This is a genomic window from Lederbergia sp. B243.17 (genome assembly GCF_057657925.1).
Window position 1 is genome coordinate 1 of record NZ_JBWBKF010000040.1, and the last position, 57,671, is coordinate 57,671.

Genomic DNA, 57,671 nt, shown 5'->3' on the forward strand with positions numbered 1-57,671 from the left:
CTCAGCGGTGTCTTTCAGTTTTGCCTGGCAGCGTCCTGCTCTCGCAGGGGGAAACCCCCAACTACCATCGGCGCTGAAGAGCTTAACTTCCGTGTTCGAGATGGGAACGGGTGTGGCCTCTTCGCTATCGCCGCCAGACAAGGATTATTTAGCACATTGAATAGTATACTGCCTTTTTATGTGTTTTTCAAGAGGGATTTTTCATTTCAAGAGCAGCTCCAGCATTTGTCGCACAGGCCTGACCCATCACTTTGCACTATTGATAATTGTTAGCTGTTCTTTCAAAGTTCGTTAATAGTTTGTTCATATCTTCCCTTTAAGATAAAAGTACCCAATCAAACAGGGAGGAAAAAGAAATGAACAATGAAAATGGTTTTGAAACAAATGAAGAAAAAGAAACTGGTTTTGAAAGCAGCGAAAACCGTTATGAATCTATAGAGAATCAAGAGTTACAAAGCGAAAAGGAACACATGGAGCCTATCGATCGGCAACCGGTCCGCCAAAGCAAAAAAAGCGGCGGTTTTCGGAAAGGGGCGAAAGGGGTCGCTGCATCTGTCGGAGCCGGAATGGTAGGATCGGCGTTGACATTGGCTCTCGTCGCCAATACTCATCTTTTCGGTTTGAATGGTGCGCAAGCAGAGCCAGCGTCAGCCGTTCAAACAGCCTCAAGCAAAGCCGACAGCAGCTATAATGTCGAAATGACGGGGAATTCACAGCTTTCTGTTGCCGATATGGTTGAAAAAACATCGAATGCGATCGTAGGGATTGTTAATATGCAGGATCAGAACAATCCTTTCGGACAATCAAGGCAAAATGTTGAAGCAGGCAGCGGCTCGGGGGTCATTTTTCAAAAAGACAGCAAGTATGCGTATATCGTGACGAACAATCATGTTATCGAGGGTGCGAAATCGCTGGAAGTGACGCTCGCGAGCGGTGAAAAGACAGAAGCGGAAGTGATGGGAAGTGACGCGCTCAGTGATCTGGCCGTTCTTAAAATTGATGCCAAGTATGCGGAAGCCGTCCTAAGCTTCGGCGACTCGGATACGCTGCGGGCAGGTGATCAGGTCGTTGCGATCGGCAATCCGCTTGGGCTCGATTTTTCAAGAACCGTGACAAAAGGGATTGTCAGCGCAACAAACCGGACAATCAATGTCAATACGTCGGCTGGCAACTGGGACTTCAATGTTATCCAGACAGATGCCGCCATCAACCCGGGAAATAGCGGCGGCGCCCTGCTCAATGGTGCCGGTGAGCTGATCGGAATAAACAGTCTGAAAATCTCAGAAAATGGCGTAGAAGGGCTTGGTTTTGCAATTCCGAGCAATGATGCGAAACCCATCATTGAACAGCTGATGAAAACAGGTAAAATCGAACGTCCTTACATGGGCGTCAGCTTGGCTGACCTTGAGCAGATACCTTTCCAGTACGTGAAAGGATTGCCTGCAGAGGTTGACGGCGGTGTCATGGTGACTGCTCTTGATGAAGGGTCTGCAGCCGATCAGGCGGGGCTTGAAGTGCAGGATGTCATTACAAAAATCGACAAAACGGACATCAAAAATGCTGCAGATTTGAGAAAGTATATTTATACGAATACAAAAGCCGGCGACCGCGTGAAAATGACGGTGTACCGGAACGGGGAAATGAAAGAAATTACAATGACGCTGACGAAAAAAGCGTAAGGCAGGATGGAAAAGACGGGAAGCGGCAAAGTGCCTTCCCGTCTTTTTCTTATCCGAGGCATTTTTGGTTGCGATTTATTCGGGTTGGAATTAAGTTAAAAGGAGTGAATGCTAGTGGGGGGTGGAATGGTGAAAGTTTTGGTGATTGAAGACAATGAAAGTGTCTCAGCGATGATAGAGATGTTTTTTTCAAAAGAGGGAATCGACGGGACCTTTGTGACCAATGGGAAAACGGGATACGATCAGGCCGTCAGCGAGCAATGGGACTGCATGATTATCGACTGGATGCTTCCGGAAATGGATGGGATGACGATTTGCCGGAAGGTGAGGGAAAAGAACATTGACACGCCGATTATCATGCTAACGGCCAAAGACAGCGAGTCGGATCAGGTGCTCGGTCTCGAGATGGGAGCGGATGATTATGTGACGAAGCCGTTCAGCCCGCTTGCCCTGATGGCGAGAATCCGTGCGGTTACCAGGAGGGTGCGTCCTCGGAAGCCGGCTGGCAGTGATGGAGACCAACTGGAGACGGAGCATCTGAAAATCAATAAAACGACGAGAGAAGTACTGTTTCACGGAACATCGGTACAAAATCTCACACCGAAGGAATTTGATCTGCTTTATCATTTTGCGAAACATCCGAAACAGGTTTTTACCCGCGAGCAGCTGCTCGAGAGTGTGTGGGGCTATGAATTTTACGGAGATGATCGGACGGTAGATGTCCATATCAAACGGCTGCGGAGCAAGCTTGGTACCCCCGGTCAACCGTTGTTCCACACGGTCTGGGGTGTCGGCTACAAGTTTGATGAAGAGGCCGGCGGCGGGGCGCAGAAATGAAGTGGCGATACCTTTACCAGCAGCTTGCGAGCCATGTGAGTGTCATTGTGATTGCCTTTATCATTTTGACCCTCGTCTTTTCCCAATTTGCGGCACAATTTGTTTACGGAAACAAGGCGGATGAATTGCTCACATACGGGCAGAGCATTTTGCAGGATATGGAGGGCTCCCAATCCGGATCTGAGAGGGTGCTGCGGGAATATGGAACGGTTCTTTCCGCGAGAGATATCCAGTTCAGCTTGTTTGACCAGGATTCCGCCATCATTTATTCACAGGGGCGGGGACCCCTCGTTGAGCTGAAAAGTGAGGAGTGGAAAAAGATCCGCAGCGGCGAAGCGGTAATTGTAAACCAGGATTTCAAAAGATTTCAGGGAGGCGTCACTTTTGTCTTGCTTCCATATTTTCATCAAGGGCAATTTGTCGGCGGCATCCTGCTTGCTTCTCCGATAAAGGGATCGAGCGAGCTTGTCTCACAAATTAATCAGTATTTGCTTTATACGATGCTGATCGCTCTTGCCGCGGCCATTCTTCTTAGCTGGATTTTGGCAAAATTCCATGTAAAAAGAATTAAGGATCTGCAAAATGCGACATCTCTTGTTGCAGCAGGTGATTATTCTGTCAGAATTCCCTCTTCGCAACTTGATGAAATCGGCGAACTTGCCGGAGATTTTAATCAGATGGTCGGCAAGCTGGAGGAGTCAAGGGAGGAAATCGAGAGCTTGGAAAACCGGCGCCGCCAATTTATGGCCGATGTTTCTCATGAGCTGCGTACACCGCTCACGACGATCAGCGGGGTGCTCGAAGGGATGCAAAGCGGGATGATTCCAGAGGAAGAGAAGAATCGGGCGATCGGACTTGCCGGCAAAGAGACGAAGCGGCTGATTCGGCTGGTCAATGAGAATTTGGACTATGAAAAGATCCGCTCAAATCAGGTGAAGCTGAACAAGGAAGAAATCGAGCTGATTGAGGTATTCGAAGTAGTCAAGGAACAGCTGGAAGGAGCGGCGGAAGCGAAAGATGACAGGATTGTCATTGAGGCGGAGCCGGGCCTTCTCGTCTGGGCAGATTACGACCGGCTCATGCAAATCCTGATCAATATCGTCAAAAACAGCATCCAATTCACCGAATCTGGTGTTATCCGCCTAACCGGCAGAAGCAGCGAAGGAAACACTGTCATAGAAATCTCCGACACAGGTATCGGCATTAATCCGGAAGAAATCGAGAAAATTTGGGGCAGGTTCTATAAAGCCTTGCTTTCCCGGACAAACAACCCATATGGAGAATCCGGCCTTGGTCTCTCCATCGTAAAACAGCTTGTCACCTTGCATAATGGCACCATCCATGTCACAAGCAAACCGCAACAAGGCACCACCTTCACCCTCCAATTCCCGGAGAAAGTGGAGGACGGAGTCTGAACGGGTGATTTATTGTGGCTGAACGATCGCCTTTCTCGGCCGGAGGAGTTTCCGCTCCTCCGGCTTTTTTGAGTTTTTACTTATTCAGCAAACTCGGCCAGTGCTTGAAATACTCAGCAGCCTCCAGCATTTTCGGTCCGTACCAGAACATCTCCCCGTCGGCAATCAGCACCTTTGTATAGGGAAGAAGCTGTTTAAACGCTTCAGCATGCTCCTCTTTGAATGGATACGGTTCCGTCGCCAAAAGGAGTACATCTAAATTGGCTTTTTGTAAATCTTCTAATGAGACCTCAGGATAACGCCCTTCAAAATGCGAAAAAGGGTTCGAGAAACCAAGCGCAGACAATACATCGTGTATATATGTATCTCTCCCTACAGCCATATATGGCTTCTTCCAAATTAGGTAGGCGGCCTCCTTGCCTTGAAAATTGGGAAGCGTGGAAAAGGAAGATCGAATGCCTTCGTCCAGTTGTTCGGCCTCGTTCGCCCTGCCGGTAAGACACCCTATATCAACAATCATCCGGCGCGCCTGCTCGATCGATTGGATTTCTGCAACGTACACAGGCACGTACTTCTCCAGCATTTCGACGATTTCTTTTGTGTTTTCTTCTTTCTCTGCGATGACGAGATCAGGTTGGAGCGGCGCCACCTTTTCCCATTTGACCTGCTTCGTTCCCCCAACAGGTACGGCCTGCTGCACCTTTTCCGCTGGATGGATGCAGTACCGGGTTCTCCCTACAATCTGCTTTTCGAGCCCAAGAGCATACAGTGTCTCGGTAATTGCCGGACAAAGTGAAACAATCCTCTGTGGAGGAAAAGAATATTCAACCTTTCTGCCAAGATGATCAACAACTTGCCTCTTCACAACGACACCCCCTGCAGAAACCATAACAAAAATATGCTATTCAGCCAAATGTATCCTGCTTGAGACTGTAGTGTGCAGTCCCCATAATTTGCGTTTTTTTGGGCAAGCTACCGGAAGAATAATTTGGATTTGAAGGAGGATGTTCAGATGATGAAGCAACTATCGATTTTGGTTTTGTTGGTGTGTTTAGTGTTTGGAGGGTATTCAGCAGCGGAGGCGAATCATGGCGGCCCTCATACCGGGAATCCGCAGCTTAATCTGGAGCAGTTGCAGGAACAGGCCAAGAATATGGGAATCGACACGGAAGGAAAAGATGCGGCGACTCTTCAACGGGAGCTGAAAGAGCAGCATATTAAGATGCACGCTGAATCCCTCGGCATCAAGACGGAGGGGAAAAGCAGCGAGCAGCTTATTAAAGAAATTAAGCATTTTTGGGCAATGAAAATGGCCAAGGAATACGGAATTGATACAAACGGAAAAGACGACAAGATGATTTTGCGCGAAGTTAAAATGGCGAGACTCAGTGAAGAGGCAAGGAAGCTGGGCATCAATCCTTCAGGAAAAGACTATAAACAGCTTAAAAAAGAAGTAAGGGAAGCCCAAGTTAACAAGCATGCCAAAGAGCTCCAGATTGACACGAAGGGCAAAAGCTTCGAACAACTTGCAGCAGAAGTGCGTGAAAAGCTTATATACAACGCTGCTGAAAAGCTGAACGTAAGCACAGAAGGAAAAACAAGCGAAGAAATCTTCAAAGAGATCATGGTAAACCACGGCGAAAGGGCGAGGGAACTCAATTTGTTTCCATTTAAAGAAGAAAACATCTTTATCGGGGGCAGTGGAAGCAACCTCAGGGACTTCCATCATATTAATGAAATCCACAAGCCATGAGTATTGCAGAGTAATGCGTCAAAGGATCCCCGAAAATAACAAGGGGCCAGCCAATTTTCCCGGAGGCGCTTTCTGCTTTCGCTGAAATGTCATGAGCCTTCCTAAAATGAAGCAGGAGGAGAAAAACGGCATGTTTTTCTCCTCCTGCTTTTTCTTTATTTTATTCACCAAGCGTCAGCAGTGCGACACATTCCACATGTACAGTATGCGGGAACAGGTCTACCGGCTGAACAGTTTGGAGCGTATAGCCGAACGGCATCAATTCCGCGACGTCTGTCGCAAATGTGTCCGGGTTGCATGATACATATACAATCCGCTTTGGCTGAGCGCGGCCAATACGGCGCATCACTTTTCCGCCCGCTCCGCTTCTTGGCGGGTCGATGAGCAATAGATCCGCAAGGCCCCAGCTTTCATGGATTTCGTCAATACCCCTGCGTGCATCGCGGGCAAGGAATGTTGTGTTATGCAAATCGTTATCAACGGCATTCCGCTTTGCCGATTCGATCGATGTCTCGACAATCTCAATGCCAGCGAGCTCTTTCACGCGCGCTGCGAACGGAAGGGAGAATGTCCCGACACCGCAGAACAAGTCAATCATCTTCTCGTCTTTCTGCGGCTTGCCCATCTCCAGCGCCAGGTCCACAAGCTTTTGCGCCTGAACGGGATTCGTCTGGAAGAACGTGTCGAACCAGAGACGGTACCGGTAGCCGCCGAGTTCATCGTAAATGAAATCGCGGCCTGCGAGTATGAATTTTTCCTCGGACTGTGTCCGATCCGCCAAATCGGTGTTCACGAGCCAAAGCAGGCTTTTTACATTTGGATAATTCATGGTGATCCGGCCAATCAAGTCTTCGGCCGCTGCCGCAAGTTCGCCTGCCGGTGCTTCTGTCGCAAAGAGGGCGAGCATGACCTCGCCTGTCGCGAATGACTCCCGGACCATCAAATGACGCAGAAGCCCTTGATGCGTATCTTTGTTATAGCCCGAAAGCTGGTGCTCCCTTGCCCACTTGCTTACTTCCATTGCTGCGCTGACCATATTTCGGCCAGCAATCAAACAAGTCTCAAGCGGAATGATTTTTCGGAAGTTCCCTTGTTCGTGAAGGCCGAGTTCGCCTTCTGCCGAAAAGGTGAATTCCATTTTATTTCGGTACTGCCACGGCTCATCCATGCCGATCGTGTCCTGAACAAGAGCCGGGTCCATCTTGACGCTTTCGAGGGCTTCTCTCACATGGTTCGTCTTATGCTTCAGCTGACCTTCATACGACCAATGCTGGAGTACGCAGCCGCCACACCGTTCGAAATGCGGGCATAGTGCCTCCACCCGCTCGGGGCTTGCTGTGAGAATCGCTTCCGGCAGGGCCTTCCTTCTTCTTTTCTCGGGTTTATCTACAACGACTTTCACCGTTTCCCCCGGCAATGTCTGGGGAATCGTCAGCCTTAATTTTCTCGGATTGCTGCCCTTTTCGCTCTCCATCCATACTGCTGCCTGCCCATTCCCTTTGCCGTCCAAACGGTGGACGTTCGCGACTAATGTTTCTCCTGTTTTTATCGTCAACGCTATTGCCTCCTTCTTCATTTGCTTTCGTCTATTAAAAGGCTGTTGCCTGTTTCTTCAAATGACGTACTGACCTATTATAGCGGAGTTTGGCCAGGTGCACCAGACAGGAAATAGGACAAGAGTCCGATCCCTGGCCCTGTGCGAGACCCTGCCCAATGATATAATGATGGCAGCCCTCAAGAATCTGTCAGGTTTTTTGACAATATGCTCATCGTTTTCCTTCATAAGGAAGCGGAGCTTTGCGATTACAGGCAGGCCAGTCCGAAAACGTTGATTTTTGAGCAGAATAGCGATGCCTATGCTTGCGATTTTTTATAAACGAAGAGTACAAGCTTAGCAATGTCGGACAGGATTCTTTGAAGGAAATATTGAACAGTCCAAAATATGAGGACTTCCTTGGCTTGAAGCCGGATCTTCCAGAGAAATGAAGGGCTTCCCGTATGTAAATCTATGTCCTGGCGGCTGTCCGCGCAACCGCGCTTATAACAAGCCGGGAGGGGCCGGAAGTGTGGATTATTTTTACGAGGGTTATCTGCAGATTTATGAGAATGCGCATGGAAGAATGGAGCAGCAGTGGCTCCACAACCATTTGAAAGCTGGTCGCCCGATGCCCGGACGGAACGACTACTGTTTTTGCGGAAGCGGGAAAAAATCAAGAAATGCTGTGAAACGTACGCAGCGCAGTTGGGGGAATAAAGGATGGATTTTGCAACAGGTGGTTTATTGTTATTGATCGGCATATTGGCAGGAGGCTACGGCACGATTGTCGGCGCAGGCGGGGGATTTATTTTTGTTCCCGCCTTGTTGCTCATTTTCAAAATGGATCCAGTCACAGCTGCAGCTTCAGGTCTCGTCATCGTGCTCATCAATTCTTTGTCCGGAGTTGCTGGTTATGCACGGCAGGGTAAGATCCAATACCGGACGGGCCTGTTGCTGGCAATCGGGGCTTTGCCGGGCTCCATGCTTGGCATCCAGATTCTCCGCCTTTATTCCTCCAGTTATTTCTATGTCATCTTCGCGACCATCCTGGTGGCCTTGGGGATTTTCCTCCTGTCGAAAAACATGCCGGCCGCAAAGAAAGAGAAGGTGCGAGAAGGCGGCAGGGAGGCGGCAGATTCGGGAAAAGAAAATGTGCAGGATCTGAGCGGCAAATGGTTCATTCCATTGGGCCTGCTGATGGGGATCTTGTCGAGCTACCTTGGAATCGGAGGGGGTTGGCTGCTCGTCCCTATCCTCATCTATCTGTTTAAAGTCCCGACTCACCATGCCACCGCCACTTCGATCTTCTCGCTCAGCCTTTATTCAATGATCGGAGTGGTCTCACAGATGTATTATGGAAACATCGACTGGTCTGCTGTTCTCTTCGGTGGAGTGGGGGTGATCATGGGCTCGCAGATCGGCGTCATTCTGGCGCAAAAAATCCCCGGGAAGGTCATCATGCAAATGTTGTCCGGCCTGTTGATTTTTATCGGGCTGCGGATGTATTTTGTCTAATATCGTCAGTCTGGACTAACAGAGAAGCGGATATAAGTCCGGTCATCAAAAGAGGAAAAGCCTTTCTGGAGGCCCTTTGTCGATTTGTATTCACGGAAGCAGAGAGGGTCGCTTGCCAGAACCCTTTTTAGTTCCTGTTCTGTTTCCTCGAGTGTTTCCTTTATGATTGGATAACCGTCTGACGCAAGGATGATCGACTTTGCTGTCTCCGGCACCTTGATCGTTTTCACTTTGGAAAAATCTACGTCAAATCCGTTAATGACTTCGAAACCGAACTGATTGTCCGGCTCATTCTGCAAATAGTACTGCTGCTGAATGAGCGTCCGAATATAATCCTTGCCCGTGTCATTTTCCAGCAGGTCATCCACTGTTTTTCCCTTTTTTAACTCTGCCTCGAGATAGAGGGCGCGGGCATTGGCTGTAATATAATCGATCAGCTTCTCATTAGAGTAGAGTGTTCCATCGATCATGCATTGGCAGTCGCCGATCTGCCAGATTTCCCTGTGATAGCGGCTGTAGACAATCATCACGGCCGTCGGCGCAAGCCAGGCCTTCTCCTTCATCTCTTCAGTAATACCGAACTTGCGGCACGTCTCCTGCAGTTTGGTGTTGATATGGCCGATGAGAGAAGGCAAATCAGTATCAGCCGGTGCTTCCAATAGGCATTGTCGGATTGTTTCGGCAGCTATCCTACCTGGTGCTTTTCCGCCCATCAGCCGTCCGGTAATATTCGTAGCCCCATCAATTACTGCAACAAATTGCTCTGTTGCCACATATAAATCTTCACAACCGTCCGGATTCCCGGTTTTTCCTTCATTGAAACACTCCAATATCGAAATGGCCATATGCAGGTTCCTCCTTTTTCGTTTCCAAAAAGTTGTAAACTGAATCATAATACGAGGGATAAGTTTTTGCAACAATAACAATCGGCAGAATTATCTCAGGATATTATTGACATTTTTAATTATGGGCTCTATGATTACGGTAGGGATGAAATCGATTCCACAATTACTACACAATAAAATGGAATCGGTTTCATCTGTGAATACTTACTCAGGGGGGAAAAAAATGAAAAAGTTGGTCAGTGGTTTTATCGTCATCATGCTGGTGTTCGCACTTGCTGCCTGTGGCGGGAAGGAATCATCTGGTGGAAAGGGAAAGAAGCAGACACTGGAAATCGCTCTTTGGAGTGACAGTGTAAACGACGCCCTTGATGCGTCCATCAAAAAGTTTAATGAGAAACATCCGGATGTAGAAGTAAAAGTCACGGTGTCTCCGTTCGGCGAGTATTGGACAAAGTTAAAGACGAGCCTTGGCGGTGGAAGCGGTCCTGATGTTTTCTGGATGAATGGTCCGAACTTCTATCAATACTCAACTACAGGGCTGATCAAGGATCTTCAGCCATTTGTTGACAAAGACGGGGACCATGACATGAGCAAGTATTATGAAACGTTGCAGGACTTGTATACCTATGACGGCGATCTTTATGCAGCTCCTTATTTCTTTGACTCTGTCGGACTATTTTACAACAAGGAACTTTTCGACAAGGCTGGTGTAGAGTATCCAAACGAGAACTGGACTTGGGACGACCTTGAAGAGGCTGCGAAAAAGCTAACGAACAAAGATGAAGGCGTTTACGGTTATGCGGCTTACACGGCAATCAGCCAAGAAGGATATTACAATATCATCCATCAGGCTGGAGGTCACATTATTAACGAGGATAAAACGAAATCCGGCTTTGATATGCCGGAAACAAAAGCAGCTTTCCATTGGTTGAAGAAATTGATTGATGAGGGAGTTTCTCCAGACACGAAAACACAGATTGAGACAGTCCCGAGAGATCTTTTCCTCTCCAATAAAATTGCTATGCTTCCTGCCGTTTCTACGAATGCAGGCCTGCTGTATGAAGGATTAGGAGATAAATTGGCTGTTGCACCACTGCCAAAGGGCAAGGAGAAAGCTTCGATTATTCATGGAATTGCCTGGGCGATGAACAACAAGACAAAGGATGAAGACCTTGCGTGGGATTTGATCAAGGCATTGACGAATGAGGAAGGAGCCAAAGCGATTGCAGAGTCAGGTTATACAATGCCTGCCGTTAAAGAGCTGGCACCACTCTGGACAGAGAGCATCCCGTCACTTGATCTGCAAGTTCTTGTAGATGCCCAGGAATATGGCGCTGTATACCCGATTTCCAAGAATACAGCTGAATGGCAAGCAATCGAGAACAAGGAAATCCAAGGCGCTTTCCTAGAAAACCGCTCGATTGACGATGCCCTTGATAAAATAGCCGAGGAAATGAACAAGATTTTGGATGAGGAAAATAAAGAGTAAACATTGAATCGGAGAGAGGCCATTAAATGGCCCTCTCTTTCAAATCGCCTCTAGAGAGGAGCATAAAAGATGAAAGCAGTAACGAAAAGGACGAGAAGCAAAGCCGCCAGAAGAGAAGCTCTCTGGGCGTATCTGTTCATTCTTCCGACGGTGTTGGGGCTCTTTCTGTTTTACATGATGCCGGCAATCGCATCATTCGCCTTATCGCTGACAAAGTGGGATGGAATCAATACACCGGAATTCATTGGTCTTGAAAATATTAAACTATTAATCAAGGATGAGACTTTTCTCCGTTCAGCTTGGAATACGGTTTTATTCACGGTCATCTCAGTGCCTGTAGCAACAGCGATCGCAACATTGATCGCCATTATGCTGAACCAGAAGATTAGGGGAATGGTCGTGTACCGGACGTTGTATTTCCTTCCGGTCGTCACGATGCCTGTCGCTGTCGGAATGATCTGGAAATGGCTGTACAATACTGATTATGGAATCATCAATTATTTATTGGGACTACTGCATCTACCTCAGCCTTCATGGTTGTTCGACCCGCGAATTTCCTTATTTTCTGTTATTCTCGTTTACATTTGGATGGTTGTTGGACATTCGGTTGTTCTGCTGCTTGCAGGCTTGCAAGGGATTTCGCAAAGCTATTATGAAGCTGCGATGATCGACGGGGCGAGTCGGGTCAAGCAATTTTTCAACATTACTCTGCCGCTTTTGACGCCGACTTTATTCTTCGTGCTAATCACTGGCATGATCAGTTCACTGCAAGTGTTCGATCTGATTTTCATGATGATCGGCGAAAGCAAGGCACTGCTCGATCCGTTGAGAACAGTCGTTTATGGAGTTTACGAGTCCGGGTTCATTTATTCGAAGATGGGAATTGCTTCTGCACAGGCTTTCCTCCTGTTCCTGGCGATCCTGCTCGTGACAATTGTCCAGTTTATTTTCCAAAAGAAGTGGGTGCATTACGATGCATAATAAATACAAAGCGCTTAATCATATCCTGCTGATTATCGGGGCTGTCTTCATGATTGTCCCTTTCATTTGGATGCTGACCACATCGATGAAGTCTTTTGTCGAGGCGATGCAAGTGCCGCCGACCATTCTCCCGAAAGAGTGGCATATAGAAAATTACCAGAAAATCTTCGAAAAGGTTGACTTCCTAAAGTATTACGGCAATACGATTATTGTGGCGGTCGGCCGTACAATTGCCCAGGTGTTCTTATGTTCACTTGCGGCATACGCATTTGCGCGTCTCCGTTTTCCCGGAAAAAACATTTTGTTTATCGCCATTTTGTCGGTGCTGATGGTGCCGCTGCAAGTCATTTTGATCCCGAATTATGCCATCATGACAAAGTTTGGCTGGATTGATACGTTTTACGCTTTGATTGTGCCGGGAATGTTCAGCGCGTTCGGAGTCTTCCTGCTCAGACAATTTTTCATGGGTATCCCGAAAGAATTGGATGAGGCGGCAATTATGGACGGATGCTCATTCTTCGGTATTTACTGGAGGGTCATCCTTCCGAATTCAATTCCGGCTTTGATGGCGCTGGCGATTTTCACAATCCTTAATTCGTGGAATGACTTTCTCTGGCCGCTCGTCATGACAAATTCGGAAAGTATGCGGGTTCTGTCGGTCGGTATAGCTTCGTTCCAGGGCCAGTATGCGACGGATTATCCGCTCTTGATGGCGGGGGCCGTCATGTCGACCCTTCCGATGCTAATTATGTTCGTCTTCCTGCAAAAGCATCTGATTGCAGGAATATCATTGGGTGGAGTCAGAAAATAAGCCAAATTTTCTTGGAAAGGCGTGGACTGCAAGTTGAAGAATGAAGGTACAATGTTTGAGCAGGCGGAAGGACAAATAGAAAAATACCGGGATCTTGTCCATTCAGACCCTTATCGAAATAAGTTTCATCTGATGCCGCCTTCCGGGCTCCTGAACGACCCAAATGGTTTAATTGAGTTTAATAGCCGCTATCATGTTTTTTACCAGTGGAATCCGTTCGCTGTAGCCCATGGGATCAAATATTGGGGACATTACAGTACTGTTGATTTTGTCAATTGGACAGTGGAGCCGATCGCACTGTGCCCGGATAAGTGGTATGACAAGAACGGCTGCTTTTCCGGGAGTGCGGTTGAACATGACGGCAGGCTGTATCTGTTTTATACGGGGAATGTGCGAGATGAAGAGGGAGGACGTCAGACCTATCAATGCCTGGCTGTCTCGGAAGACGGACTTCATTTTGAAAAGAAAGGCCCGGTCATTCTCCTTCCAGATGGTTATACCCCTCATTTTCGAGACCCGAAAGTATGGAAGGAGGGAGAAACCTGGTTCATGGTGCTCGGTGCTCAGACGGAATTGATTGATGGGCAGGTCGTCTTTTACAAGTCCAGCAATCTATTTGATTGGGAATTTTTAGGTCCAATAGCCGGCAATGGTGTTCAAGGCTTTGAAAAACTAGGCTATATGTGGGAATGTCCAGATTGTTTTCGCTTGGATGGTGTAGATGTTCTCGCTATAAGTCCTCAAGGACTGGAGGCGAAAGGACATTGCTTTCAAAATGCCTATCAATCCGGCTACTTTTCGGGCAGGCTTGATGTCAATGAGCCCGTCTTTCATTATGACCGGCCGTTTGAGGAATTGGATCGCGGGTTTGATTTTTACGCCCCCCAGACAATGCGGGACAAGAACAACAGGAGGATTTTGTATGCATGGATGGGCATGAGCGACGAGTCGCAGTCCTCACAGCCGACAGTTGATTATTTCTGGGTACATGCCCTTACCTCTCCGCGGGAACTTATCTGGAAAAGTGACAAGCTGTATCAGAAGCCGCTTAGAGAACTGGAGAATTTGCGTTTGCGTGAAATTGCGAGGAGAGAGCTCGCGTTTGGACAGAATGAAGAGTGGGAATTTGCCCTTCCTGAAAGTCGGATTGCCGAGCTGAAAATATCGTTGATAGAAACAGAACGAGAGAAGTTCGGGATGACCCTGCGAAATGATGTTACGCTGGAATATGATCCGCACATACAGCAATTTTCGCTGGGGCGGAAGAACTTCAAGGATGGAAAAATAGAATACCGTCATTGCCGGCTGGAGAGGTTAGACAGCCTGCATATTCTTCTCGATGTTTCCTCGATCGAAGTATTCATCAATGGTGGAGAAGAGGTTTTTACAGCACGATTTTTTGCGGAAAGCGAAGAAGACAAGGGTGTCCTCCGGAGCGGGGGAAAGGTGAAGTTTCTGCTTGAATACTGGGAACTCAGGCCGTTTGGAATGACCGAGCGGAAAGCAGAGGAGGGGAAGGCCAATGAAAATGCGCATCATGTCTTATAATATTCACCACGGTGTCGGAATGGATGGGAAGCTGGATGTGGAACGGATTGCAGATGTGATAGACGGGTCTGGGGCCGAGGTGATCGGTCTGCAGGAAGTGGACCGGCATTTTGGTGAGCGGAGCGATTTTCAGGATCAGGCGAAAGAACTGGCCGCTCTGCTGAACATGGAGTATTCCTATGGTCCGAACCTTGTGCTTCCTGCTCTCAATGCAGGGGGGGACGAGCGGCAGTATGGCAATGCACTGCTCAGTAAATTTCCAATCCTCCATACTGGCAACCTGGCTCTGACAGTCGGGGATGGAGATGACGAAGAGCCGAGGGGCGTCCTATGGTCCAAGTTGGACACAGGCAGTTTTCCGCTCACTGTCTATGTCACCCATTTGGATTTGGATGAACAAGTCCGGAAAATGCAGTTTGACGATCTGCAGGCTATGTTGAAAAGGCAGGAAGGAGCGAAGATTTTAATGGGAGATTTCAATCATACTCCCGAGGGGCAGGAGTTCCACCAATTTCAAACAGAAGCTGGTTTGCTGGGGCTCGAATCATCCCGGGAGAATTTGACCTTTCCGGCCAATGCTCCAGATCGAAAAATCGATTACATCTTCGTCAGCAAAGAATTCCATATAGCCTGTGAACAGGCTATCCCTGCTCTCGCATCTGACCACTTGCCTCTCGTAGTCGAAGTGAGTAATGCGAGTAAAGAGGTTTGATCATCGGCATGGCAAAGCACGTAAGCGAAGTCCGGAAATCTGGATATTTTGCTTACGTGCTTTACTTTTTTAGAAAGTGGGGGGCGCCCCAATAAAATTATTTCTTTCCGCACTCTTTGTTTGTTTTGATGTAAAGGCCGCCGGTGGGAGACCATTCGGCCATATAGATGTCGGATATTTGATTGTGTCCGGCTTTTTCCACTTCCTGCTTAAGCCAGGCAGATGTTTTTCCTGCGAATTGGAGGATTTCGTTTTTGATCTTTCCTTCATCGATCAGCAGGACGGTTGGGGCTTCATCTTTTACTTTGAGTCCGAGCATCTCTGCAGTTGGGGGTTCGGCTTCTCGGTATTTGTGAACGCTTATGTTTCCGTCCGGCTCCAAGTACAGATCTCTCACTTCCTTTAATGAGAAAATCCCTTGCTGCCTGAGCAATGTTCGCAGTTGTTCCATCTCTAAATGGTTTTTTTTCATCGCGTCCGCATTGAGTTCCCCGTCTTTTATCAATAATGCCGGAGACCCTTTCAATAGTTTATTAAGTTTGCTGTTTTTCACCGCAAGCACTTCCACTACGTATATAAAGCATCCCCAGACAAAAACACCAAAGAGCATTTGCACTACGGAAATTTTGTCATCGTATAAACTTTCCTCCAGCACAGATCCCAAAATAAGAGCGTAGACAAAGTCAAAGGGCGTGAATTGACCCATTTCCTTTTTTCCGAGCAGCCTTGTTACGGTTAACAGTGCAATCAGTCCAAGCCCCAGTTTAACAATCGTATCAAGAAATAACATACTCCACCTCTCGCTCTCTCATTGATTCTTACTTATCTTATACCCCATATAAGGTAGCCGAGTAACATGTAAAAAAAGGCCAACACAAGGCTGGCTTTGTCATTCCTCCGCCCATAAAAAGCGATCGATCCATTTTCCTATCCGTTGTATAGAAAGAGCGTTTCATGGAAAAAACGATGATAAAAGGACGCAGAAAGGTAAAGGGACAAATGCCTCTATTTTATCGGCGCAAAAAGATCAGGCAGAAGGAAAAGCAGATTAAGAAAAGGAATATAACTTCCAATCTGGAGCGGTCATTAACCGCTAATCTGAATACGCTTCAACAAATGACAGGGAACAGTCCTGACATCCAGATTAAGAAGCTCACGGTAGGCCAGGGCCAGGGAAAAGGAAAGAAAGTTGCCATCATCAATGTGGATGGCATTGTGGATGCCGATATGCTGAATCATTACGTAATCGAGCCGATCCAGATGCAAAAACTGTTGTTAGGCGGATCATCACAACAAATTTCAGAGATGCTGGAGGAAAGTCTTTGGCTCGGGGGAATTGAGACCGTCGAAGCATGGGATTCCGCCTTTGAAAAATTGATGGACGGGTTCACCCTTATTTTTGTGGATGGCGAGAAATCAGCCATCGCTATTTCTACAAGCGGCGGTGAAAAACGCCAGATCGATGAACCGCAGAGCCAAGTATCTGTCCGCGGTCCGAGGGATGGCTTCACCGAATCGATCCAAACAAATCTGGCCCTTGTCAGAAGGCGGATTCGGAACCCGGATCTTTGGACAGAAACAATGAAAATTGGCCGGCAAACGAAGACATCGGTCACCATCATGTATTTAAATGGGATTGCGAAAGAAGAAATTGTCGAGGAAGTGCGCGCAAGGCTCAAAAAAATTGATATTGATAGCATACTGGAATCAGGGTATATAGAGCAGTTGATTGAGGACAAGACAATGACCACTTTCCCAACTATGTACCATACGGAAAGGCCGGATGCTGTTGCCGGAAACATTCTGGAAGGGCGGATTGCCATTTTTATCGATGGGACGCCATTTGTCCTGCTGGCCCCAGCCGTATTCATCCAATTTTTTCAGGCTGTCGAGGATTATTATGCAAGATTCGATATTGCAACGGCCCTGCGATTTTTGCGGATTATAACGTTTTTCATCTCGATTATCGCACCATCTGTTTATATTGCTGGAACGACCTTTCATCAAGAGATGATTCCAACAGCACTTCTTATTGTTATCGCCTCTCAGCGGGAAAGTGTGCCGTTCCCGGCATTTGTGGAAGCGATTATTATGGAAGTCACATTCGAAATTTTGCGTGAAGCAGGAGTGAGACTGCCAAGGCCAGTCGGATCCGCTATTTCAATTGTCGGGGCGCTCGTTATCGGACAGGCTGCCGTACAGGCGGGAATTGTCTCTCCTGCGATGGTCATTATCGTGTCCATTACAGCCATTGCGAATTTCACGACCCCTTCCTTTGCAATGGCAATCTCCACCAGGTTGATCCGTTTCGTGTTTATGATTCTGGCGGCTACCTTCGGGTTCTATGGAGTGGTGCTCGGGATTATTTTTCTTGTGATTCACCTCTGCAGTTTACGATCATTTGGTGTTCCTTATCTAACCCCATCCGCGCCATTCTTTGCCGGTAATATTGGCGATACTCTTATCCGTGCCCCGCTTTGGAAAACGAGGGAGAAAGCAAATTTAATAATGGAGGATAAGGAAACGGCCCACGGTATGAACACACAGAGACCGAAGCCGCCAGCAAGCAGAGCCATCAAAAATAAAAATGTACCGGAGGAGGATGGAAATGGGTCGTAAAGCCGTACTTTTCCTCTGGATCATCTCGATCTTTTTGCTGGGTGGATGCTGGAGCAAAAAGGAACTGACCGATATTGCGATTGTTTCTGCTTTGGGAATTGATAAGAACGAAAAGGGTGAATTCGTGGTGACCTTCCAAATCATTAACCCGAACAATGTGGCCGGCGGCCTGCAAGGCGGAATGGGAGGGAGCCAGGCGCCCACGATTGCCGTTTATTCGGGAACGGGGTCGAACATCGTCGATATAAGCCGCAGGGCAGCAGCTGAAATATCCAGGTATCCTTATTACGCCCATGCAAGTCTCGTCGTCATTGAAGAGAAGGTAGCGAGAGAAGGCATAGAAGAAGTTCTAGATGTGCTGGAAAGAGATACCGAGTTTCGCCAGACTACCCGTCTCATTATTGCCAAAGGAAGCAGTGCCCGCGAAATTGTAGAAGTCCTGACACCGATTGATCGAGTGCCTGCCAGCAAGGTAAATAAATCAATTAAGTTCTCAGGGGAAAACTGGGGAGGCCATTTGGCTGTTGATATACGGGAAACGATCTACAATTTGACGACTCCGGGAAAAGAAGTATTGCTTCCCGGTTTTACAATCAAAGGAAGTGCAAAGAAAGGGAAGGATATAAAGACATTATCCCAATCTGCTCCTGAGGCAATATTATCAGCTAATGGGATTGCACTTTTCAAAGGGGACAAGCTTGTCGGCTGGATGGATGACAGGGAAGCAAGAGGAGTTGTATGGATTTTAGGGAAGATGAAGGAAACAAACATCGCGGTTGATTGGAAAGGCAAAGAGGATGTCATTTCTTATCAGCTCCTCCGGTCCAGCGTCAAGTCAACCATTAACATGCAAGGCGGGGAACCAATGATTTCGGTTGAAATTAAGTCAGGAGGGGATATAGGTCAAGCATCTGTAGATTCCAAATTGACAGACCGGGACGTTCGGAAAAAAGTGGAGGACAAGGTCTCTCGGGACATTGAAAAAATTGTAAAACAATCCTTTAAAGAGGCGCAAAAACAGGGAACTGATATTTTCGGATTTGGGGAAAAGCTGTACCGCTCCCATCCAGAAGAATGGGAGAAGGTGAAAGAGGGCTGGAATAAGCAGTACTTTACGAAAGCAAAAATAACTGTAAAGGCAGAAGCCAGAATTCTTCGAACGGGTCATAAGCGTAATCCATTTTTGACTGAATCAAAATAAAGGAACACCGGAGCGGCAGCCATCGATGAGGTCAGCCGTCAGCCGGTGTCTTTTTTTTCCTGTATTTAAAAAATGCAAGGATCAGCAGGAAAAGCGGAAAGAAAATCTGCAGAGGCGCTTCAAGATAGCGTGTGACGATATGGGTCCCTTCATAAATATGTTCCTCCAAACTGGCAGACATGGCCACGGAAGTAATCAACGCAAGGAATCCAAGTGGGAAAACAAGGCGTGACGTGTTTCTGATCTTGAATAAGTCGGCTATGCCGATGGTGGTCGCGTACATATAGAGAGTTGCTTTAAAAAAGCCAAGAGTGATCATTCCGACCATGAAAAAGATATCAAGGCGTTGCAGAAAAGTGGCTATATCAATCGCTTGGATCGTATCGAGTAAAGGGAATTGCGATCTTTTCGCACCATCCACACCAAGGACGGCAATGTTAATCCCCATGCTGATCGCCAGGTTGAGACCGCTAAGAAAAACTGCGACCAGTCCAAAGTTCCGCACCTGTTTCTTGTCACTCAAATAAGGAAAGACCATAGAAAAAATAAAAATCTCGCCAAATGGAAAAAGTGCAATTTCCGTTACCGCCACCTTTAGTACAGGGAGAATCCCATTCTCCAGCACCGGAAGAAGCCGGTCCAGCTGAATTAAATTTGAGAACAAAACCAGTACAAAACTAATAATGGCCATTAAGTAGATGAAGAAAAAGAACAGTTCAGCCGACCTTGCAACGACTTCGATTCCTCTATTTACCGCATATAGGACTACGATAAGGAAGAGTGTTTGATTGACAGAAAGGGGTGTCGTCCGGTATCCGATCAGTGTCAGCATTTCACCAAAGTCACGGAGTACTCTTGCCGTAACATAAAGGAAATGGGTCATGTAGATAAAAGCTGCAATTTTCCCCAGTGTGGGGCCCAGCAGTTTTTGCACATAGGAAGTGGGCAATTCATCAGGAAAAAATACATAGAGCCGGTAATACATTAAAAAAATGAATAGGCCCCCAATGGTAGCAATCAATATAGCCATCCAAGCATCCTGTCTCGCCCCGAGTCCGACTGGAAGAAGCAAAGCACTGCTCATATTAAACATAAGAATCAGGGCAAACAACTGCTGATTTCCAATTTTGGCATTCTCCATCGCAAGGCTCCTCCCGTATTTCTCGGCTGAAAAAAGCCGTCTCTTCCGTTTTTGCCATCAATCGGCTTTTTTATAACAAAATCGGCTATTATAGCAGTCGTCCTGGCGGGAATACTATAGGCGGAGGAGGATAAAAAATGAAAATAATCGGAATCACCTTGATGTTGATGACGGCAATAGCCATAGAAGCAACTGTTGTTAATCTACTGACAGGCCTAAGCTTAAAAGCCTCCCTGTTAAAAACGCCGGAAACGATAACCCTGATGTCCACTGCCGAAAAACTTATTTTTACTCTCTATCCCTTGAGCATCCTTTTCATGCCGCTGTATACGTATATCCAAAAGAAGCGGAAAACAAAAGAAACGACAAAGTCATGATTGTCGTTTCTTTACATTTTCAGCCTTGTAAAAAGTTTTTTCAGAAGGAATCCGGTAACAAGGCCAGGGATTACGCTGAGAATTCCCAGCCAGACAGGGCCGAATAGTTTCCCAAAAATGGTGAACGTGGGAGAAAATATTGTACTGACTGTTACGAAATAAGCGCAGAAGGCGAAGGGAAGATAGGAATAGGGCTCCTTTCCTCCGCCTGCATCTTTATAAGCATCCCACATGGAAAAGAAGTATAAGCATGGGTAAAACATCAGCCAGCCGTAATTTGTCTGATCAATCGCTTTTTGAATGTCACCATAAAAGCTGCTGATGATCACTTCATTAAAGTGCCCTTTTACATTGAAGAGAATCTCCAGCAAGATGAATAAAATTCCCTTCACATATCTTTTGTTGAGGAGCTGGCCGAATCCGGGTAGAGCCACACTCCAAAATAGGCTTTCCTTTGCTTTCAAACCGGGATTAATCCTTTATTAACTTATTTCTGTCAGGAGCGGATGGCGGCATCTCCATCCAGCCGTGTTCAATCATGATCTTAGCGCCGCTGTCAGCGTACTTCCCGGCTTCCAATATCATACGACTGTAAGCTGCGGCTAAATCTCTTCTGAGGCTCACGCCCATCGACATGCCGTAATAGCCCATGCCGGAACCAATCAACGCGATAGTATGATACATGAGCAATTTATCAGAAAAGACCGATTCGGTTGAAGCTGTCGGCATAATGACGCCTGTAGAAGGGACTGGCAGATGATCGTCTATTAAGAGATTTGAGAAGATTTCTAGGGCGTGGTTTGAAATGGTAATGCCCTCATACAAGAATTCGCTTACGGTTTTGTCTTTTGTTGTTTGTGCGAATCCGGTCAGCAGGCATTTGCCCAGTGCATTCCGATATCTATTCATAAAAAGGTTGGAGATTTCAATGCTAGTTAATGGCCGCTGCTCGCCGAACCAGCCTGCAAGGAAGTGCTTGCTATCAACCCACTTGGTATCGGACGGATAGGGGATATGAGGAGCACGCACATAGATTCCTTTTTCCTGCATGACGGTTGTCGTTCTGTTGTATAACTCAGCCGAGGAATAAAGACAAGATGTAAAATGCTCGCGGATATCCGGCCGGGAGGAGGCGGCAAGCGCAGATGAGTAGGCGTTCATCCCGATCAGCCCTATATTCACAATGTAGTGCAGCATAACCTCATCGGGGAATAGCCGCTCAGCCTTTACGTTCACATCTTCTGCAGTAAACCCTGCAGGTTGTGCGATCCCTTCATTGCTGAATAATTTCCGGTCCAGCTCTAAATGAAACTGAGACAATTCAAGTGAATATTTGACACAAGCCTCCACGTCTGGATCTTCAACATGTTCCAAGAAATAAGACATCATGCACACTGTCACTGAGTCGTTTAAGTATGAGCCAAAGTATGCTGCCAATTCACTTGAGGTAAGCTTGATATGATTATGATCCGCCATAGGATAAACCTCCATATCTAATTGGAATATGCAAGTAGCATTCCCAGTTGGCGATTAAGTTATGAATTCAATCGATTTGCAGCCAAATTGCAGGTTTATTCCGGCCAGCCAGCGGGGATGGAGTACTTTGAGGTTTTCGTTATTTTTTAAAATACGAGATGAGTAAAGGAGGATATTATGCATATCACATACATGGAAACCGTTGGAAAACTGTCAAAGGAAAATGTTGAGCGGCTTTTTTTGGCGCTTGACTGGGAATCAGGAAAGCATCCGGAAAGTTTGTACGAAGCAATGCTCCAATCCCATACTGTCATTTCCGCCTGGGATGGGGAGAGGCTCGTCGGTCTCGCCAATGCTTTATCTGACGGGGCGATGACGGTCTACTTTCCTTATGTTTTGACGGACCCTGACTATCAGGGCCACGGAATAGGCAAAACGATGATGGAAAAAATGCTCGAGAAATACGAAGACATGCATACAAAAGTACTCGTATCTTATCCAAAGGCAGTTACATTTTACAAAAGACTCGGTTTTGCCCCAGAAACGGAAAGCATGCCAATGTATATTTATTCTTAAATGGATTAGTCCCGCACATGTGAGAGCGGGGCTTTTTCTATTCCTGGTATTAAAAACCGACTTATATTTGAAATAGTGGGCAAATTAGAAAAATGGGTTTTATATATTTTCTGAAACATGGTAACATAATGTGGCAGTATATCAAGAGAAGAAAACAAAAAATATGTCAACGCTTACAATAGATTACTCGTTAAGGAAGTGAACGCTTTGAGAAAAGGCAGGGTGTTCTACAGATTATTTATCCCTTTTTTTCTCTTAGGGATTGCACTCGTCACAGGTTTCAGCCTATTTATCTACCACTCTACCTATGACTCTGTAGAGCAAAATTTCTTGCAGGAAAAGAAAAATTATACGAAGCAAATTCTCTATAATGTGGAACAAAAAGTAAGAACAATTGAGTACGGATTTACTACATACAGTTCAACTGCCAATTTCGAAAGTATTTTTACGAATCCCCTGTCTGAAAAGGATTTTGACAGGTACCGGAATATAAAAGAAGAATTGAGTTATATCGAAATGATGGGGATCGAGGGAAGCAAATACAGTTTGACGAGCTTAACGCAAAAATGGAGCATCGTGAACGGCTCCTTGAAAAAGCTGACAGATCAAGAAGTGGCAGAGTATAAAAATTCTTATGTGACCCATAATAAAAATCGGCTTTTCTGGAAACCGATTGATGATGGCATAAGGATGGTCATGACCTTGCCGATGTACAAAAGTGAAAAGTTTGCCTTAGGCATGGCGGACATTCCAAAAAGAAGCATCGACCAGATCGTAGGTGATCAAAACAAGGTAGTGGAGATCTACAATCGCCAAGATGAGCTGATTTATTCCAGCAAGCAGTCTGGCCCATCCTTAACCAGCCGTCAGTATCAGCAAGTAAAGAAAGCTTCGGAAAATAATGGGCAGGCGGCTGATGTATTTACGGATGATCATGCGAAAAAGTATGTATTTGTCCAATCAAATTACAACAACTGGCTATATATATCGGAAATTGATGATAATGAAATTAGCGGAATGATCCATAATACAAGGGTTGGACTTTTCGTTGCTTCCATCCTGTTGATCTTATTGGTAGGCTTCGTTTCGTATATATTGGCTCAGTCTTTCTCACGGCCGATCAAGAGAATACAAGAAAAGATGGACATCAAAGGTGTCAATCTAAAACGGAATGAACTTTCCGTGCTGGCGGAATCTGTCGATCAGATTGTCGGTCAGAATGAACTCCTGACAGCCAACTTGTCAAAGCAAAAGCCGCAACTGGAAACATTGTTTGTCCTTAGTTTATTTAGAAGGCGGATCAATGAAGATGAAGTCATCCACCGATTGGAGCAGTTTGGCCATCATTTTGAAAAGGAAAAAGTGTTTTATACAGGGTTGATTCAAATTGACCATTATGAGGAACAACAATCGGTCGAAAAGGATCTTTTCCTATTGTCGATTAACAATATCGTCGAAAACATGGTTCCGCAACATGAGAGGTTGATTCCGATCGTTTTGAATGATGAAATGCAGGCGACTATCTTTATTTTCGATAAAGACGATCAGGAAGCTGAACATCAGATCATGAAGTACTGCGAAGAGATCCAGAAAGCTGTAAAAAACTCTCTCAATCTCGAAGTCAGTGTCGGCGTTAGCCCAGTTTATCACTCCTTGATTGATAGCAAAAAGGCAGTGGACTTGGCGAAAGAATCGTTGCATTACCGTGTAAATGTCGGAGCCGAGTCAGTCATTTTCTATAAGGACATCGCCCCCATGCTGAACGATGCATCAATTTCCAAATTTCCGGTTGAGCTGCAAAATCAATTGACGAGCGCCGTCCGGTCCGGAGATGAGGGAGAAGCCGCTAAAATAGCTGATCACCTCGTGGAAGAGATCTTCCGTTCGAACAAAAACCCGACCAGCTTGGGCGTTGCTTTGATGCGTGTAGTCAATGAGCTCATCCAATTAGGGCAGCTGCTTGGAGCAGATCCCAACATCTTCAGAAATGTCAAAGGGATATACCAGGAAGCGATGAATGCATATTATCCGGAAAAAATTAAAGGCTTGTTGATCAGTGATTTACTGAAGCCAGTGATCACGAGTACACAAGATAAAACAGAGGCAGGCTTCAAGTCGTTGTCCGATAAAATTACAAGCATTGTCCAAGCGGAATTTGATAAGGAAATCTCTCTTGAAATGATTGCCGACCGGCTTCATTACAGCCGCAGCTATTTGAGTAACGTATTTAAAAAAGAATACGGCGAAAGCTTTGTCGACTATTTAATGGAATATCGGCTGGAAATGGCAAAGGAATGGCTGGAAGAGAGCGATATGACAATAAAAGAAATTGCGGAACGGTTGCAATACCGGAATTCACAAAATTTCATCCGCTTTTTTAAGAAAAAAGAAGGCATAACCCCGGGGGACTACCGCAAGGAACATAGGCATTAGGACTAGGATGTAATGGCAGCTTTGGTTTTTCATCAGAAAAGAGAAAATAGAAAAGTTGATTTTCGCTCCAGATGGCACGCTTTCTGAGGGGCGTGCCTCGGAACGGAAAGCAACAGAACTCGCACACATTTATTTACTTACATAAAAGAGGGGCTATCACAGAAAATCGTTTTTCAATGACTTTCTGGGCAGCCCCTTTTGTTTATACTTTAAAGCTTCTACATGGGCCAAGGCGTTTCTCTGATCACCCTTTTACCGAGCCGACGAGTGCGCCCTTCACGAAGTGTTTTTGAACGAAAGGATACGCAATGAGCATAGGGACGGTCGCGATTACAATGACAGCCATTTTGATGGTCTGGGCAGGAGGGACAACATCCACGGAGGAGCCCTCAGCTTGCATTCCGCTGGCCACGATGACAATTTGCCGGAGCAAAATTTGAATCGGCCATTTTGCAGAATCATTGATATAGAGAATCGCTGTCATATAGGTGTTCCAGTATGTGACGGCATAGAATAAGGAAATCGTTGCAATTGATGGCAAGGCAAGCGGAAGCATGATTTTCAGGAAGACGCCGAAATCTGTGCATCCATCCATCTTTGCCGATTCTTCCAGACTATCAGGCAGCGCTTGGAAGAAGTTCCTCATAATAATTAAGTTGAAAGCGTTGATTGCCACTGGCAAAATCAAAGACCAATACGAGTCGATCAATCCGACAGCTTTAACAACCAAAAAGGTGGGAATCATCCCGCCGCTGAATAACATGGAGAAGACGACAAGGAAATTGATGAATCCCCTTCCAACCAGATATTTCCGTGATAAGCCGTATGCCATAAATGCGGTAAGGATCATACTTACCAATGTACCTATCCCGGTGACACCGATTGAAACGGCCAAGGACTTAAATATAGTCGGTGTCGACAAAATATACCGGTAAGCATCTAAAGAAAAGGTATGGGGAAAAAGGATAAACTTTCTTGCTACGACTTCCTGTGTAGAGGCGAATGAACTTGAGATGATATTAACAAACGGCAAAAAACAAACGAGGGCAATCAAGACCAGGATGGTTCCGTTTACAATAGAGAATACTCGTCCGCCTTTCGAATACTTTTTCTTCTTCGTGTTATTCATATAGATCCTCCTCGTATGAAAAGCATAGGTTGATAAATTTACTTTCACCATATCATCCGCAACTAATTCCGTATATAATCAGTACCCCACAATAAAGAAAGCGCTTTCTATATCTCAAAAAAATACAATAGAAAATTCAGTTATCTTTTTGCGTGGTGATACTCATTAGGCATTGCTCTAATTTGGCTGGGAAGCCTATTGCAAAGGCTTTTGAAAGCGCAAACACGAAATGATTATATACGTAATTTGCGATATTACATATGCTTGGGAAAGAAGAAAAAGTAATGAGCAACGCAAGAGGAGGGGAAAAATGGAAAGCACTGTTAAAGTAGCAGATGAGACTTTGCCCATTTTAACGGCGAAACAGCAGAAAATCATCAACAGAAAAAGAACAATGGCCAGCATCAGAAAAAACAAGTTCCTCTATCTAATGATCTTTCCCGGCGTATTGTACTTCCTTATCTTCAAGTACTTGCCGATGGCTGGTCTCATTATTGCCTTTCAAGATTATCAGCCTTTCTTAGGAATCATGGGCAGCCCATGGGCGGGAATGAAACACTTCGTCCGACTATTTACGGAACCGACGTTCTTTATGCTATTGAAAAATACATTAATATTATTCGGGTTGAATCTATTCATATTCTTTCCGATGCCTATTATTCTGTCGCTCATGCTGAATGAGGTGAGGAATCGGTACTTTAAGGCAGGCATTCAGACGATCATTTATATTCCGCACTTTATGTCATGGGTTATCATCGTGTCGATCACATATGTCTTCTTAAATGTGGATGGCGGGATCATCAACGAATTCCTGGCAATCATGGGCATGGAGAAAATCAACTTTCTGACCTCGCCGGATTGGACAAGAACGGTATACATCCTTCAGGTGATCTGGAAGGAACTGGGCTGGTCCACTATCATTTATTTGGCGGCTATAACAGCGGTCGACACTCAATTATATGAAGCAGCTGAAATAGATGGCGCAGGGCGTTTGCGGAAAACTTGGCATGTTACGCTGCCGGCAATCCGTCCTGTCATCATCACCCTGTTAATCTTGAAGATTGGAAGCACGCTGGACTTGGGCTTTGAGCATGTGTATTTGTTGCTCAACTCGCTAAACCGCAACGTGGCAGAAATCTTTGATACGTACATCTATACGGCAGGGTTGAAAAATGGCCAGTTGAGCTTCAGTACAGCGGTCGGATTGTTCAAAGGCGTTGTCGGCTTGATCTTGGTCATGCTTTCAAACAGGTTGGCGAAGAAATTTGGCGAAGATGGCGTGTATTAAAAGAAAGGAGGGGCGAAGATGCTGAATTCAGTAGAAAAGCTCAATCATTTTTTCACGGGCATTTTGAACTTGGTCTATATCCATTTTCTGTGGATTCTCTTCACTTTAATGGGATTAGGTATATTCGGCATCGGCCCCTCCACTTACGCATTGACAAGTATATGCAGGCAGTGGATTCAAGGCAAGCATCCTCCAGTTTTTAAAACCTATTGGATGTTCTACAAGGAGAACTTTAAGGAATCGGTCCTGGTCAGCTGGATTTACCTGATCATGGGGTATGTGATCATTGTCGATTTGATGTACGTATCCAACTGGTATATAAGGGCTGCGTTGTTTGTAATAAGTTTCATCTACCTGGTATCACTGGTTTATATCTTTCCGATCATGGCCCACTACAATTGGAAGGGGTCATTCCTGAAAATAAAGATGTCGTTCTTATTCGGCGTTTCCTACTTGCAGTACACGCTCGTCTTGCTTTTGTCACTCGTCTTGCTTTATTGGGCGGCGATCAGCTTTTTCCCTGGAATTCTAACCTTCTTCGGTGTTAGCTTTCTATTCTATTGTAGTACGTGGACAGCTCTGCAAGTATTCGCCAGAATGGAAGCGCTTAATACAGATGAGGTTGAAGATAAAAAAATATATTATTTTACAAAGGAGAATCGGGATGAAACTAACAAAGGGGTCGAAGTTAGCTAGTGCAGGTCTTGCGGCAATGTTGTTTTTGGCAGGTTGCAGCGGTGACGCAACATCCGGTAAAAAAGAAGAGAAGGCTGCAGCCGATGAAAATGTGACAAAGGAGATTACGTGGCTAAACATCCTCCATACGGCATCGCCGCCAACGGATACCGTTTTAGATGAAATTGAAAAGAAGACCAACTCCGACATCAAATTTTCCTGGATTCCGGACGCATCAAAAGAAGAACGGATTAATACTGCATTAGCGTCAGATTCTCTGGCTGATATTGTCACGCTGACGATGCTGGAGAACTCGTCTGTCCGTAATGCGCTTAAATCAGGCATGTTCTGGAATGTGGAAGATTACTTGGATGAGTTTCCGAATTTGAAAGAGATTTCGGAGGATATCCGGACATCAGCATCGATCGAAGGAAAGCTGTACGGTGTTCCTTTTCAAAAAGATTTGGCTCGAAATGGTGTAGTCATCCGCAAAGATTGGCTGGATAATCTAGGCCTGTCTGAACCGAAAACTACAGAAGAGCTGATGGAAGTAGCCAGGGCATTTACAGAAGATGACCCGGACGGCAATGGAAAGAAGGATACGACCGGATTCATGGACCGCAGCGACCTCATCTATGGCGCTTTTAAAACATTGAGCTCCTACTTCGGCACACCGAATGAGTGGGAAGTTGACAAAAAAGGAAACTTTACGGCCGAATTCGAGACAGATGGTTATATCGAAACGATGGATTATATGAAAGAGTTGTATGATAACGGCTGGATCAACAAAGATTTTGCTGTAACAGCGAAAACGGATCAGCAGCAGAACTTTGCTCAAGGGAAAGCGGGAATTTACGTCGGGGCCTTATTTGACGGGAAAAACCTGAAAACAATGTCTGCGGGTATCCAGGATAATATGGAATTGGCTCTCGTGAGCGACATGACATCCAAGTCCAACCCAGAACGTGCCATCTGGTCTGCGGGCAATGGAATTGGAGGCTTGCTTGCATTCCCTCGCTCGGAAGTAAAAGACGAAAAAGAATTGAAAAACCTGTTGCAATTTGTCAATGACCTGATGGATCCTGAAGTTTACACATTAATGACGTACGGAATCGAAGGCACCCATTACACAATCAATGGAGACGGAGCTTATGAAATTACAAACCAAGATCTTTGGCAGCAGGAAGTACAGCCATTTGCTTCTTCCCGTCCTAAAGAAACAGGCTACAATTTGAAAGATCCAAACCCGCTAAAAGCTGAAGCGGATGAGAAAATTCTTGAAAACGCTCAATATGCCGTATTCAACCCTGCTGTGCCTTTAGAGTCGGCAACTTTTACAACACAAGGTTCAGAATTGGATAAAATCGTCACTGACGCCACATACCGCTACATTCTAGGCGAAATCGGTCTGGAAGATTTCAAGAAAGCAGTCGAGAACTGGAACAAGTCCGGCGGCACAACAATCAAAGAAGAGTACAAGGCAGCCTATGAGGCCGCCAATAAATAATAGCTAAACCGAAGGAACTGGATAAAAGGGAGGAACACATATCCCCTCCCTTTTGTTCTTTCAATCGAAATTAGATAGAAAAGGAGAGTGTCAGAATGGCAGAAGTGAATTGGTCTATACGGACAGCCGACTCCATTATGGAAAGGCTGCCACGTCTTTATGAGGGCAAAGGCTGTAATGGAAAGTGGTCCTATGACTATGGAGTGATTTTAAAAGGCTTTGAACGGGTTTGGAAGCAAACGGGAGAACGGAAATACTTCGAGTATATAAAGGAAAACATGGATTACTTTGTCCAGGAAGATGGATCAATCAGGGCGTATCGCCTGGAGGAATACAATATTGACCACGTGAACAATGGAAAAATGCTCTTTGTCCTTTACAAAGAAACAGGTGAGGAAAAATACAAGAAAGCTGCAGATTTAATACGATCACAGTTGGAGCAACACCCCAGAACGTCTGAGGGTGCATTTTGGCATAAACAAATTTATCCTCATCAAATCTGGCTGGACGGACTGTATATGGGTACCCCATTTTATGCGGAATATGTGATGGCTTTTGAGGATGGAAAAGGGGTGGCTGATTGCATTCGCCAGTTCCAGGTCAGCTACCGTCATTTGATTGATAAGGAAACAGGTCTCCTCTACCATGCATGGGATGAAAAGAGGGTGCAGCCTTGGGCCGATAAAGAAACAGGGTTGTCCGAGAATTTCTGGGGGCGATCGATCGGTTGGTATGTCATGGCATTGGCTGACACATTGGAAATCTTGCCGGAAGACACACCTGACCGTGCTTTCCTCATTGAAATATTGGAAAGCACATTGAGGGAATTGGTGAAATACCAAGACGAAAAAAGCGGTGTTTGGTACCAAGTAACCGACAAAATCGGCGAAAAAGGCAATTACTTGGAAGCCTCGTGCAGCAGCATGTATGTATGCGCCATCGCGAAAGGGATCCGGCTCGGAGTGCTTGAGCGAGGAGAATGGGAATTACCTTTGCGGAAAGCTTATCAAGGCTTGCTTGATGAATTTGTCCTGATCACGAAAGAAGGATGGGTGAACTTAAACAAAACATGCCAAGTGGCGGGGCTCGGTGGAGACGACCAGCGTGACGGCACGTATGCGTATTACATCAGTGAACCGATCATCTGCAACGACCAGAAAGGGTTAGGGGCATTTTTACAGGCGTTGGCTGAATTTGAGGAAATTATGAGTGGAGGAAAGGAAATTGACGTCTTATCTTATAACTGATTTCGGAGCGGCGAGTGATGGGCGGGTATGCACGCTGTCGATCCAGAAGGCGATTGATAAGGCACACCAACATGGCGGCGGAAAAGTTGTTATCCCGGCGGGTGAATTTTTAACGGGCGCCTTGTTTTTAAAGGATCATATTGAACTGCACTTGTCTCCGGGAGCCGTATTGAAGTTTTCAGATCGACAGGAGGATTATCCTGTTGTCCGTTCACGCTGGGAGGGGGTGTTGCGGGAAGTGTATGCTTCCTGTATATATGCTGAGGATGCGATGCATGTGTCTGTCACCGGCTTTGGCACCATAGAAGGAAATGGAATGAGATGGTGGGACATATTCCGGAACCAGCGCGATCAATTGGCTTTTCCAAGACCGAAGCTGATCAGCTTTGATGGCTGTGAGCATGTTTCCATTAAAGATGTAACGTTGAAGAACTCGCCTAGCTGGACGGTGAACCCGATTCGCTGCCACAATGTCACGATCGACAACGTATCCATTTTCAACCCGGCAGATTCGCCCAATACGGATGGAATTGATCCTGAGTCTTGCAAAAATGTCAGGATCAGCAACTGCCATATTGATGTAGGGGATGATTGCATCGCCATCAAAGCAGGGACGGAAGATACGGCAGAACGGGTATCATGCGAAAACATCACAATTACGAATTGTACGATGGTGCATGGACACGGAGGGGTTGTGATCGGCAGTGAAATGAGCGGCGATGTGCGCAATGTGGCCATCAGCAACTGTGTGTTCCAAGATACGGACAGGGGCATCCGGCTGAAATCACGGCGCGGGCGCGGTGGCATCGTTGAAGATATACGTGTCAGCAACATTGTCATGGACAGGGTGATGTGCCCGTTCATTCTGAATCTCTATTATTTCTGCGGGCCGAAGGGAAAGGACAAATACGTCTGGGACAAAAATCCTTATCCTGTTACAGATGATACGCCAATGTTCAGGCGAATACACTTTTCGGATATTACCGCCCGGAATGTCCATGCTTCTGCCGGCTTCATTTATGGCTTGGCTGAACAATATGTGTCGGAAATTTCTTTCCACCGCGTCGATATTTCTATGGCGGAGAACGCCGTACCCGGAAAACCGGCGATGATGGCGGGGATCGAAGACATGAACAATCGCGGTTTTTACGTAGGGTTTGCAAAAAACGTCCTGTTCGAGCGAGTGACGGTTGAAAATCATATAGGGCCGGCTTTCTATGTGGAATACAGTGAAAATGTCGAAGTGGAACGCTGCGAATCAAGGAACACGAAAGCGGAAGAAGAGTTGCTGGAGGAAGTCATGATGTAATGCTGGAACAGCAGAACGATCATCAAGTCTGATACGAAAGGAACAACGGCATGAAGCGAAAATGGGAAGGAATTATCGGATTGGCAGGCGCGGTATTTTGTTTGATTTTTCTGGGAGGGTTTTCATTAACCCTTACAACAATGGAGGAAAAGGTGTTCAAGAACACGGTATTCCCGATTCTTCAGGAGGGAATTTCCGAAGAATACGTTTCCGATAGCTTTGAAGCGATAAAAGCACTGGCTGCCTGGTTTGGCACGACACTCATCATCGCGATCATCCTCGTTGCTGTTGCCACCTTTATCCTGTGGAAGAATCGGAAACCGAAATGGGCAGCACTATTTTATACAGCGGCCGGTGCTGCGACGTTGATCGGCACACAGATGATTGCCTTTCCGCTGGCCTTTCTATTTTTCGTTGCAGCCGCGTTATGTGTATTCAGAAAAATAACAGAACAAAGAGGAGATAATCATGTTCCGAACCAAAATCGTCAATCCGATTTTACCGGGATTTAATCCCGACCCAAATATATTGCGAGTAGAGGATACATATTATATTGCTGTTTCGTCATTTGAGTGGCTGCCCGGCGTCCGAATTTACCAATCAAAGGACTTGGTCAATTGGGAACATGAGACAGACATCTTGACGGACCAAGTCGATTTACAGGGAAACCCGCAAAACGGCAGTATTTGGGCTCCGCAAATCAGTTATGCGGATGGGCTATTTTATCTGATCTATACGGACGTGAAAAGTACGAAACGCCCATTTAAAGACAGCCATAACTATCTGATCTCAGCCCCGAGCATTAACGGGCCGTGGTCGGAGCCTGTTTATGTAAACAGCAGCGGTTTCGATCCTTCCTTATTCCATGATGAGGACGGGCGTAAGTGGATCCTGAATGAGATTTGGGATTATCGGATGGAAACGGGCAATAAGTCAGCCGGTGTCGTGCTGCAGGAATACGATGCAAAAGAGCAGAAATTGGTCGGGCCTGTGCATAAGATTTTTGACGGCACGGAGCTGGCAAAGACAGAAGCTCCCCATTTATATCGTCATGGAGGCTACTACTATCTGATCACAGCAGAAGGCGGGACAGGGTCCGGCCATGCTGTGACAATCTGCCGGGCAAAGGATATGACAGGGCCATATGAAGTGGATCCGGATTATCCGATGCTGACAGCGAGTGACAAACCTGACTCTCCGCTGCAATGCTCGGGACATGGCAGCATCGTCCAAACCTCGACAGGGAACTGGTACATGGCCTATTTGTGCACCCGGCCGCTTCAAGGAAAAGCAATCTTGGGCCGTGAAACGGCGATTCAAGAGGTGTACTGGACGGAAGATGGCTGGCTGCGGCTGAAAGACGGCGGCAATGGCCCGCAGCTGGAAACGGAAATCGTTACAACGGAGCCTGTCACGCAAAGAAGGAATACGGATTTCCAGGACGATTTTAACGGGGAACTTGCAAAAGAGTGGAACACGCTGCGCATTTTGGCCGATGATTCCTGGTGCAATACAACAAGCCGCGAAGGCTATTTGCGCATCTTCTCGGGCGACTCGGTTCAATCGCTTTTTGATCACCATATCCTTGCGATCCGGCAAAAGGACTTTCATTTCCAGGCGGAGACGAAACTGGATTATACACCGGAAACATACAATCAAATGGCCGGATTGCTGCTGTATTTGAATGACAGCCGTTATATGTATGCATATGTGACAGTCGACGAGGAAAAAGGGCGTGTGATCCGGTTGATGCAATGTGTGGATGGGGAATTCACATTATTTCCTGAGATCATCCCGCTTGAGAGTGGGGAGGTAGGGCTGAAGGTAGAAGTGGACGGTCCTGTGGGCCAATTCTTTTACCGGATGGACAATCAGGATTCTTGGCAACGGATTGGTGAAAGCTTGGATGTCACGATCCTAGCAGGCGGATTTACTGGGAACTTTGTCGGCATCGGTGTCCATGACATGGACCGGAAGGCTGGATCCTATGCTGATTTTGCTTTCTTTGAATATGTTGGGTTGGATAAATAGGCAGCCTGTTAAAAAACGTTTAGCTATTGGGCTAAGCGTTTTTTCTTTTCACGGCTTGAGGCATGTCTTCCAATTGTCCGGCTCTTCCGGTACAATAGAGAGAAACGAACGTACGTTTTGATGGAGGGATTGGAATGCAGGCGATCATAGCGGAGAAGTCGTCCCAGGCACAAGCGTTGGCGGCGCCGTTCAAGCACGCGAAGAGGGGAAATCATATCGAGATTGCACCTTGCCGGGAATTTCCCGATGGGGCGCTGCTCACTTGGTGCAGCGGGCATTTATTCGAAATTGCCGAGCCGCATGTGATGAATCCGGAGCTGAAAAAGTGGCGGCTGGAATCGCTGCCGATGATTCCCGAGTCTTTTCAATATCAATTGATCCGCTCTAAAGCCTCCCGCTATCAGGCGGTCAAAGAAGTGCTTCGAGATCCGCGGGTGAAAGAGATTATTGCTGCTGGAGACCCGGCCAGGGAAGGGGAGCTGATCGTCCGGCTCGTCGTCAAGATGGCAGGCGTGAAGAAACCGATGCGCCGGCTATGGGTGAGCAGCCTGACAAAGGCCGCTGTTGTCCAAGCATTCGGAAATCTGCGCAGCATCGAATCGACGACTCCGCTTTATTACGAGGCCATGTCCCGCAGCTATGCGGATTGGCTGATCGGGATGAATGCGAGCCGGGCGTATACGCTTTTGATTCAGAAAAAAGGCGGCGGCCGGACCGTCTATTCCGTCGGCAGGGTGCAGACGCCGACGCTTGCAATGGTCGTAAAGCGAGAAAGGGAGATTCAAAGCTTTGTGTCTGAACCGTTTTATGAAGTGGTTGCCCGTTTTGACGTGGCAGGTAAAGGATATGAAGGAAAATACACAACTGAAAAAGGGACCCGCTTCGCCAAAAAGGAAGAGGCAGAGAAGATTCAGCAGGAGACGAACAAACAGGAAGCGGTTGTCGACAAAGTTATCCGCGAGACGAAAAATGTGCTGCCGCCGTTTTTCCACAGCTTGTCGAGCTTGCAGGCACTCGCCAATAAACGGTATAAGTTTTCTCCGAAAAAAACGCTCGATGTTACCCAAGCTTTATATGAAAAATCGTATCTTTCCTATCCGCGGACGGACAGCCAGCATGTGACAAAAGGCGAAGCGGCGCAATTTCCCGAAATTCTCGGCAAGCTTGCCAAGCTTGAGCCGTATGCTCAGCTTGCCGGCAGGACGGAACGATCGGTTCTTCATGACAAAAGGTATGTCAATGAAAAGCTTGTGACCGACCACTATGCGATTATTCCAACGGAAAAAGTTCCGAATCTCGGCAGGCTTTCACCCGACGAACGGAAAATCTATGACTTGATTGCCCGTTCTCTGATTGCCGCCCATTACGGCCCGGCGATTTTTGCCCATACGGAGATCAAGACACATGTAAATGGCCATCCTTTCGTTTCAAAAGGAAAGCAGATGCTCGAACCCGGTTGGCGGCAGGTGATTTTTGAAAAGGAAAAGTCCGATGAAAAAAAGGACCCGCTTCTTCCCGATGTATCGGAAGGTGAGCGGGGAATCGCTGACCCGGTCAAAGTGACGGAAGGCAAGACGACCCCGCCAAAGCGCTATACGGAGGGGGAACTGATCACGGCAATGAAGAACGCCGGGCAGACGCTTGATGATAAAGATTTGGGGAAAGTGCTGAAGGATGTTTCCGGCCTCGGTGAAGAAAGCACGAGGTCGAACATCATTGAAAGATTGAAGTCGCTGGAATACATCGAAATCGTCCAGCATCGCGTTGCTCCGTGCGCAAAGGCGTTTATCCTCATGGATGCGGTGCAGGAAACGCTGCTTGCCTCGCCGGAACTGACAGGGCGCTGGGAGCGGCGGCTGAAGGAAATCGGCAAAGGGGAGGCACAGCCCGGTCCATTTATAGAACAGTCGAAACGACTCGCCGGGAAGCTTGTCGAAGATGCGATTCAGGGCGCCGAAGGTTGGGATTTCAGCTCCTATCCCGAAGCAGGCAAGGCGGCTGGACCGCTTGGGCCTTGCCCGAAATGCGGGGAGCCTGTTGTCGACAAATACCGGGTGTACGGCTGCTCCAAATGTAATTTTATCTTGACGAAAAAGCTGCTCGGAAAAACGATCAGCGAAACGAATGCGAAGAAGCTGTTGGAAAAAGGAAAAACGAACTTGATGAAGGGATTTAAAGGGAAAAAGCCATTCGACGCGTATCTCGTCTGGAAGGAGAAGTCGGAAGGGAGCATCCAGTTTGAATTCCGCAAGTTTGCACCGAAAACCGGCAGAAGCAAAGGCGCCCCGCGTTAATAACGCGCGGGCGCTATTTGACATAGAGATGGATAGACACTGGAAGAAAAGCAGTTTCGAAATTTTGCGGTGTCAAAGAGATGCATAGGCACGTGAAGAAAGCCAAATCTCATATCTTCCGGTGTCAATGTCCGGCAGCTTACACAATCCGCAGTTACTGTTCATCTCCCAAAATCTTCAATTTACTAGTTAAAAAGTCCTGCTATCTGCCGATATAAGCAGAAAGGGGGCGGGGGGATGTATTGTTCAAAGTGCGGCGCTCAGAATCAGAAGGCCGATCGATATTGCGGTAAATGCGGAGAGCCGATCGGCGTACATAAGCAAGAAGGGAAGAGTTTCGGAGTAATCGTCACCATCTGCAGTTTAATAGCATTGCTGACTTTTGCCGGACTGGGCACCTTCCTATACATAGATGGACAGAAGAAACAGGCCGAGCCGATAAAAGCGGCAGTGCAGCCGATAAAGAAAGAGGTTGCTGAGCGTCCGGCAGAAAAGAAGGAAACTCCCGAACTGACGAAGGATAAAAAGACGATTATCCAAGAGTCCCAGGGAAAAGTGTATACAATTTTCACAGAGGAAGCGCAAGGATCCGGATTTTTATTTGACCAGCAAGGGCATGTTGCGACAAACGCCCACGTTGTTGCCGGATATACGGATGTCACGGTAAGAACAAGCCAGGGCGAAAATTTGTCCGGTAAGGTGATCGGCTTATCGGATCAAGTGGATATTGCACTTATCCAAGTTGATGCACTTGCGGGCCAGGCTGCTTTGCCGATTGAGAACACGGAAACAGCGGTCGGAACAGAGGTTATCGCTCTCGGCAGTCCGCGAGGCCTGGAAAACACGGCATCGATCGGCTATTTGACAGGAGCCCACCGCGAGTTTGATGCAGAGTACCATTATAAAAATGCCTATCAGCTTGATGCGCAGGTTTCGCCGGGAAGTAGTGGCGGCCCGCTGCTTGACGCCCAATCAGGTAAGGTGATTGGCATCAATTCGGCGGTGCTGACCGCAGACCAGACAATCGCCTTCTCAATTCCACTTTATACGGTGAGCTCCCAGTTGGAAGCATGGGCGGCCAATCCGATGTCACCTGAAGAACTGTACGGGTCTTTCTATTACTATGAAGAGCATCCGGACTATTGGCAAGACGGTGGTATGTACGAGGAAGAGGATTATGGGGAAGACTATGACTGGCAAGAGCCGTATGATTCGTATCCTTATGAAGAGGAAAATGTGGAGATGGATGATGATTCCGAAGTGGATGCGCTCGAGGCGTATGTACTGGACTTCTTGGATAACTTTGATTTGGCAAATCGGGATCGGAATTCATCTTATGTTGACAGCTACTATAGTATGGACAGTGAGGCGGCCCCTTTTTTTGATGCCTTTTTCCAAAGGGTGATGGATGAACAGTATTCATTCATAAACCGCTATATTTCCGATATCGTTTACTATGGGGACGAAGCGGAAGTCACACTGGAGGAATCTTATTCTTTCACTGATGCATTTGGTACGGAGGAGTATTTCGATGAGCAATGGGTCATCACAATCCAAACCGTTCAAAACGAAGAATTTACAATCAAGAAGATTGAGACGCAGTCCAACTGAGAAAGCTGCCTCGGCAATTCGGCCGAGGCAGCTTTTTAAAATGGATTATAAAAACGGCTGCTGTCCCAAAACGTGATCGTCAATGCCGTGACAAATAATAGGCAGAACACGGCGAGCGTGAGGATGTCCCGCCGAGCAAAAGGTTTGCCGCTGTACCATGTACGTTTCTTGTTTTTGCCGAAGCCCCTTAACTCCATTGCGTTGGAAATGACCTCAATCCGTTCGAGGCTCGACAGGATGAGCGGGATGATAATCGAACCTGCATTGCGGAGCCGCTTTGATAGTTTTTCCTTCCGTGACATGTCGATGCCTCTCGCTTGCTGAGAGATTGCAATCGTGCGGAAATCCCGCTGGATGTCCGGTATGTATCGAAGTGCGAGCGCAACAGCATAGGAGATGCGGTAGCTGATGCCGATCCGGCTCATCGATGCGGCAAATTCACTCGGATGGGTTGTGACAATGAACAATAGCGCTGCTGGAATGACTGTTAAGTACTTTAAAGTGATATTGAACTGGTAAAATAGTTGTTCCCACGTCAGATTGTAGCGTCCGGCGATTTCAAATAGAATATGGCTTGTCCCATAAATTTTGACGCCTTCCTGCGGTGAGAATAAATAAATTGCGAGATTGTTTAGCAGAAGAAAGGCCAAAATGAAAAACAGAACGAAAGCCACATCCCGAATCTTAATACGCGATACCTTGAAAATGGCCAGGCTTGCGGCAAACATGAAGAGGAGTACCCGGGTATCGTACGTAAGCATGGCGGCTGTTGACCAAAGGAGAAAACAGATCAGCTTGGTCACTCCATTCAATCGATGAACCGGTGACGGCCGTTCAATATAGGAAAGCATTTCTACTGCCATGTTTTTCTCGCCTCCTTGTCGAAGGCGATAAACCGCCGGGCAAAATCATTGGCATCATCCACTCCGGCAAGCTGGGCCAGGTGGTATAGAGATGTTTCTTTCAGATTAGCCCTGGCGGAGATGGCCGGATTTGTTAAAATGGCCGCAGAAGCATCATCAGCAATCTTTTCTCCATCTGCAATGACAATTGCCCTTGGCGTGTATTCGAGCATAAGGTGCATATCATGGGTGATGAGGAGGATGGTGATGCCGCGCTGGTTCAATTTGGAAAGAAAATCCATAATCTCCGTGTAATGTCGGAAATCCTGGCCCGCTGTCGGTTCATCCAAAATGAGCAGCTCCGGTTCTAAGACGAGGATGGAGGCAATCGTCACCCGTTTTTTTTGGCCGAAACTGAGCGCGGAAATCGGCCAATTTCGATACGGGTAAAGACCACAGATCGTCAGTGTTTTTCCCACTCTCTCCTTTATTTCTGCCTCAGGCACGCCTCTCATGACAAGCCCGAGGGCGACCTCATCATAAATCAGATGTTTTGAAATCATCTGATTTGGATTTTGCATGACAAGCCCGATTTTTTCCGCCCGTTCTTTGATCGTATCGCCGCTAATATCCCGGCCGCCAAGAAAGATTTGGCCAGAATCAGGTTGTACAAAGCCGCAGATCAATTTAGACAAGGTCGATTTTCCAGCGCCGTTTTTCCCTGCGATGCTCACCATTTCCCCCTTCTGTACAGAAAAAGAAACATCTTTGATCGTTTCTTTGCCGTCTCCATAGCTGAAGCGGACATGTGCCAGTTCCAGCACCGTTTCTTTTTCCGGCTCCGGATAGGGGAGTCGGACGCTTTCATACCAGTTCCGTATCGTTTCCTTATAGGGAGAAAAGGATGGGAGAGAGGACGGCTGCATCTCCGCCGTAACCTCGATCCCTGCATATTTTGCCGCTTTCACGTAAAGCGGTTCCCTAATATGGCATGTTTCCAATACCGATGAGGCAAGCAGTTCATCCGGGGAACAATCGGCGGCCACTCTGCCTTCGTCCATTACAATCACCCGGTCGACCGGATATTCCAGCACATCTTCAAGCCGATGTTCGATGATGACGACTGTTTTTCCCGTTTCCTTTTGGATATGATCAATCAAAGAAATCGCATGCTTGCCTGTGGCCGGATCAAGATTGGCAAGCGGTTCATCGAATAAAAGGATGTCGACCTCATCAACGATGACGCCCGCCACCGAAACCCGCTGCTTTTGCCCGCCGGACAATGCATACAGGGAGGAGCCAAGATGGCTTTCAATGTCGACCATCCCGGCTGCCTCTCTGACAATCGAATGCATCTCATCATAAGGCCGGCAGTCATTTTCAAGGGCAAAGGCAATATCCTCGCCAACGGTCAGCCCAATAAATTGGCCGTCCGGATCCTGAAGCACCGTTCCAATCGTCTTCGACCGGGAAAATATATCGGATTCTTTTGTGTCGTAGCCATTAATGAGAAGTTTGCCTGTTGTCGCACCCTTATAGGAGAAGGGGATCAGCCCATTCAGGCAATGTCCGATCGTGCTTTTGCCTGATCCGGAAGGTCCTGCAATAAGCACCTTTTCCCCTTCATAAATCGTGAAATTGATATTATGCAGCGTCGGTTCTGCCTGGCTTTGATATTGAAAGCTGTAGTTGATAAATTGGATGACAGGCTTTTTCATCTCTATCTCCTTTTGCTAAAATCGCTGTCCTGGCTCTTTCTCCACTTTGAGGCTGCCTTCCTTGACACGGGTTTTCGCATACGCGGCAAGCAAGATTGTACCTATGATCCCGACTGTGACAATATTGGCGACGCCGGCAATGGCACCTTGGGTATACACTTTATTTGCGGGTTCTGCATAAATCAGTACATCAAGAGATGGGGCCAGCAGGAACCAGCCTACTGCCTGGGCCAAGGCCTGATAGATATTGAAGGTGATGATCTTACTATTGTTGAAATTCCCTTTTTCAATCGAGATTCTTTTTGCCGCTAATCCGATCACGAGGCCGACAAAGCCGGACACGAGGACCCAGCTCCACCAAATCGATCCATAAAAGATAAGGTCTTTCAGCGCATGGCCGATCAAGCCGATCAGCGCTCCGGCAATCGGCCCGAAAATGACCGACATCAATGCAAGAAATCCATACGATGTCTCGATCGTTGTGTTTGGAAAACCGGTCGGGATGGAAGCAAACCGACCGAGAATCGTAAACACGGCAGCCCCAATTCCGATTGCAACAATGGTTTTGATGGATAATTGCCTTTTCATTTGAACTCCCCCTTTTTAATGATCATGATTCCTTCTCTTTATTATAGATTACTTTCGGAATCTTTCGAATACAAATTTTCCAATTAGCCCCGGTTTCGATATGATAGGCATTCGCGAAGGAACCTTGATTGATGGCGACGCCGATCTTATCCAATGAGTTGATGTAGAGAAGCGGCTCGCCAAGGTGGCTGTCGGCAAAAGAGCGGCCGTATGTCATGATGTTTTTATACACTTGCCTTGTTTCATTTTGGATGGTCACTTCAAACGAATCTCCGTATTTGATCTGTAAGTCATTGAACAAAGTTCGGTCAATATTCGTCCAAAGGTTTCCGAAACGAACGTCGAGAATATCAATGTTGCCGGTAACGGAATCTTCTTCAATAGCTGCATCGACTTTTGCGAGTGTTACGATTGAGTCGGCGGGATACGATGGACCGACTTCCTCAAAGGTAATAAGACCCGATGCTAGCTTGGCAGCCGTAAATGCATAAACGTCGCGGCCATGGAAGGTGTAAGATTCGCCTGATTTCGGCAGGCGGTGGACCGTCTCATCAATAATCCGCACCTCGGCGATGCCGATATCATCGTCAATATGGGTAAGCGTACCGTTGTCTGGTGTTACAATAAACTGGCCGTCCTTCGTTTTGGCGACGACACTATTCCGGTCTGATCCGACTCCGGGATCGACGACCGAGACAAACACCGTTCCTTCGGGCCAATAGGAGACCGTCTGGTACAGTCGGTAGGATGCTTCCCAAATATTATATGGCGGGATCTCATGGGTAAGGTCAAAAATCCGGAGAGACGGATCGACCGAAATGGCGACCCCGTACATTGCGCTGACCGCCCCGTCACACGTGCCGAAATCTGTCTGAATTACTACTCTGCTTGTTGTCATTTTTTACTCTCCTCCATTTATCTTGAATAAAAACAAAAACCGCGCCCCTATCGAAACAAACGATAAGGGCGCGGTTTATTCCGCGCGGTACCACCTTACTTTGCTGCCTGCTCACGCAAAACAGCCTCTGCAAGTACTCAGGCTGTAAAGATGCCCTTCATACTGTGGTATGGATAACGAGTACCAAATCTCGCCGCAGCCTAAACATCCGGATGGACTTTCGGTGCAGGACTCGGAGGCCATTGTTCAGATCATGTTCTTTGCTTCTTTTCAGCTGCCGAAGCTCTCTGTGGAAAGACATCAATCCTACTTCTTCTCTTCATCGTCTTTGATTGTTGCTTATGTGATTAAACATGATTATAAACGCTGTATTCTGAAAAAACAAGAGGGAAAACCGAAAATTCATAATGTGAAGTTTTTTTAGGTAAAAAAATCAGCGATACCGTTATAATGGCCCGCTGATCGAAAATCATGCTTTCAAATATGGTTTTTCCAAATAATCTTCAATGTTAAAATCTGCATACGAGTGCAGCAGATGGCCCTTTTCATGGAAAGTGAGCGAGCGCGTTACATCATTGGGGATGATCAGGCATTGGATACCTGCATTGATGGCAGCAATCGATCCATTATAGGAATCCTCGATCGCCAAGGCTTCATGGGCCTCGATGCCAAGTTTCTCCAATGTCTTCACATAAAGTGCCGGATCAGGCTTGACCTCTTCCACGTCCTCAGCAGTACAGATGATCGAGAAGCAATCAGCCAGCCCGTGGATGGATAGAAAATCAAGCACCCATTCCCGCTTCGAACTGCTGGCTACGGCCAGTTCGACTCCATGCCGCTTGATGTTTTTCAGGCTCTCTAAAAAACCGTCGCGTAGAACAAGCTGGTCTTTGATCTTGGCAAAATGAGCTTCCACCTGGGTCATAAACACATCTCGATCCATCGGAAATTCAAGTGACTCGTCTATAAAATCAAAAAGGGCGCCGTCCGTTGTCCCGACAACCTTTACAAACTCATCCAGAGTAAGGTCAAATCCGTGCTTTTCTTTGAGAACTAGCTGATAGATATCAAACCATGCCGACTCTGTGTCGATAATCGTTCCGTCAAAGTCAAAAATCACTGCTTTAATCAAGGGTTTTCACCTTTTTCTTTGTATTCTCCAAAAAGGGTAAGCTCCTGCCATTATAGGGTCAGAAGGCCCATTCCGTCAATGAATCGGGCAAAAACAATCTATTAATAATGGTCTTTTAGGAAGAAATATGTTTTGATGGATATGGTAACAATACGAGCGGAGGTTTACTATTATGAAATTGGAAGTCATTGCTGCAACGATCGAGGACATTCATGCAGCCAACGAGCATGGGGCAGATCGTATCGAACTTTGTATGGGTATGGATGAAGGGGGACTGACCCCGAGCTATGGATTTATCAAGAAAGCGGTCGAGGCTTCGCGCATCCCGGTTTATGTCATGATCCGGCCTCACAGCCAGTCTTTTCATTACAGTGATGAGGACATTGATCTTATGATCGAGGACATCAAAGTCTGCCGTCAGCTTGGAGCAGGCGGAATTGTGTTGGGAGCCCTTACGGAAGAAGGGGATGTCGACGAAAAAGCGATCAGCAGGCTTGTTGGAGAGGCAGAAGGATTGGATATCACGTTTCACCGGGCGATCGACTCCTCAAGAGACCCAGTGGGCGTTGTGAAATCAGTGGCCAAGTTCAAACAGATCACCCGGATTTTGACGGCAGGTGGACAGATCGGAGCACCAAAGTCGATCCCAGAATTGAAGACGTTAATGGAAGCCGCTGAAAATACGCATATCACCATTATGCCAGGCACCGGAATTGACCCCGAGAACGTCCAGCCGCTATTGGATGAGCTGAAGCCTCAAGAGATTCATGTTGGCACAGGTGTCCGGTTCGGCAGAACATTTATGTCGCCGATTGATCCGGAGAAAGTACAGGAAATGAAAAAAGTGATTGGCCAATAAACACGTTAATTGGAAAATGTAGAAGAAAAGGGGCGGGCTGCTTACTTTTCTTCTATTTGTATCATGATTTTTGTGACATAATTGTCTGCCCCGCTTACACTTACCTCATCAATTACATACTCCTCGAAGCTATCACCGCAAATGCGATAGCCTTCCGAACTCAAATAAACCTTCATCTTTTCATATGTTTCTTGAACCGTGACATAACTTCCTTTATGGTAGCCAACGACATAGGTTCCAGCTTTTTTGATAGTAGGCTTTTCTACAGCGGATGGATCCACCCGCATATAAAAATGTGAATAATTCCAATAAGCTGCTTCCTCTACTTGTTCTTGACGGATCAAACCTCCAATAGGATAGCCAGTATCCAATTCTTTCCGCTTTGTATATTTGATAAATTTCATAATCGATCTCGTAAACTCTTTATCCGAGCAGTTTAAAATGTTCTCACTTAGTACAAAGCATTCTGCTTTCATCGATTCAATTGTAATTTCATCAAAATCCAACCGCAATGCCGCCTCTATTTGCCTTTTCTTATTTTGGATAATTTGCTGTGTCCGCTGCAATTTCTCAATTTTCCTTTGCATCATTGCTTCTTTTTCCGTTAATAATTCAATCGTTTCATTAGGGGTTTTAAAATGCAAAAACTCCTTGATTTCAGCTAAAGACATACCAATTTCTTTTAGCATATCAATTACATTGAAAACCTCCGCTTGTTGAACGGAATAATAGCGGTACCCATTTTCCTTTTTATGCTCAGGTTTTAAAAGGCCGATATCGTCATAATGAAACAGTGTTTGTTTTTTCACATTGCATATATCCGCAAATTCCCCAGTTGTTAAAAACTTTTTTGCAGTGTCCATTTTTTCGCCACCTTGCTCTTGACTATCCGGTAACCGGATACTTTATCATCTTAGCATAGAAAGACTTATTTAAACGGAGCAGACTTCTAAGAATATGAACTTTAGGTGGTATATGTATGGTGAAAAGCAATCATTCGTTGATGCAAACGATGGAACCCCGTCAATTATTTATGAAATATTTAATTCCTTCCTTATTCGGAATGGTATTAATGGCCATAAATATTTTGATCGACGGTCTCTTCGTCAGTCATGGCGTTGGTGAAAAGGGATTGGCAGGTGTAAACATCGCCGTTCCGATTTACTCGGTCATTTTATCGGTATCTTTATGGATTGGCATGGGGGGCGCCACACTGTATTCCATTGCACATGGTCAAAAGGACCAGCATCGTGCAAAAGAAATCTTTACTCATTCGATTTTGCTGGGGATTGTGACAACAGGGGTAATCATTGCACTTTGTCTCTTATTCGAAGAGCCGCTTGCTTACTTGTTTGGAGCAAATGATTTGATCATTTCCTATGTAGAGGGATATCTGCACATTATTCTTTTGTTTGGGATCGTCTTTGTAATCGAAAATATTTTAAGCATCTTTATTCGGAACGACGGGAATCCTATGCTCGCCATGGCAGGATTAATCGTGACATCCCTCGTGAATATCCTGTTGAACTACCTGTTTATTTTCGTTTTCGGATGGGGAGTGAAAGGGGCTGCTTATGCAACGGTCCTCGGTGCCTTTACAGGAATTCTCGTTTTGCTTACTCACTTTTTAACGAAGAAAAAACAATTAGGGCTTGTCCCTTTACAGCTTGATTTTTCGTTGCTCGGAAAAATATTTAAGATTGGTTTCCCCAGTTTTATCGTGGAGGCTTCTACGGCAGTGATGATGGTTGCCTTTAACATTACATTTAGCCACTACGTCGGGGAGACGGGAATTGTCGCCTATGCAGTTGTCAATTATATGCATACGGTGTTTCTTATGCTTTTTATCGGGATTGGAGCAGCCCTTCAACCGATTGCAAGTTACCATTATGGTGCGAAACTCTACCAACGGATGAAGCAATTTATCAGAATTGCGATCTTCGCAGGACTGATTTTGGGAGCAGCTGTATTTACTGTTGGACTCGTTGGAAAAGGGCTGATCATCGACCTATTCGGAGTGGAGATTCCGGAAATCGTCGACTTTACGAAAATCGGGATTGTTTACTTTTTTGCAGGGTACCTCTTTTTGGGAATTAATATGGTCTTTCTGGAGTTTTATCAATCAATAGGGAAAATCGGGAATGCAACATTGATTATTTGCAGCCGCAGTTTTATCCTATTTATCCCTTTGCTTTGGCTCCTGCCAAGTGTCTTCGGTTCTAATGCCATTTGGCTTGTCTTCCCGGCAGCCGAGGGATTGACAGTGTTTTTCATTTACATGGCACTGAAACTAAAATGGATCGAGCTTGTTCCTATAGAAGAGACAGAGTCATCCGGAAAGATAGGTGAAGTAATGCCTAGGTAGCGGGCAGAATGATGCGGCAACAAGTGTCCTGGTTTTTCTTGTGAAGTCCAGATATGGATGTAGATAGGGAAAAATCTAGATAATTTACTTTGCACTCTATCAGTTTCTTCATCTATATAGAGTGCCTTTTTTATAATCTAACTGGAAAATAGATACAGCCCTCCCACTGTTTTCATCGTTACAAACCTGTGATCTTGGATTATTATTATTGATGGGAAGCGTTGGTAGCATACTCCGGAATCGGTTCCCCTACATAATTTTTCTTTTGAAGGATTTTACTTCATTCTCTTATGAATGGTAATATCCTGGGAAATTACGGTTTCGGATAGGTTCCAAGTTTCTTTTCAGGCCAGATTTTATGAATCACAAATAGGGGGAAATTCCAGAATGGCAAAATCTAATTCTTCACGTAAATTCATCATCGCATCTGCAAGCACAGCGCTTGTTGCAGCTGCAGTAGCACCTGCAGTTGGAGCCGCTAGCCAATTCTCTGATGTGAAAGCAGATTCTATTTATGCACAACCAGTTGAGGCACTTGTCAATGCAGGCGTCATCAATGGCTTCCCTGATGGAAAATTCCACACAGGCGCATCCGTAACACGCGCAGAAGCTTCGAAAATGATCTCTGTTATTCGTGGGTTGGATACAAAAAACGCACCAGCTACTCCTTTCTCTGACGTAAAAGAAGGCGCTTGGTACGCTGAATATATTAATGCTTTGTACAATGCTGAACTGATCGACGGCCTGCCAGGGGGAACTTTCGGCCCGAACGAAACACTGACTCGCGCCCAATTCGCAAAAATGGTAGTTGAAGCATACGGCCTTGAAATCGAAGACACAAACCTTCCTTTCAACGACGTAAAAGAAGGCGCATGGTACACACCATATATCAAAACTTTGTACAAAAACGGCTTGATTAAAGGTGTAACTGCTGCAACATTTGCACCAAACAACAACATCAAGCGCGGCGACTTCGCCCTTCTTCTGAACGACACAAACGTGAAATTCGGCCAAGAAGCGACTATTTCTGAAATCGCAGCAATTGATGACATCACAATCGACGAAGGCACAGAAGCTGTCCTTCCTAAAACAGTAAAAGCAAAAATGTCCGACGACACAACGAAAGAAGTTGCCGTTAAATGGGACACAACTAAACTCGATACAAACAAACCAGGCACATACACAGTAACTGGAGAAGTTGAAGGCACTGAGCTTACTGCTTCTGTTAAGGTGATTGTGAAGGAAGTTGCGCCTGTAGTTGTTGGAGTTGAAGCTGTGAATGCTACTCAGGTAGAGGTTAAGTTTAATAAAGCTGTAGATCCGAAATCCGTGTTTGCAGATGGAAAAAGCGGTGCATTTAAAGCAACTGTATCGTTCACTTCCCTTGAAAAACCTGCAGTAGCTTCCGGTACATTATCTGGAAAGCTTTCTGAAGATGGAAAAACACTTACAGTAACGGCTCAAAATCCACTTTCAAAGCGTTATGACGTTGTTGTTGACGGTATAAAAACGGTTGACAATAAAGCCGTCGCTAAGTATGAAGAAATGATTACTATTGCAGCTGATGAAAAAGCACCAACGATTCTTGGTACTGAGCAAATCTCTGCAAACAAGGTGAAAATTAACTTCTCGGAACCAGTAAAAGCTCATACAACAGCAACTTTGAAATATGCTGATGGAGAAACTGTAAACGGTGCTTCTGTTACTGTTGCTGCTGGCGCAACGTCTGTAATTGTAGACCTTTCTGCTAATACAGTAGATGTTAATAAAGCTATTACAGTTACATTCATTGGCCTTCAAGATCAAGCTGGTAATCTTATTACTCCAAATCCTGCAACTGTTACCATTACAAAGCAACAAGTGGATGGAGTAAAACCAACAGTTGCTTCAGTCACACAAACAGGTGCTAAGACATTCAATGTCAAATTTACCAAAGATCTAGCTGGTGCCCCTTCAGTTACAGTCAGCAACTATGTAGTGGATTCCATTAAAAAGGTATCTGACAGCGAATATGAAGTAACTGTTCAAACAAATCTAAAAGGTGTCCAAAATGTAGTGGTTGCTGCTGGATATACAGATCTAGCTGATCAAGCTGGAGAAGCGGTAACGAAGGTTGTTACTTTTGCCGAAGATGCTGTAGCTCCAAAAGCTACTTCTGTAAAAACAGTAACAGTTGACGGTGTTGAATACTTGGAGTTGACTTTCGATAAGGAAGTTACAGAAGGAAATATCACAGTAAGCGGATCCTACACTAAGGATTATGTAACTGTTCCTGTTGCTTCAAAAACAGTAGCGGTCACATACGCATCTGCTTCGGATAAAAAAGTCGTACGCACACCACTTAGCGGATTTGCTACAGCAGAAGGTGGCGCATATAAGGTAGATGTAACTTCTGCAACAGTAGGAAGCCTTTCAGGCGTGGCTTTTGAAAAGACTGCAGCAACGTTTACTCGCGGTAAAGATGTAGCAGCCAACACAACAAAACTAGCAGCTCCAGCTATCACACAAACTAGCAATGATACAGTAACTGTTACATTTACTGGGGAAGTTGATGGTGCTTCTGCTACTGACATTTCAAACTATACAGTTGACGGCGCTGTAATTGAAAAGGCTGAATTAGAAGCATACGGCAAGACTGCAAAAGGAAAGCAAGTAGTGACGCTTACTTTGAAGGAAGATTCGAATGCATTTACCGGTAACAGAAACATTACTGTTCAAAATGTAAAAGCGCTAGGCTCTTCTGTGACAATGGATAAGTTCACTGTGAATACAGTATCATTGACTGAAAATGTCCGTCCTACTGTTACAAAAGCGGTTTTGACAGCGAATAACGAAATTACACTTACCTTCTCTGAAGCTGTTTCAAATGTTAATGATACAGCTGGCAAGGACTTTGACCTATTCATCGGCGGAACAAAAGCTGCTGATTTGGCTCTAACAGCCGAGACTGTAGCAACTTCTTCGGAAAAAAATACACTCGTATTGACGATTACTGGAGGCCAGCTTTCAGCTGCTGACCTAGCAAATGGTTTGTCCGTTAAACCTGCCACTACCATCAATGTAGTCGATTCCGTAAGCAATGCATTGAATTTTGAGTCTATCAATGTAGCTCAATAATAAATTATTTGTAACAAGTCATAGCTCTCCGGCAATTGCCGGAGAGCTATTTTTGTAGAGATATATATCTGCCCTGATAGCGTCTGTAATATCACAAAATTTTTACAAATACATTAACATTTCCGTTCAGAAATGAAAAAATTGAATTCAAATCTTAGCAAATCCCGCATGGCTGCGCATATATAGCAACTTCTCCAAGATATTCTTCATATGTTTTGTCTTTTCCATAGAGGGTACACACACCAGTGGACATGTTATGAATCTAGATGATACATAGCATGTGTCGCAGTAATCCGTCAGGTAGTATAGATTAGCATATTAAGGGAGGAAATTTTCAACATGGCAAAATCCAAAACAACACGCAAGTATCTTATCGCATCGGCCAGCACTGCGCTCGTCGCGGCTGCAGTCGCACCAGCAGTTGGAGCAGCTAGTGAATTTCCTGATGTTCCAAGCACAAACTTTTACTATGACGCCATTCAATCCCTGTCCAATCAGGGAGTCGTAACGGGGTACCCTGATGGAAGCTTCCATATCGGAAAATCTGTAACACGTGCAGAAGCATCGAAAATGGTATCGGAAATCCGCGGTTTGAAAAAAACAAGTCCAGCCGCACCATTCAAGGATTTGAAATCCGGTGCTTGGTACAATGAATACATCAATGCCCTGTATAATGAAGGTTTGATAGAAGGTCTTCCGGGTGGAACATTTGGCCCTAATCAAACACTAACGCGCGCTCAATTTGCGAAGATGGTCGTGGACGCGTATGACCTTAAATTGGAGAACGATGTAAAACTGCCTTTCAAGGATGTTAAAGACAATGCATGGTATACCCCATATATCAAAACGCTTTATGCAAACAAATTGATCACAGGAGTAAGCGCAGACACGTTTGCACCTGGAAACAATATCAAGCGAGGCGACTTTGCCCTCCTGCTCTACCGGGCAAATGGAGATCTGAGCGCAGAACCGGTCATCAAACAAATCTCTGCCCTCGATGACATCAAAATTGAGGAAGGAACAGAGGCCAAACTTCCTGAAACGGTAAAAGTGATGATGTCCGACGACACAACGAAAGACGTACCGGTCAAATGGGATACGTCCAAACTGGATACCGCAAAACCTGGCACGTACAAACTCACCGGAACCGTTGAAGGCACGGATCTGACGGCGAATGTGAATGTTGTAGTGAATGCGGTTGATTTGAGAGTGGTTGGAGTAGATGGCTTGAATGCGACTCAAGTTGAAGTGAAATTCAACAAAGCGGTAGACAAGTCTTCCCTTTTTACCGATGGAAACAGCGGGGCATTCAAAGCCACGGGCGATACTACTGTAGTTGCCTTGAAATCATTGGATGGCAATAATTCCGGCAACCTGACAGGCATGCTATCCAAGGATGGAAAAACATTGACTGTCACTGCAGCAAATCCATTATCGAAACGCTACGATGTAATCGTAAATAACTTGAAAGCTGCCGACGGAAAAGGCTTCACCAATTACAATGAGATGGTGACACTGGCTGCGGATAACACACCGCCTGCCATTTTAAAAACAGAAAGGGTGACAGCGAGCAGCTTTAAAGTATTGTTCTCGGAACCAATCAAGAGTCTTGGTACGGTGACGTATAAGCTGACTGATGGTACGACTGTCGCAGGCTCAGGCAATGGGGTTACAAATAACTTCACGGCAGGTGCCACAGAAGTTACTTTTACAATCGGTTCAGATGTTGCGGCCAACAAAGATGTAGTAGCAACATTTGTCGGCACTCAGGATCAGGCTGGAAACTTGATTTCACCAAATCCATCAACAGTGACTTTCCAAAAAGGCGACAAAGATGGGGTACCGCCGACAGTAGGAAACATTACGCAAACAGGGGCCACTACATTTGCGGTTAAGTTTTCTGAAGAGTTGATTGCAGCTCCAACTATTTCAATAAATGGAACAGATGTTGCTGCACCTTCTGTTGCGAAGGATGTTAATGATCCAACAATCTACAACGTGACGGCCCCTGACGTATTGGACGGTGTTGCCACTGTAGCAGTCAAGAGTTTCACGGATCTAAGCGGAGAAGCAGGCAAAGACTTCAGCAAAGTTGTGACATTTGTGAAGGACACAGCTGCCCCTAAAGTGACCAACAGCAAGGTGGTCCGCGACAGTGCCAATGGCAAAGAGTATCTGGAACTTACTTTTGATAAAGATGTAACGGTAAAAGATAGCTCAACCGTTTCGGCTGCGGGTACGTACGTAGACAACTATGTTACTAAGAACTTTGCCGCTCAAAGCGCACCTGTACTTGTGAGCAACACCAATGACAAAAAATTAGTTCGTGTTGATTTGTCCACTCTGCTCGCAAACCAAAATGCTGAAAATGCAAGTTACTCTCTAAATCTAACATTTAGCAACCTAGCCAGCACGGCAAACGTAGATGCAGGAAACTCCAGCGTTACATTTACCCGCGGAAAAGATTCGACGCCGGATACAGGCGCTGTTGTTGGCATAAGCAAGGTAGTACAGGGAGCGGATAATAACAAAGTCGAAGTCACATTTGATAAAGCTGTGGATGGAGAATCTGCGACAAATCCTAATAACTACAGGATCGATGGAGCTACGGTAAGCTCGGTCACTCTCAACCCTGCTGCAGGAGGGACCCAGGTAGCCGTTGTTAATTTGCAGCCGGGTACAAATACATTCACAGGTGTACGCAATATCAACATTAGCGGGATTAAAGCGAATGGTTCATCTAATGTTATGGAGCCTTACTTTACCAACTCTGTCCCACTAAATGAAAATGTAGCACCTACGGTGACGAATGCAAGGCTTTCTGCAACTAATCAAATCACACTGACGTTCAGCGAAGCTGTAACTAATGATGCGGGAGTAGATTTTAATCTCTATGCCGGCAATACAGATACCGGCAAGACAGTAACATTTACCACAGCAGCAGCTGGAGCAGCGCAATCTACCCTGACAGCAACCCTATCAGGCAATGTAACTGATGAAGAGTTAAATAAAGGGCTGAGCCTCAAGCCAGCCTCAACGATTGATATTAAGGATGTTGCCGGAAACCCGCTTTCTGTTCCGGACAACGGTATAGGTGTAACTCGATAATTTGTCTTTTGCCTCCTGACTTGTACAAGTCAGGAGGCTTTTTTCTCGTAAATCGGCATACTAAAAATAATTGCAGGATTTCCGCAGTTTTTGTCGAAAGTTATTTAGTAACCAAAGGAGGGGCATCTGTGCAGAGTATTGCTTTGTTTTTGGCGTTGACTGCGGTGAATGTTTCTGCTCAACCGTTTATGCCGGTTGAGGTGATGGCGGCTCAAGGAGGATCAGGCGTTCAGCTTTATTAGTCGCTGGAGAACGATAAGTCTGTTCGGTTGAATGTGCCGCTAATCAATCAAATGACCGCTCCGCGATTATATAATGGTTGTGAAGTGACAAGCTTGGCTATGGTTCTTAACTTTTATGGGGCAAATGTGACGAAGAATGAGCTGTCAGACAAGATTGCGCGTGTCCCGCTTGAATACGAAAACGGGTTAAAAGGCCATCCAAATGACGGGTTCGTCGGGAATATGGAGAATGGGCCTGGTTTGTCTGTATATCATAAGCCCATTTTTGAACTTGCAAAAAAATACGCTTCAGAAGTGGAGGACTTGACTGGTTCAAAGCCGGATGCCATTTATAGGGAATTGCGTGCAGGCCGTCCGGTTTGGGTTATTACGACGACAAATCTCACTCCGGTTTCCAGTTTTGAAAAGTGGAAAACAAAGCACGGGGAAATTTCTGTATCATATAATGTACATAGTGTGGCTGTAACTGGTTTCGACAAGGAATCCGTGTATGTAAATGATCCGTATGGCACGAAGGACCGCAAAGTGGATCGGGATAAGTTTGAAGAGGCATGGAAGCAGATGGGGAGCCAGGCGGTCGTTGTAAAAAAGCTATAGTCTTCAAAAGGCAAAATAAAAAAGACGCCGGTCCTGGGCCGGCGTCTGCGTTGCGGCGGATCACCACATGTTCACAGCATGCGTGCACGAGGCATGTGATCCGACTTATGCAATTAGCTCATCGCATTTGTAAATATAACATATAGACAAGAGAAAAGGAAGAGGTTTTTTCTGGGAAAGAGCCCGAGGGCATCCAATGTGCACGTAGGAGGGCCATTTCCTCGTAGCCACTTGCACAAAGATGGTCTCGTACTCACCCTCACTGCCTAATGTTCCTTCACCAAACCTTACGTGAAAATCCCTCAATAATCGATAAAAAGAGGCTGATTTAGCTATTCAACATGAGAAAAATCTTCCGATAATAGAAGTATCCTTCGGGATACACATCTAGAAAAGGAGTTTGATCTCATTGTTTAAGTCTATTGCCTCGATGCTCCTTGTTGCTTCAGCGCTCTTTTTTCCTCTGTCCGCCCTTGCGGAAGGACAAGAGGTCGAATACATTGTTAAATACTCTGGCGAGGTGCCCGATGCTCTTGTAAAAGAGGATACCGAGGACCTTTCCGATGTGAATATTGCGGTTGTAACTGCCGATAGTAAGGCCGAAGCGGCTAAACTGACTAAAAAACTGAATCAGGATGATTCGGTTGAATATATTGAGAAGCCGGTCGAACGGAGAGTTTCCGGAACAACGGTGAACGACCCATTTGCACCGCAGGAATGGCATCTTTCCTATTTGAATCTCGGTCAATTCTGGCAGACAGGTGCCCCAAATAAGACGGTTGTAGTGGCGGTCATTGACAGCGGGGTCTCTTCCTCCCATCCCGATTTGCAAGGGAAGATTGCGGCGGGCGGATACAACTTCCTCGACAACAGCCAAAACACTGAGGATACGTTCGGCCATGGCACATCTGTCAGCGGCGTCATCGCAGCCTCAACAAATAATGGAATCGGTGTAGCCGGAGTAGCTGGCCAGTTTCCTGTAAAAATTCTTCCATTGAAGGTTGTTGCAAATGATGGGAAGGGAAGTTCTGCTGATGTGATTCGGGCAATCGATTATGCCATCAGCAAAAATGTCGATGTCATCAACCTGAGCCTTGGAGCGGACCAGCCATCTGCTGCTGAAAAAGCGGCTGTCGATACAGCTGCCCAAAAAGGTATTTTAGTAGTAGCCTCTTCAGGGAACGACAACTCTCCCAACTATTTTTATCCCGCTTCCTATGAAAGTGCCGTTTCTGTCGGCTCTATTAATTCAAGTGGTATCGTTTCTTCTTTTTCCAACCATAACGATCAGGTGAACCTGACAGCACCCGGTGAAAATATTATTACAACCGGGCTTAGCGGGAAATATGTAAAAGCATCCGGAACCTCATTTGCTGCACCGGTCGTCTCGGGCACGGCAGCGGTGCTAAAAAGCATGCATCCTGAGTGGAGTGCCACCGAAATGAAAAGGTGGCTGTACCGCACGAGCACGGACAGAGGGACTTCTGGCCGTGATAACTGGTATGGGTACGGTGTAATCGCACCCGCAGCTTCTTCTGTTGCATTAAAAACCGAAGCGCTGCGAAAAACAGAGCCGACCAGCAAAGATAAAGTGTGGGACGTCAAATTCAATTTAAATATGGATGTTAAAAAACTGCAGACCGGAGACATTATCGTGCTTGATGACGAGGGAAGGCAGGTCGGAGCTACGCTTGCCCAAGGAACGGCCAAGTCGATTCGTGTCCTGCCGCCTCAAGGAGGGTACAAGCCCGGCCATCAATATGAAATTTACATCCGTTCAGGCATCCAGGCAGCCTCTGGAAAAAAACTGAGTTCACCATTGAGAATCCCATTTTCCGTTCAATAATCGACACAAAGCGCCCGTACGATACTGGAATCGCATGGGCGCTTTGTGTTTTCCTGTCAAATTGCCTATTGGTTTTACCAGTTTGCAAGTCTATAATGGATAGAGGCAAGTTTTTACAGCAAAGAGGAGGACTATTTTTTTATGAAACACTCAATTCTGAAGGTGCTGGCCATCGTCAATGTTGTTGTCCTGTCACTCGGAGGTTTGTTGTTAAGTACAACGTCCGCATCAGCAGCCACGGTAAATGAACATTTTAGAATATCCGGGGGCGTCGAATACAAAGATACGCGTCTTTCGTCATCATCCGTCAAGCAGGCAGTCCGAGTACTGCAAGTTAATGCGAATGATCCATACACGACTGTATCGGTCGGCTATCCTGGTGCATTGAACAAATTGGCGAAAACAACGACGACAGCTCTCGCCAATCACCGTCCCGGCCATCAGGTTGTCGGCGCGGTAAACGGAAATTTCTTCTTTGCGGGTTCACCAATGAACCTTGTATCGAAGGATAACCGCCTTGTCCATGCAGGGATTGTTCCTGTCGGCAAAGACAAGTTTGTTAACGAGCCGATAGCATTCGGCATCAATGCAAGCGGCAGCGGTCAGATTGACCATTATCAATTGAATATGAGTTTTGTACATAATGGTGCTACTTATAAGATTGACAGCACGAATAAGGAACGGGAACCGAATAACATCATTCTTTTCACTTCGAATTTCCCATCGGCAAACACAAAGACGAATGAGTGGGGAACTGAAGTGGCGGTTGTCATGGACACAGCCCCGACACTTGAATTCGGCTCCACTGTTACAGGGAAAGTACAAGCGATTAGAAAGCCGGGGAATACAACCCCTCTCGCCATTCCGAAAAATGGCTTTGTTTTATCGGGTAACGGAAAAGGCTCCGATACTTTAGCAAAAGTAAAGGCTGGAGAAGAAATATCTCTAACCGTTAATGTTGATGAAAAATGGAGAAACTCTTCTTTCATGCTTGCGAGCGGTCCAATGCTTGTCAAGGATGGACAAGTATCGATCACAATGGATACAAACAGCGCGAACGCAAAATACCGCGCTCCTCGTACAGCAGTTGCGATTGACAAGACAGGAAAACAGATTTTCCTCGTGACCGTTGACGGACGCCAGTCAGGCTACAGCAACGGTATGACTATCAAGGAGTTTGCAGAGTATCTGAAAGGAATGGGCGTATACCGTGCCTTGAACCTGGACGGCGGCGGCTCGACGACAATGGCGATCCGCTATCCGGGCCAGGACAAAGTCCAGCTTGTAAACCGTCCTTCTGACAAGACGGAGCGTGCGGTATCAGCAGTCTTGATGGCCGTTTCGACGGCTCCCGCCGGAGAACCAAAGACCCTCAATGTGAAAAAGTCAGCAGAAGGGGCAATCGGAATCGGCAAATCGATTCAAATTACACCAACCTATGTGCTCGACCAGTTTTACAACCCGATCAAAATTGCGGCATCAGACCTTGTGCTTGAGGACGTAAATGGCTTGGGCAAAGTCTCTGGCAATACATTCACAGCCGTGAAACCGGGTAAAGGTACCATCAAAGTGAAAGCGGGCCAGGCAACCGCAACAGTATCCATTGAGGTGACTGACAACACCCCGCCAATTTTTAAAGATGTACCGAAAGGATATTGGGCGGAAGGCAGCATCAAGACATTGGTCGACAAAAAAATCATCACCGGATATCCAGACGGTACCTTTAAGCCTGCAGCGACTATCAGCCGTCGCCATGCAGCCTTGATGATCACCCGGACACTCGGACTTGACACAGCAAACGTAAAAAATCCGGGCTTCACAGATGTCCCGACAAACGATAAGAACTATAAAGAAATTGCCGCAGCCGCTAATGCCGGGCTGCTCACAGGCAGAAGCGCGGGCAAGTTTGTACCGGAAGGTCAGATGTCCCGCGCCGAAATGGCAGTTATCCTGCAACGCGCATTCAACCTGCCGGCAGCAACAAAAAGCCACTTTCCTGATGTGCCAAAAGGACATTGGGCATACGACGCCATCAACGCAGTAGCAGAGGCCAACATCTCCTCAGGCTACCCAGATGGCACATTCGGTATGAACAAACAAGTAACAAGAGCAGAATTCAGCGCGTTCATCTATAACAGCTTGCAAAGGAAATAGAAAGGCAGAGAATGCCGTCTAGCGACGTACAGATTGGAAGGATTCTGACGAGATAAAGGAAACACGGCGACGCAGGAGCCGATGTTGACTTATCGTAGGAAGAATCCTGAAATCTGCTAGTCGCTGGCATTCGAAGCTGGACAGAGAAAAGCGGAGGGCGATTGATCAG

At 46.2% G+C, this 57,671-nt stretch carries 46 protein-coding genes, 1 rRNA gene, 1 pseudogene and 1 other annotated feature; of the genes and pseudogenes, 33 read left to right on the forward strand and 15 right to left on the reverse strand.

The window, feature by feature from the left end; all coding sequences use genetic code 11:
* Window positions 1–22 precede the first annotated feature (22 nt).
* Window positions 23–138, reverse strand: a 5S ribosomal RNA gene (gene rrf / locus AC0TWI_RS07910).
* 218 nt (window positions 139–356) lie between these two features.
* On the opposite strand from rrf, the gene AC0TWI_RS07915 reads away from it, so the two are divergent.
* From AC0TWI_RS07915 to AC0TWI_RS07925, 3 genes are all read left to right on the forward strand, one after another.
* Window positions 357–1,679, forward strand: coding sequence for a S1C family serine protease (locus tag AC0TWI_RS07915; RefSeq protein WP_488125803.1), 1,323 nt, complete (start codon window positions 357–359; stop codon window positions 1,677–1,679).
* Window positions 1,680–1,808: 129 nt separating this feature from the next.
* Window positions 1,809–2,516 carry a winged helix-turn-helix domain-containing protein gene (locus AC0TWI_RS07920; RefSeq protein WP_488125804.1) on the forward strand — a complete coding sequence of 236 codons (708 nt, stop codon included), beginning with the start codon at window positions 1,809–1,811 and terminating at the stop codon, window positions 2,514–2,516.
* The gene (locus AC0TWI_RS07925) at window positions 2,513–3,931 is read left to right on the forward strand and encodes a sensor histidine kinase (RefSeq protein WP_488125805.1); all 1,419 of its coding nucleotides are present in this window, start codon (window positions 2,513–2,515) and stop codon (window positions 3,929–3,931) included. Before AC0TWI_RS07920 ends, AC0TWI_RS07925 begins: the two co-directional genes overlap by 4 nt.
* A 76-nt stretch (window positions 3,932–4,007) precedes the next feature.
* On the opposite strand, the gene AC0TWI_RS07930 is transcribed toward AC0TWI_RS07925, so the two are convergent.
* Window positions 4,008–4,796 (reverse strand): helical backbone metal receptor, encoded by a 789-nt coding sequence (locus AC0TWI_RS07930; protein WP_488125806.1) that lies wholly within the window; start codon window positions 4,794–4,796, stop codon window positions 4,008–4,010.
* Between the two features lie 147 nt (window positions 4,797–4,943).
* Here AC0TWI_RS07930 and AC0TWI_RS07935 point away from each other — a divergent pair, with 147 nt between their 5' ends.
* Window positions 4,944–5,684, forward strand: coding sequence for a hypothetical protein (locus AC0TWI_RS07935; RefSeq protein ID WP_488125807.1), 741 nt, complete (start codon window positions 4,944–4,946; stop codon window positions 5,682–5,684).
* A gap of 160 nt (window positions 5,685–5,844) precedes the next feature.
* Here the strand turns inward: AC0TWI_RS07935 and rlmD are convergent, their stop codons facing one another.
* Window positions 5,845–7,239 (reverse strand): 23S rRNA (uracil(1939)-C(5))-methyltransferase RlmD, encoded by a 1,395-nt coding sequence (gene rlmD, locus AC0TWI_RS07940; protein WP_488125808.1) that lies wholly within the window; start codon window positions 7,237–7,239, stop codon window positions 5,845–5,847.
* Between the two features lie 305 nt (window positions 7,240–7,544).
* Here rlmD and AC0TWI_RS07945 point away from each other — a divergent pair, with 305 nt between their 5' ends.
* From AC0TWI_RS07945 to AC0TWI_RS07955, 3 genes are all read left to right on the forward strand, one after another.
* Window positions 7,545–7,670, forward strand: coding sequence for an SPASM domain-containing protein (locus tag AC0TWI_RS07945; protein ID WP_488125809.1), 126 nt, complete (start codon window positions 7,545–7,547; stop codon window positions 7,668–7,670).
* Window positions 7,671–7,750: 80 nt separating this feature from the next.
* Window positions 7,751–7,975: a YecA family protein gene (locus AC0TWI_RS07950; protein WP_488125810.1), complete on the forward strand. Its 225-nt coding sequence runs from the start codon at window positions 7,751–7,753 to the stop codon at window positions 7,973–7,975.
* Window positions 7,942–8,736: a sulfite exporter TauE/SafE family protein gene (locus tag AC0TWI_RS07955; protein ID WP_488125811.1), complete on the forward strand. Its 795-nt coding sequence runs from the start codon at window positions 7,942–7,944 to the stop codon at window positions 8,734–8,736. The genes AC0TWI_RS07950 and AC0TWI_RS07955 overlap by 34 nt, the downstream gene beginning before the upstream one ends.
* Window positions 8,737–8,741: 5 nt before the next feature.
* Here the strand turns inward: AC0TWI_RS07955 and AC0TWI_RS07960 are convergent, their stop codons facing one another.
* The gene (locus AC0TWI_RS07960) at window positions 8,742–9,581 is read right to left on the reverse strand and encodes a PP2C family serine/threonine-protein phosphatase (protein ID WP_488125812.1); all 840 of its coding nucleotides are present in this window, start codon (window positions 9,579–9,581) and stop codon (window positions 8,742–8,744) included.
* A 223-nt stretch (window positions 9,582–9,804) separates the two neighbouring features.
* Between AC0TWI_RS07960 and AC0TWI_RS07965 the strand changes: the two genes are divergently transcribed.
* From AC0TWI_RS07965 to AC0TWI_RS07985, 5 genes are all read left to right on the forward strand, one after another.
* Entirely contained in the window at window positions 9,805–11,070 is a 1,266-nt protein-coding gene (locus tag AC0TWI_RS07965) for an ABC transporter substrate-binding protein (RefSeq protein WP_488125813.1), read from the forward strand.
* Window positions 11,071–11,139: 69 nt separating this feature from the next.
* Window positions 11,140–12,051 (forward strand): carbohydrate ABC transporter permease, encoded by a 912-nt coding sequence (locus AC0TWI_RS07970; RefSeq protein WP_488125814.1) that lies wholly within the window; start codon window positions 11,140–11,142, stop codon window positions 12,049–12,051.
* Window positions 12,044–12,862, forward strand: a complete 819-nt coding sequence (locus AC0TWI_RS07975) for a carbohydrate ABC transporter permease (RefSeq protein WP_488125815.1) — start codon at window positions 12,044–12,046, stop codon at window positions 12,860–12,862. Before AC0TWI_RS07970 ends, AC0TWI_RS07975 begins: the two co-directional genes overlap by 8 nt.
* Before the next feature lie 51 nt (window positions 12,863–12,913).
* On the forward strand, window positions 12,914–14,410 hold the full coding sequence (locus AC0TWI_RS07980) for a sucrose-6-phosphate hydrolase (protein ID WP_488125846.1): 1,497 nt from the start codon (window positions 12,914–12,916) through the stop codon (window positions 14,408–14,410).
* The gene (locus tag AC0TWI_RS07985; protein ID WP_488125816.1) at window positions 14,385–15,122 is read left to right on the forward strand and encodes an endonuclease/exonuclease/phosphatase family protein; all 738 of its coding nucleotides are present in this window, start codon (window positions 14,385–14,387) and stop codon (window positions 15,120–15,122) included. Before AC0TWI_RS07980 ends, AC0TWI_RS07985 begins: the two co-directional genes overlap by 26 nt.
* Before the next feature lie 97 nt (window positions 15,123–15,219).
* Here the strand turns inward: AC0TWI_RS07985 and AC0TWI_RS07990 are convergent, their stop codons facing one another.
* Window positions 15,220–15,912, reverse strand: a complete 693-nt coding sequence (locus AC0TWI_RS07990) for a DUF421 domain-containing protein (protein WP_488125817.1) — start codon at window positions 15,910–15,912, stop codon at window positions 15,220–15,222.
* Between the two features lie 209 nt (window positions 15,913–16,121).
* Between AC0TWI_RS07990 and AC0TWI_RS07995 the strand changes: the two genes are divergently transcribed.
* Together AC0TWI_RS07995 and AC0TWI_RS08000 are read left to right on the forward strand one after the other, a co-directional pair.
* Window positions 16,122–17,741 carry a spore germination protein gene (locus tag AC0TWI_RS07995; protein WP_488125847.1) on the forward strand — a complete coding sequence of 540 codons (1,620 nt, stop codon included), beginning with the start codon at window positions 16,122–16,124 and terminating at the stop codon, window positions 17,739–17,741.
* On the forward strand, window positions 17,731–18,942 hold the full coding sequence (locus AC0TWI_RS08000) for a Ger(x)C family spore germination protein (protein ID WP_488125818.1): 1,212 nt from the start codon (window positions 17,731–17,733) through the stop codon (window positions 18,940–18,942). Before AC0TWI_RS07995 ends, AC0TWI_RS08000 begins: the two co-directional genes overlap by 11 nt.
* Before the next feature lie 31 nt (window positions 18,943–18,973).
* Here the strand turns inward: AC0TWI_RS08000 and AC0TWI_RS08005 are convergent, their stop codons facing one another.
* A complete protein-coding gene (locus AC0TWI_RS08005; RefSeq protein WP_488125819.1) occupies window positions 18,974–20,083 on the reverse strand; it encodes a GerAB/ArcD/ProY family transporter in 1,110 nt (369 codons plus the stop codon).
* Between the two features lie 137 nt (window positions 20,084–20,220).
* On the opposite strand from AC0TWI_RS08005, the gene AC0TWI_RS08010 reads away from it, so the two are divergent.
* A complete protein-coding gene (locus AC0TWI_RS08010) occupies window positions 20,221–20,460 on the forward strand; it encodes a YczF family membrane protein (protein WP_488125820.1) in 240 nt (79 codons plus the stop codon).
* 11 nt (window positions 20,461–20,471) lie between these two features.
* Here the strand turns inward: AC0TWI_RS08010 and AC0TWI_RS08015 are convergent, their stop codons facing one another.
* Complete coding sequence (locus AC0TWI_RS08015) at window positions 20,472–20,924, reverse strand: hypothetical protein (protein WP_488125821.1); 453 nt, start codon at window positions 20,922–20,924, stop codon at window positions 20,472–20,474.
* Between the two features lie 7 nt (window positions 20,925–20,931).
* Window positions 20,932–21,936, reverse strand: a complete 1,005-nt coding sequence (locus AC0TWI_RS08020; RefSeq protein WP_488125822.1) for a DUF3231 family protein — start codon at window positions 21,934–21,936, stop codon at window positions 20,932–20,934.
* 177 nt (window positions 21,937–22,113) lie between these two features.
* On the opposite strand from AC0TWI_RS08020, the gene AC0TWI_RS08025 reads away from it, so the two are divergent.
* Both AC0TWI_RS08025 and AC0TWI_RS08030 read left to right on the forward strand, forming a co-directional pair.
* Window positions 22,114–22,512, forward strand: coding sequence for a GNAT family N-acetyltransferase (locus tag AC0TWI_RS08025; protein ID WP_488125823.1), 399 nt, complete (start codon window positions 22,114–22,116; stop codon window positions 22,510–22,512).
* A gap of 198 nt (window positions 22,513–22,710) precedes the next feature.
* Window positions 22,711–24,945, forward strand: coding sequence for a helix-turn-helix transcriptional regulator (locus tag AC0TWI_RS08030; RefSeq protein ID WP_488125824.1), 2,235 nt, complete (start codon window positions 22,711–22,713; stop codon window positions 24,943–24,945).
* Between the two features lie 244 nt (window positions 24,946–25,189).
* On the opposite strand, the gene AC0TWI_RS08035 is transcribed toward AC0TWI_RS08030, so the two are convergent.
* Window positions 25,190–26,074: a carbohydrate ABC transporter permease gene (locus tag AC0TWI_RS08035; RefSeq protein ID WP_488125825.1), complete on the reverse strand. Its 885-nt coding sequence runs from the start codon at window positions 26,072–26,074 to the stop codon at window positions 25,190–25,192.
* 394 nt (window positions 26,075–26,468) lie between these two features.
* On the opposite strand from AC0TWI_RS08035, the gene AC0TWI_RS08040 reads away from it, so the two are divergent.
* The 9 genes from AC0TWI_RS08040 (at window position 26,469) to AC0TWI_RS08080 (ending at window position 38,036) form a co-directional block, all read left to right on the forward strand.
* The gene (locus tag AC0TWI_RS08040) at window positions 26,469–27,362 is read left to right on the forward strand and encodes an ABC transporter permease (RefSeq protein WP_488125848.1); all 894 of its coding nucleotides are present in this window, start codon (window positions 26,469–26,471) and stop codon (window positions 27,360–27,362) included.
* Between the two features lie 18 nt (window positions 27,363–27,380).
* Window positions 27,381–28,058: a YesL family protein gene (locus tag AC0TWI_RS08045; RefSeq protein ID WP_488125826.1), complete on the forward strand. Its 678-nt coding sequence runs from the start codon at window positions 27,381–27,383 to the stop codon at window positions 28,056–28,058.
* Window positions 28,027–29,544: an extracellular solute-binding protein gene (locus tag AC0TWI_RS08050; protein WP_488125827.1), complete on the forward strand. Its 1,518-nt coding sequence runs from the start codon at window positions 28,027–28,029 to the stop codon at window positions 29,542–29,544. The genes AC0TWI_RS08045 and AC0TWI_RS08050 overlap by 32 nt, the downstream gene beginning before the upstream one ends.
* A gap of 95 nt (window positions 29,545–29,639) precedes the next feature.
* A complete protein-coding gene (locus tag AC0TWI_RS08055) occupies window positions 29,640–30,791 on the forward strand; it encodes a glycoside hydrolase family 88/105 protein (RefSeq protein WP_488125828.1) in 1,152 nt (383 codons plus the stop codon).
* Window positions 30,769–32,100, forward strand: a complete 1,332-nt coding sequence (locus AC0TWI_RS08060; RefSeq protein WP_488125829.1) for a glycoside hydrolase family 28 protein — start codon at window positions 30,769–30,771, stop codon at window positions 32,098–32,100. The genes AC0TWI_RS08055 and AC0TWI_RS08060 overlap by 23 nt, the downstream gene beginning before the upstream one ends.
* Window positions 32,101–32,150: 50 nt before the next feature.
* The gene (locus tag AC0TWI_RS08065) at window positions 32,151–32,612 is read left to right on the forward strand and encodes a hypothetical protein (protein ID WP_488125830.1); all 462 of its coding nucleotides are present in this window, start codon (window positions 32,151–32,153) and stop codon (window positions 32,610–32,612) included.
* A complete protein-coding gene (locus AC0TWI_RS08070) occupies window positions 32,569–34,131 on the forward strand; it encodes a glycoside hydrolase family 43 protein (RefSeq protein WP_488125831.1) in 1,563 nt (520 codons plus the stop codon). Before AC0TWI_RS08065 ends, AC0TWI_RS08070 begins: the two co-directional genes overlap by 44 nt.
* A gap of 134 nt (window positions 34,132–34,265) precedes the next feature.
* Window positions 34,266–36,425, forward strand: a complete 2,160-nt coding sequence (locus AC0TWI_RS08075; protein WP_488125832.1) for a type IA DNA topoisomerase — start codon at window positions 34,266–34,268, stop codon at window positions 36,423–36,425.
* Window positions 36,426–36,662: 237 nt separating this feature from the next.
* Entirely contained in the window at window positions 36,663–38,036 is a 1,374-nt protein-coding gene (locus AC0TWI_RS08080; RefSeq protein WP_488125833.1) for a trypsin-like peptidase domain-containing protein, read from the forward strand.
* A 35-nt stretch (window positions 38,037–38,071) separates the two neighbouring features.
* Here AC0TWI_RS08080 and AC0TWI_RS08085 read toward each other — a convergent pair whose 3' ends face one another.
* The 5 genes from AC0TWI_RS08085 to AC0TWI_RS08105 all read right to left on the reverse strand — a co-directional run bounded on the left by AC0TWI_RS08085 (window position 38,072) and on the right by AC0TWI_RS08105 (window position 43,214).
* Window positions 38,072–38,899, reverse strand: a complete 828-nt coding sequence (locus AC0TWI_RS08085) for an energy-coupling factor transporter transmembrane component T family protein (RefSeq protein WP_488125834.1) — start codon at window positions 38,897–38,899, stop codon at window positions 38,072–38,074.
* Window positions 38,890–40,596, reverse strand: a complete 1,707-nt coding sequence (locus AC0TWI_RS08090) for an ABC transporter ATP-binding protein (protein WP_488125835.1) — start codon at window positions 40,594–40,596, stop codon at window positions 38,890–38,892. The genes AC0TWI_RS08085 and AC0TWI_RS08090 overlap by 10 nt, the downstream gene beginning before the upstream one ends.
* A 15-nt stretch (window positions 40,597–40,611) precedes the next feature.
* Window positions 40,612–41,184 (reverse strand): ECF-type riboflavin transporter substrate-binding protein, encoded by a 573-nt coding sequence (locus AC0TWI_RS08095; protein WP_488125836.1) that lies wholly within the window; start codon window positions 41,182–41,184, stop codon window positions 40,612–40,614.
* A 22-nt stretch (window positions 41,185–41,206) separates the two neighbouring features.
* Entirely contained in the window at window positions 41,207–42,082 is an 876-nt protein-coding gene (locus tag AC0TWI_RS08100) for an SAM hydrolase/SAM-dependent halogenase family protein (protein WP_488125837.1), read from the reverse strand.
* 61 nt (window positions 42,083–42,143) lie between these two features.
* Window positions 42,144–42,414 (reverse strand) — a binding site (T-box leader).
* 137 nt (window positions 42,415–42,551) lie between these two features.
* Entirely contained in the window at window positions 42,552–43,214 is a 663-nt protein-coding gene (locus AC0TWI_RS08105) for an HAD family hydrolase (protein WP_488125838.1), read from the reverse strand.
* Window positions 43,215–43,386: 172 nt separating this feature from the next.
* Here AC0TWI_RS08105 and AC0TWI_RS08110 point away from each other — a divergent pair, with 172 nt between their 5' ends.
* Window positions 43,387–44,073 carry a copper homeostasis protein CutC gene (locus tag AC0TWI_RS08110; RefSeq protein WP_488125839.1) on the forward strand — a complete coding sequence of 229 codons (687 nt, stop codon included), beginning with the start codon at window positions 43,387–43,389 and terminating at the stop codon, window positions 44,071–44,073.
* A 41-nt stretch (window positions 44,074–44,114) separates the two neighbouring features.
* Here AC0TWI_RS08110 and AC0TWI_RS08115 read toward each other — a convergent pair whose 3' ends face one another.
* Window positions 44,115–44,936, reverse strand: coding sequence for a MerR family transcriptional regulator (locus AC0TWI_RS08115; protein ID WP_488125840.1), 822 nt, complete (start codon window positions 44,934–44,936; stop codon window positions 44,115–44,117).
* Window positions 44,937–45,052: 116 nt separating this feature from the next.
* On the opposite strand from AC0TWI_RS08115, the gene AC0TWI_RS08120 reads away from it, so the two are divergent.
* The 6 genes and pseudogenes from AC0TWI_RS08120 to AC0TWI_RS08145 all read left to right on the forward strand — a co-directional run bounded on the left by AC0TWI_RS08120 (window position 45,053) and on the right by AC0TWI_RS08145 (window position 57,502).
* On the forward strand, window positions 45,053–46,438 hold the full coding sequence (locus AC0TWI_RS08120) for an MATE family efflux transporter (RefSeq protein WP_488125841.1): 1,386 nt from the start codon (window positions 45,053–45,055) through the stop codon (window positions 46,436–46,438).
* A 387-nt stretch (window positions 46,439–46,825) separates the two neighbouring features.
* On the forward strand, window positions 46,826–49,555 hold the full coding sequence (locus AC0TWI_RS08125) for an S-layer homology domain-containing protein (RefSeq protein ID WP_488125842.1): 2,730 nt from the start codon (window positions 46,826–46,828) through the stop codon (window positions 49,553–49,555).
* 339 nt (window positions 49,556–49,894) lie between these two features.
* Window positions 49,895–52,663, forward strand: a complete 2,769-nt coding sequence (locus tag AC0TWI_RS08130; RefSeq protein WP_488125843.1) for an S-layer homology domain-containing protein — start codon at window positions 49,895–49,897, stop codon at window positions 52,661–52,663.
* Between the two features lie 269 nt (window positions 52,664–52,932).
* A pseudogene (locus tag AC0TWI_RS08135) lies at window positions 52,933–53,502 on the forward strand (C39 family peptidase); the annotation flags it as partial.
* A 409-nt stretch (window positions 53,503–53,911) separates the two neighbouring features.
* Entirely contained in the window at window positions 53,912–55,348 is a 1,437-nt protein-coding gene (locus tag AC0TWI_RS08140; protein ID WP_488125844.1) for a S8 family peptidase, read from the forward strand.
* A 141-nt stretch (window positions 55,349–55,489) separates the two neighbouring features.
* Window positions 55,490–57,502 (forward strand): S-layer homology domain-containing protein, encoded by a 2,013-nt coding sequence (locus AC0TWI_RS08145; protein WP_488125845.1) that lies wholly within the window; start codon window positions 55,490–55,492, stop codon window positions 57,500–57,502.
* The last annotated feature ends 169 nt before the right edge of the window (window positions 57,503–57,671 follow it).

Excerpts from the sequence above, each read along its gene's own strand:
- AC0TWI_RS07915 (WP_488125803.1), top strand. The coding sequence starts at position 357 with ATGAACAATGAAAATGGTTTTGAAACAAATGAAGAAAAAGAAACTGGT.
- AC0TWI_RS07925 (WP_488125805.1), top strand. The coding sequence starts at position 2,513 with ATGAAGTGGCGATACCTTTACCAGCAGCTTGCGAGCCATGTGAGTGTC.
- AC0TWI_RS07935 (WP_488125807.1), top strand. The coding sequence starts at position 4,944 with ATGATGAAGCAACTATCGATTTTGGTTTTGTTGGTGTGTTTAGTGTTT.
- AC0TWI_RS07955 (WP_488125811.1), top strand. The coding sequence starts at position 7,942 with ATGGATTTTGCAACAGGTGGTTTATTGTTATTGATCGGCATATTGGCA.
- AC0TWI_RS07960 (WP_488125812.1), bottom strand. The coding sequence starts at position 9,581 with ATGGCCATTTCGATATTGGAGTGTTTCAATGAAGGAAAAACCGGGAAT.
- AC0TWI_RS07965 (WP_488125813.1), top strand. The coding sequence starts at position 9,805 with ATGAAAAAGTTGGTCAGTGGTTTTATCGTCATCATGCTGGTGTTCGCA.
- AC0TWI_RS07970 (WP_488125814.1), top strand. The coding sequence starts at position 11,140 with ATGAAAGCAGTAACGAAAAGGACGAGAAGCAAAGCCGCCAGAAGAGAA.
- AC0TWI_RS07975 (WP_488125815.1), top strand. The coding sequence starts at position 12,044 with ATGCATAATAAATACAAAGCGCTTAATCATATCCTGCTGATTATCGGG.
- AC0TWI_RS07980 (WP_488125846.1), top strand. The coding sequence starts at position 12,914 with ATGTTTGAGCAGGCGGAAGGACAAATAGAAAAATACCGGGATCTTGTC.
- AC0TWI_RS07985 (WP_488125816.1), top strand. The coding sequence starts at position 14,385 with ATGAAAATGCGCATCATGTCTTATAATATTCACCACGGTGTCGGAATG.
- AC0TWI_RS07990 (WP_488125817.1), bottom strand. The coding sequence starts at position 15,912 with ATGTTATTTCTTGATACGATTGTTAAACTGGGGCTTGGACTGATTGCA.
- AC0TWI_RS07995 (WP_488125847.1), top strand. The coding sequence starts at position 16,122 with ATGCCTCTATTTTATCGGCGCAAAAAGATCAGGCAGAAGGAAAAGCAG.
- AC0TWI_RS08000 (WP_488125818.1), top strand. The coding sequence starts at position 17,731 with ATGGGTCGTAAAGCCGTACTTTTCCTCTGGATCATCTCGATCTTTTTG.
- AC0TWI_RS08005 (WP_488125819.1), bottom strand. The coding sequence starts at position 20,083 with ATGGAGAATGCCAAAATTGGAAATCAGCAGTTGTTTGCCCTGATTCTT.
- AC0TWI_RS08010 (WP_488125820.1), top strand. The coding sequence starts at position 20,221 with ATGAAAATAATCGGAATCACCTTGATGTTGATGACGGCAATAGCCATA.
- AC0TWI_RS08020 (WP_488125822.1), bottom strand. The coding sequence starts at position 21,936 with ATGGCGGATCATAATCATATCAAGCTTACCTCAAGTGAATTGGCAGCA.
- AC0TWI_RS08025 (WP_488125823.1), top strand. The coding sequence starts at position 22,114 with ATGCATATCACATACATGGAAACCGTTGGAAAACTGTCAAAGGAAAAT.
- AC0TWI_RS08035 (WP_488125825.1), bottom strand. The coding sequence starts at position 26,074 with ATGAATAACACGAAGAAGAAAAAGTATTCGAAAGGCGGACGAGTATTC.
- AC0TWI_RS08040 (WP_488125848.1), top strand. The coding sequence starts at position 26,469 with ATGGCCAGCATCAGAAAAAACAAGTTCCTCTATCTAATGATCTTTCCC.
- AC0TWI_RS08045 (WP_488125826.1), top strand. The coding sequence starts at position 27,381 with ATGCTGAATTCAGTAGAAAAGCTCAATCATTTTTTCACGGGCATTTTG.
- AC0TWI_RS08050 (WP_488125827.1), top strand. The coding sequence starts at position 28,027 with ATGAAACTAACAAAGGGGTCGAAGTTAGCTAGTGCAGGTCTTGCGGCA.
- AC0TWI_RS08055 (WP_488125828.1), top strand. The coding sequence starts at position 29,640 with ATGGCAGAAGTGAATTGGTCTATACGGACAGCCGACTCCATTATGGAA.
- AC0TWI_RS08065 (WP_488125830.1), top strand. The coding sequence starts at position 32,151 with ATGAAGCGAAAATGGGAAGGAATTATCGGATTGGCAGGCGCGGTATTT.
- AC0TWI_RS08070 (WP_488125831.1), top strand. The coding sequence starts at position 32,569 with ATGTTCCGAACCAAAATCGTCAATCCGATTTTACCGGGATTTAATCCC.
- AC0TWI_RS08075 (WP_488125832.1), top strand. The coding sequence starts at position 34,266 with ATGCAGGCGATCATAGCGGAGAAGTCGTCCCAGGCACAAGCGTTGGCG.
- AC0TWI_RS08080 (WP_488125833.1), top strand. The coding sequence starts at position 36,663 with ATGTATTGTTCAAAGTGCGGCGCTCAGAATCAGAAGGCCGATCGATAT.
- AC0TWI_RS08085 (WP_488125834.1), bottom strand. The coding sequence starts at position 38,899 with ATGGCAGTAGAAATGCTTTCCTATATTGAACGGCCGTCACCGGTTCAT.
- AC0TWI_RS08090 (WP_488125835.1), bottom strand. The coding sequence starts at position 40,596 with ATGAAAAAGCCTGTCATCCAATTTATCAACTACAGCTTTCAATATCAA.
- AC0TWI_RS08095 (WP_488125836.1), bottom strand. The coding sequence starts at position 41,184 with ATGAAAAGGCAATTATCCATCAAAACCATTGTTGCAATCGGAATTGGG.
- AC0TWI_RS08100 (WP_488125837.1), bottom strand. The coding sequence starts at position 42,082 with ATGACAACAAGCAGAGTAGTAATTCAGACAGATTTCGGCACGTGTGAC.
- AC0TWI_RS08110 (WP_488125839.1), top strand. The coding sequence starts at position 43,387 with ATGAAATTGGAAGTCATTGCTGCAACGATCGAGGACATTCATGCAGCC.
- AC0TWI_RS08115 (WP_488125840.1), bottom strand. The coding sequence starts at position 44,936 with ATGGACACTGCAAAAAAGTTTTTAACAACTGGGGAATTTGCGGATATA.
- AC0TWI_RS08120 (WP_488125841.1), top strand. The coding sequence starts at position 45,053 with ATGGTGAAAAGCAATCATTCGTTGATGCAAACGATGGAACCCCGTCAA.
- AC0TWI_RS08125 (WP_488125842.1), top strand. The coding sequence starts at position 46,826 with ATGGCAAAATCTAATTCTTCACGTAAATTCATCATCGCATCTGCAAGC.
- AC0TWI_RS08130 (WP_488125843.1), top strand. The coding sequence starts at position 49,895 with ATGGCAAAATCCAAAACAACACGCAAGTATCTTATCGCATCGGCCAGC.
- AC0TWI_RS08145 (WP_488125845.1), top strand. The coding sequence starts at position 55,490 with ATGAAACACTCAATTCTGAAGGTGCTGGCCATCGTCAATGTTGTTGTC.